Below are 57,671 nucleotides of genomic sequence, written 5' to 3' on the forward strand. Positions count from 1 at the left end.
TTTTTGGCACGCAAAATCGGCAGAGGGCACTTCAAACCAATGACATCCAGAGTTTGTGTATTCATGATGAAAACTCGTCATATTAATCAGAATTAACGTCAATTATACCGCACTTACTTGCACCCCACCCTGCAAGCCCATAAAATAAAGCCATTTTTCACTTTGGAGCTGTCTATGCGCCGTTTTGCCCTTCTCGCTCTCAGCCTTGCCGCGACTCAAGCATTTGCTTTGGGTTTCAGCCAAAAGGATACGCTGACCAACACGCGTTATCAGGAAAGCCCTGAAGAAGTTGCCGCACGCGAGTTTAAAGAACACAAAGCCGAGTTGCCGCCCCTGCCCGATACCCAATCGGGTGATTGGTTCGACCTCTATGTCAACGAAACCTACGGCAAGCAGCCCAAAATCCTGCTCAGCAGCCTGCAAATTATGCCTGCGCCGGACAACAGCATCCGCTACGTCTTGAATGTGCGCTCCGACAAAGGCTACGACAACCTCTCCGTCGAAGGCCTCTATTGCGCCCGCACGTCCTTTACTTACAGCAACGACAAGCGTTCTTCTTACAAAGTATTCGCATACGGCGACACAGTAAACCACCGCTGGATCGAGCCGCGCAAAGGCGATTGGAAGCTGACCGGCAATGCGTTCAGCCGCAACGACGCCCTACACACCGCCCTGTATCAGGCATTCTGTATCGACGGCATGCCGACAACAGTCGAAGGCTTGGTACAACGTTTGAAAGAACGTGGCGGCCGTCACGGTACAACGCTGACCAACCACGACAAATAAACCGCTTTAATCAACAAAAAGGCCGTCTGAAATTTTTCAGACGGCCTTGTCTTTCAAGACAGCTTAGAATTTGTGATACAGGCCCACAGAAGCGGCTTTTTGTTCAACGCCGCCTTTGTTGGCAGCAGTCAGATGGGTTTTGTTGCCGACTTTCAGATACGCCAGTTGGGCATTGACGCCGGTACGTTTGCTGAAGGTGTATTGGCCGCCAATAACGACTTGGTCGAATTTATCCACCAATTTCTCGCCGCTGTTCACGCCCTTGGCAGGCCAGCCGTGCGCGTAAGTAATGCGCGGTGTAACATTGCCCAATTTGTAGCCGACAGTTACCGCTGCATCAACCACTTTCACAGCTTCCTCTTTGCCTGAGTCGGTAGTGATGTCACTACCCTTGTACTCATTAAAACCATCGGTGAAATAGCCTAAATATTTGTTGGCTGTCTCATGGCCTTTGGCATAGTGTACGCCGCCTCCGATAAAGAGATTGTCTTTGTTGTAGTAAGTTTCGACTTTGGCGATTTGCGCCGCTTTGACTTTGCCGGAATTGTCGGTGTACGCGCCGTTATAGTGGCCGTAAGCCGCATTGGCAGTAAAGCCGTTTTTAGAGAAGCTCACGCCGCCGGTGTATTGGTCTTTGGCCGGTTTGGTATGCGTGTATTTGTCTGAAGGATTGCGATTGTCGCGCGGTGCGTAAGACACGTTGAATTTGAATCCGCCGAAATCCGGGCTGTCGTAGCGTACAGCGGCGTTGCGGTTGCCGGTACGGGTAAAGATGCCCAAGCCTGCAGCATTGGTTTTGTACATCCATGGATCGATGGTGTCCATTTCGTTCAGCATATTGCTGAGTTTACCGGCGCGAATCTTACCGAAGTTACCTTGCAGGCCGATGAAGGAGTCCCGAGTGGCAAAACCTTGGGAATCGCCGGTGATTGCTGTTTTTTGTTCAACTTGCCAAATGGCTTTCAAATCGCCGCCCAAGTTCTCGCTGCCTTTGAAACCGATACGGGAGGTATTGTCATTGATGCTGGTTGCGGTAGAGCTGGTTTCAGAACCTGCATCACCTTTGATTTTTACTTGACCGACCGTCACGCTGCTTTTGATTTGACCATACAGAATCACTTCTGCAGATGCAGCCAGCGGCAAACCAGCAATAACCAAAGCGATAATCGATTTTTTCATTATTCTCTCCAAAACAAAGTTAAAATCTCGTGAAAACACGTTTAGCAATATTAATGTTTTCCAACGCTACAAACAACTACTTTCATCTTGATAGACACTTTTATTCATTAGAGTTTAGACTTTTTACAACATTTTTAAATAAAACAGGCCGTCTGAAAGAAATTTCAGACGGCCTCTCCCATTCAAAGTCACGGCAAGGACAATCATCCCTCTTATTGCAATCATTTAATCAAAAATGATTGCTTGATAAATGTTTGCCATATATCAACCCAATATCCCCAAATTGCCACTATCATTAACTTTTTTCTTATGAAGAAGTTTTTTTATATCAATAATTTATTTGGTATAAATTTTTCCTTTTACCTAATATAAATAAATAGGAGCCTTTATGTTGAACAAACATTTCTTTTTATCTTTGCTAATGGCTGTCTCTACTGCAGCGGTATCCGCCGAAACCCATCATGCACATTGGTCTTACACAGGTGAAAACGATGCTGCACACTGGGGCGACTTGAGTGAAGACTTTGCCGTCTGCAAAACAGGCAAACAGCAATCTCCAGTTGACTTCTCCACAACAAAAGCAGTAAAAGGCAAACAACCGGCATACCGTTACAACGTCGCCGACTACAAAGTAGAAAATAACGGCCATACCCTTCAAGCCACGCCGCAAGGCAAGGCCCAAACCATCGTGATTAACGGTAAAACCTATACCTTCAAACAATTCCACTTCCATACGCCGAGCGAACATACTTTCAAAGGCAAACATTTCCCGATGGAAGCGCATTTCGTCCATCAAGCCGAAGACGGTACTTTGGCGGTCATCGGCTCTGTATTTAAACCGGGCAAAAACAACCCTGCCTTGTCCGCACTCACTGCCAAAAAACTGAAAGCGGGCGAATCCGTAATGTTGAAAAACTTGAATATCCAAGCCCTGCTGCCTAAAGATAGCAAGTCATTCCAGCTGAAAGGCTCGCTGACAACGCCGCCTTGCAGCGAAAACGTGACTTGGGTTGTCTTAAAAACTCCGGTTCAGGCAGATGCGGCACAGTTTAAAGCCATGCGCGACATTATCGGCGGCGAAAACAACCGTCCCGTACAACCTTTGAACAACCGTGAAGTCAATGAAGACAAATAACTTCTAAGGCCGTCTGAAAACAAAAAAGCACCCGGAAACGGGTGCTTTTTCAATCACATCAATCAGGCTTTTTTGTTACCCAACGCGGCTTTCACAAACGCGCTGAACAAAGGATGGCCTTTGCGCGGATTGGAAGTGAATTCCGGATGGAACTGACAAGCGAAGAACCAAGGATGATTTGGCAATTCGATGGTTTCAACCAAACGCTCGCGGCCTGCGGATACGCCGCCAATGACCAAACCGGCTTTTTCCAACTGAGGAACATAGTTGTTGTTGACTTCGTAGCGGTGGCGATGACGTTCGCGGATATGTTCGCTGCCGTAGATTTTTGCAGCAAGGCTGCCCGGTTTGAGGTCAACTTCTTGTGCGCCCAAACGCATAGTACCGCCCAAATCGGCAGATTCGTCACGGGTTTCTACGCTGCCGTCGGCAGTTTGCCATTCGTCAATCAGGGCAACGACAGGCGCGGCGCATTTCAAGTCAAACTCGGTAGAGTTCGCACCTTTCAAGCCTGCAACATCGCGGGCGTATTCGATCAAGGCAATTTGCATGCCCAAACAGATGCCCAAGTATGGTACGTTGTTTTCACGTGCATAACGTACGGCGGCAATTTTGCCTTCTACGCCGCGTGAACCAAAGCCGCCCGGCACCAAAATCGCGTCCATGTCTTTGAGCATGGAAACGTCGCCATTGCCCTTCTCGATGCTTTCGCTGTCGACAAAGGTAATTTGTACGTCGGTTTCAGTGTGAATACCCGCGTGTTTCAGGGCTTCGATCAGCGATTTGTAGGACTCGGTCAAATCAACGTATTTGCCGACCATTGCGATTTTGACGGTGTGTTTCGGATTTTGAATCGCGTGAACGATTTTCTTCCATTCGGTCAAATCGGCTTGTTTGACATTCAGCTGCAACTGCTCGGTAATGATGCTGTCGATGCCTTGGTTGTGCAGCATTTCAGGGCATTCGTAAATGCTGTCCACATCGTAGCTGCCCACGATGGCACGTTCTTCAACGTTACAGAACAAAGCAATTTTACGGCGCTCGTCCGCAGGCATTTCTCTGTCCATACGGCAGATCAGGATGTCGGGTTGCAAACCAATGCTCAACATTTCTTTAACGGTATGCTGGGTCGGTTTGGTTTTGATTTCGCCGGCGGCGGCAATGTAAGGAACATAGCTCAGGTGGGCAAACAATGTATTGTTACGGCCGAGCTGGCTGCGCATTTGGCGGATGGCTTCCAAGAAAGGCAACGATTCGATATCGCCGACTGTACCGCCGATTTCGACAATCGCCACATCATAACCGGCCGCGCCTTCGTGGATGCGGCGTTTGATTTCATCGGTAATATGCGGAATCACTTGTACGGTACCGCCCAAATAGTCGCCGCGACGCTCTTTGGCAATCACATTTTCATAGACTTGGCCGGTACTGAAGCTGTTGCGGCGGGTCATGGTGGCGTTAATGAAACGCTCGTAGTGACCGAGGTCGAGGTCGGTTTCCGCACCGTCATCGGTCACGAATACTTCGCCGTGTTGAAAAGGGCTCATGGTACCCGGGTCAACGTTGATATACGGGTCGAGCTTAAGCATGGTCACGTTCAAGCCACGCGACTCGAGAATAGTAGCAATAGAAGCGGCGGCGATACCTTTACCCAAAGAAGATACAACGCCGCCGGTTACGAAAATAAATTTAGTCATGATGTGACACCCATGTTGGAATGTGTGATTTTAACTTGAAGCAGCATATTCTGGCAAACGGCAAAAGCTTCAGGCCGTCTGAAAACAGCGTATTCAGACGGCCTTATCATACTGATTCTGTATATCAGCGCAGCTCGCGGCGCAGGATTTTGCCAACGTTGGATTTTGGCAACTCGTCGCGGAATTCGATGTCTTTCGGCACTTTATACGCCGTCAGTTCTTTGCGGCAGAAATCGATCAGTTCTTCCTTGGTCAAAGACGGGTCTTTGCGTACGACGAAGACCTTAATCGCTTCACCGGTTTTCTCGCTTGCCACGCCGATACAGGCGACTTCCAAGACTTTGTCGTTGCTGGCCACCACTTCTTCGATTTCGTTCGGATATACATTGAAACCGGATACCACAATCAAATCTTTTTTGCGGTCCACCAGCTTCAGCCAGCCTTTTTCATCCATCACGGCAATGTCGCCGGTCTCTAAAAAGCCGCGTGCATCGATTGCTTTGGCAGTTTCTTCAGGACGGTTCCAATAGCCTTTCATCACTTGTGGGCCGCGCACCCACAATTCGCCCGGTTGTCCGATAGGCACTTCTTTGCCGTCTGCATCGCGCAATTCTATCTCAGTTGAAGGAACAGGCAGACCGATACCGCCGCTGTAAGCTTCAATATTCAAAGGATTACAACATACGCCCGGGCTGGCTTCAGTCAAGCCATAGGCTTCCACAATCGGCGTACCGGTGATTTTTTTCCATTTTTCCGCCACGGCTCTTTGCGTTGCCATACCGCCACCCAAAGTCAGCTTCAAACGGGAAAAATCGACTTCGGCAAAATCTGGACGGTTGACCATCGCATTAAACAGGGTATTCACACCAATAAACACGCTAATCGGCTCTTTTTTCAATTCACCGACAAATCCTTTCATGTCGCGCGGATTGGTAATCAGGATGATTTTAGAACCGGTATTCGCAAAGATCATCAGGTTTACCGTCAAGGCAAAGATATGATAAAGCGGCAACGCGGCAATAACCGTTTCTTTGCCTTCGTGCAGGCTGTTTTTAATCCATTCTTTTGCCTGCAACATATTGGCGCAGATATTGCCGTGACTGAGGACGGCACCTTTTGCCAAACCGGTCGTGCCACCTGTATATTGCAGCAAGGCAGTATCATCGCTCGTCAACTCGACTGGTTTGAACGTATTTGCCGCACCTTGCTTCAAGGCCGTCTGAAAAGTCACGGTATTGGGAATGCGGTATTCCGGCACCATTTTTTTCACTTTACGGATGACGAAGTTCATCAACGCGCCTTTAATCATGCCGAACATTTCTCCGACCGACGCGACAATCACATGTTTGATTTGCGTACGCGGCAACACCAGCTCCAACGTATTGGCAAAGTTCTCCAATACGACAATCGTTGTCGCACCGCTATCTTTCAACTGATGCTCCAACTCGCGCGGCGTATAAAGCGGATTGGTATTCACTGCCACCAAACCGGCCTGCAAAATACCGAAAAGCGCAATCGGATATTGCAAAACGTTCGGCATCATAATCGCCACACGCTCACCGCGCGGCAATTTCAATACGTTTTGCAGGTAAGACGCAAAATCGGTAGCCAACTTGCCCACTTCGGCATAAGTCAGCGTTTTGCCCATGTTTTGAAAAGCAGGTTTATCCGCAAATTTCTCGACACTTTGACGGAATACGTCGCTGATAGAGCTGTATTGAGAAATATCGATTTCGGGGTTGACACCTTGTTCATAGCTTTTGAGCCAGAGTTTTTCCATATTGATCAGTCTTTGTTTTAGTCGTTTTTAGAATGGAGGCCGTCTGAAAGGCTTGATTTAATCTGCCGCTTCGTTTTCAGACGGCCCTTTTATTAAGCAGTAATAATGACAGGCTTGTCGGTGGACATGATGATACCGCCGCCCAAGCACACATCGCCGTCGTACAGTACCGCTGACTGTCCGGGAGTTACCGCCCATTGCGACTCGTCAAAAACAAGCTCGATGGTTTCATCATCCAAGTAACGCAACGTACAAGGCGCGTCAGCCATACGGTAGCGCGTTTTGCAGGTATAGCGTCCTTCTTTTGGACGTTCGGGCAATGTGAAACTCAAATCGTTCATAATCAGGCTTTGCGTATAAAGCAAAGGATGGTCATGGCCTTGGACGACAATCAGTTCGTTTTTGGTCAAATCCTTGGCCGCAACAAACCATGGTTCGCCTGCGCCGCCGATACCCAAGCCTTTGCGTTGACCCAGCGTGTAAAACATCAAGCCGACGTGTTCGCCGACTACTTTGCCTTCAGGGGTAACCATTTTGCCATTATTGGTCGGTAGGTATTTTTGCAGAAATTCGCGGAACGGGCGCTCGCCGATAAAGCAGATGCCGGTACTGTCTTTTTTGGTTGCAGTCGGTAATTTGAATTCTTCGGCAAGACGGCGGACTTCAGGTTTTTCCAACTCGCCCAATGGGAAAATCGCGCGCTCGAGTTGGAAAGGTTTGAGGCGGTACAGGAAATAGCTTTGGTCTTTGTTTTGATCCAAGCCTTTGAGCAGGTAATGCACGCCGTTTCGAACTTCTTTGCGGGCATAGTGTCCGGTGGCAATGGTATCGGCGCCCTGCTCTATGGCGTAGTCCAAAAAGCATTTGAATTTGATTTCGGCATTGCACAACACATCCGGATTCGGCGTGCGGCCTGCGCTGTATTCTTTAAGGAAATAGGCAAATACGTTGTCTTTGTATTGTGCTGCGAAATTGACGATGTCGATATCGATTCCGATGATATCGGCAACGGCAATAGCATCAAAGGAATCTTGTTTGATGCTGCAATATTCGTCGTTGTCGTCATCTTCCCAGTTCTGCATGAACACGCCGCTGATTTGATGGCCTTGCTGTTTGAGTAGGGCTGCGGTAACGGAGGAATCGACGCCGCCGGAAAGGCCGACGATGATGTTTGTTGGTGTGGGGGTAGTATTCATGAGGTGAATGTGGGTTTCAAATATATTTTTTAAAGCTTGATTTTAGCACATTTTGATTTAACGACAGAAAAGGCCGTCTGAAAGCCCAATGGCTTTCAGACGGCCTTTATATTAAAATTCAATCAATTAGTGCTGATGCGCGCCACCATGACCATGGCCGTGACCGTGATCCATGCCGGATTGCGGTGCAGTTTTCACTTCCAGCTCAACAGTTTGAGATTTCGCGTTTTTGAATTTCAGGGTTACAGGTACTTTTTCGCCTTCTTTCAGCGGTTTTTTCAGACCCATGAACATAACGTGGTAGCTGCCTGGTTTCAGCTCGGTTACGCTTTTTGCCGCCAAAGGCACGCCGCCTTTAACTTCGCGCATACGCATAACACCGTTGTCGTTAATATGGGTGTGTACTTCAACGCGTTCTGCAACAGGGCTGCTGCCGCCTACCAAGAAGTCTTGTTTGGCTTCATCGTTTTGGATTTTCATGAATGCGCCACCCATTTTCATACCTTCGACAGTGGCACGTGCCCAACCGTCTTCAATATGGATACCGGCTGCAGATACGGAAGTTGCCAAGCCTGCCAGAATCAGGGTTGCCATTAATTTTTTCATGTTTTGCTCCTTGTGTTTGCCAAATGGCTGGGATATACAGCCTTCATCTTACAACCAAAGGCCGTCTGAAAACTTTGATATAGATTAATTAATACTATCTAATCCTAACGAATTACCATATTACCATATTTTTAAGCAGTTAATGCAATAATCCAAACAATAAATAACATGAACAAAGCCATCAGTTGCGCGGCCGAACCGGCATCTTTGGCACGCTTGGCCAGCTCGTGTTTTTCAGTAGAGGTATGGTCAACGGCTGCCTCGATGGCGGTATTAAACAATTCGGTAACCAATGAAATAAACGATGCAACAATGAGCACCATTTTGATGGCCGAGCCGAAATCAAGGAATAAGGCCAAGACAATTAAAATCAGATTCAACCAAAAAACTTGGCGAAATGCACTTTCATAACGATACGCGGCAGCCAGTCCGTCTTTGGAATAACCAAACGCATTAATGATGCGCTTGATGCCGTTTTTGCCTTTTTTCTCGGAAGCGTAGGAAGATGGTTCCATCATATTCTCAACATTAGAATGCCGTCTGAAAAAAACGGTCAGGTCAATTTTCAGACGGCCTTTGGATTTATTGTTTTACCCAAGATGCTACGGCATCTGCAAACATGGCAGCAACGTCGAAATCTTTTTGCTTCATGATTTCTTGGAAGCCAGTCGGGCTGGTTACGTTGACTTCGGTCAGGTTGCTGCCGATGACATCCAAACCGGCAAGCAAAATACCGCGGCGCTTCAATTCAGGCGCAAGGGTTTCTGCAATTTCACGGTCACGCTCGCTCAACTCCTGCGCCACGCCGCGGCCGCCGGCAGCCAAGTTGCCGCGCGTTTCACCATTTTGAGGAATACGCGCCAAAGCATACGGAACAACTTCCCCACCGATAATCAAAATGCGCTTGTCGCCATGTACGATTTCAGGAATATAACGTTGTGCCATGATGGTGCGTGAATCAAGCTGCATCAGGGTTTCCAAAATACTGCCGATATTAGGGTCGGATTCGGTCAGGCGGAAAATACCCATACCGCCCATGCCGTCCAAAGGTTTGATGATGATGTCGCCGTGTTCTTTCAAAAATGCGCGGACATCGGCGGAACGTGTGGTAACCAAAGTCGGCGCGGTAAACTGGCTGAAATTCAAAATCGCCAATTTCTCATTGAAATCACGCATTGCTTGTCCGCTGTTAAATACTTTTGCGCCCTGCTGCTCTGCCAAAGTTAAAAACTGGGTCGCATACAGATATTGCATATTAAACGGCGGATCAGTGCGCATAATGACCGCATCGAAATCTTTTAAGGCCGTCTGAACTTTTGTCTCTGCTTTAAACCATTCGTGATCGTCATCATTCTTCGCGCCGACAAACTCAAATGCCGCCGCCTGAGCCACCACCAAGCCTTCACGGACGGACAATTCTCCGCTCAAGGTATGAAAAAGCTGCCAACCGCGCTTTGCCATTTCACGCATCATGGCGTAAGTAGTGTCTTTATAGGTTTTAAAACTTGCCATTGGATCGGCGATAAACAGGACTTTCATCAAAATTTCCTTGTAAACAGACGATATAATCATACCTTGTATTCTGCCTGCCTGAAAAGGTGGCAAAATATAGAAAAGGCCGTCTGAATCCTATTTTCAGACGGCCTTGAGGCTTTTAGGCGGCTGCCAAATGCAAGAGTTCGGCGGCATGGCTGCGTGTGGTATCGGTAATGATTTCGCCACCCAGCATACGCGCGATTTCCTCAATGCGCTGATGATGGTTCAAGACGCTGATTTCGCTGACGGTTTGCTCCCCTTCGCTATGCTTGCGGACCTGCCAATGGTTTTCACCACAAGAGGCTACTTGAGGAAGATGGGTTACCGCCAAAACTTGATGTTTTTTACCTAATGCACGCAAAGCTTTACCGACCATTTCAGCAACACCGCCACCAATACCGGTATCCACTTCATCAAAAATCAATGTCGGCACTTGCGTGTATTGGCTGGCAACCACTTGCAAAGCCAAGCTGATACGCGCCAATTCGCCACCGGAAGCCACTTTATTCAAAGGTCGGGACGGATTGCCTTTATTCGCTGCTACTTGGAATTGCACCTGCTCCAGACCATGCGCGGTCGGCGAAGACGGCAACAAGACGATGTCAAAACGTGCGCCCTTCATGGCCAAATGCTGCATATGCTCGGTGGTCTCTTCGCCCAAACGGCCGGCCGCCTGATGGCGCATGGCGGAGAGAATGTGGGCGGCTTCGTGGTATTCGGCAAGATTGCGTGCGACTGCATTTTCCAAGGCTTCCAAATCAGCAGCCGCGTGCAGGTTTTGCAAGCGCTCGTCGATTTCCGCCAACTTTTGCGGCAACTCTTCCGGCTCAATGCGGTATTTGCGCGCCATACTCATCAATTCGCCCATACGGCTTTCTTGTGCGGCCAATTCATTAGGATCGATGTCGCTGCGACCAGCCACATCACGCATATTGGCACTGATTTCACCCAATTCTGCTTCAATACTTGCCAACATATTCAAGCTCTCGGCAAAGCGCGGCTCAATGTTTTGCAGATTGCCCAACAGTTTTTGGCATTGGTAGATTTGACGTTGGATGCCGTTGTCTCCGTCTATACTGTCGCCCACCTGCTCGGCGGTTTGCAGCAACTCGGCCGAATGCGCCAGACTGTCGTGGCTTTGGCTTAAGGTTTCCCATTCGTTGGGTTTGAGCTCCAATTGGTTCAACTCATTAAACTGCCATTCCAAACGCTCGCGTTCGATGGCCATGGTTTCTGCCTGCTCTTGCGCTTCTTGTAGTGCCTTTTTCGCATTGACCCAGTTTTGATAAAGCTGTTTGACCATTTCTGCCTGCTCTTTGCTGCCGGCAAATGCGTCCAACAACTCGCGTTGCGCAGACTCTTGATTCAACGAATGATGGGCATTTTGGCCGTGAATATCGATTAACTGCTCGCCGATGGCTTTCAGCTGCGCCAATGTTGCTGCCTGATTATTGATATAACTGCGGCTTTTACCCTTGGCATCGATAATACGGCGGATGCTGAGCTCTTCGGCATCTTCTTCCAAAAGACCTTGCTCCTGCAGCTGCGCTTTCAGCTCAGGCAAACTACTGATATCGAACAAAGCCGACAACTGCGCTTCTTTGGCGCCGCTTCGCACTTGGCTATAATCGGCTTTATCGCCCAACAACAGGCCAATCGCGTCCAGAGTAATCGATTTGCCTGCGCCGGTCTCGCCCGTCAATACGGTAAAGCCGTTTTGAAAATCAAGATTCAGGTTTTCAACAATGACAAAATCACGCAAAGAAAGTGCCAACAGCATTGCAGTATTCCTTAGTAAATCACCCGCACCTATGCGGAATAGCTTTAGATAAACTGATTATAACTAAGATTTTTTATAGTTTAAATCAGATTTTTCTTATAATCTATCTAAGATATTTATTTTAAACAAATTATTTTTTAAGCAAGCAATAAAAAGGCCGTCTGAATATTGCTACATTTTCAGACGGCCTAAATTTGCTTTACTCTGCCAGCTCTACTTGTTCATGCCCCATCAATTCCTGCCCCACTCCGGCAAGCAGGTTCAGATAACGCTCATACTGCTTGAGCATATCGGCAATCAATTCTTTTTGCGTCATATATTGCACATCGTATCCATCGCGCCCATCCGAAAAATACGTCAACGGTATGAACGTTGCTGCATATTTGAAATGAGGCAGGCTGTCTTCACGAATCAACTGGTCGGTAATTTCCCGCTTTACGGATTTAATCCCATAGACAAAATCCCTTACCGTCCCTTTATGCACCACCAGCTCCACCGACGGCTCATCCTGTTGCAACAGGCAACGGATTTCTACGTCCATATTGTATTTTTCGGTCAATTCGTTTTTCAATTCCTGCATTGCCGGAAGCGCCGTATTTTTCATAAATTTGATGATATCGACTTCCTGCGTCTGATTCATCATTTGGCCAAGGCGTTCCCTCCAATGATCGCCCGACCAGAAAATACTGCTCGGATTAACGGCGGTTGCAAAATAGTTGGCATCGTTGTTTAGAGCTTTCCACAAAGAAACCATCATAAAAATCATCAACACCGCAAACGGCAGAGACGCAATCAGGGTCATGGTTTGCAAAATAGGCAAACCGCCGGCACCCAACAACACAATAGCCACAGCCGAAATCAACACGCCCCACATAACCGATTGCCACTTAGGCGAAGCCAGCCCTTTATCGCGCGAAGCAATATTGTTCAGCACATAAATGCCTGAGTCGGCAGAAGTGATAAAAAACAGCGAAATCACCAGCAATGCTACCAAGCTGCTGACAACCGGCCACGGCAAATAATTCAAAAAGGCAAACAACAATTTTTCAGGCTCGTTGGTCAAGGCAGACAAGGCGCCGTTTGCCACATGCGTGTCCAGCCACAAGGCTGAATTGCCAAATACAGTAAACCACAAAATACTCATCAGGCTAGGCACTGCCAATACGCCAAAAATAAATTCGCGGATGGTCCTGCCTCGCGAAATTCGGGCAATGAACAAACCGACAAAAGGCGACCACGAACACCACCAAGCCCAATACAACACCGTCCAGCCGGTAAACCATTTTGTATGCTCAGGCTCGTAGGTATATGACTTAAAGCTGAACGAAACGAAGTTACTCAAATAAGTGCCCAAATTGTCGCTGAATGCGAAAATCAAATACGTCGTCGGCATACTCAACAAGACAAACAACAGCAATGACAGTGCCAACACCAAGTTGGTTTCACTCAAAATTTTGACGCCTTTGCCCACGCCCGAAGTTGCGGAAAATATGGCAATCGCCATCACAACAACGATAATGCCGACCTGCAAGACATAGCTGTTATCCTGCACCCAGCCCATCTTCAACAAACCGGAACCCATTTGTGCCGCGCCAAATCCCAAGGTTGTGATAATACCGAACAAAGTCGCAATCAAAGCCATCACATCGATGGCATCGCCCATTTTGCCGTTGATTTTGTCTTTTAAAATCGGATAAAAGCAGGAGCGCAACGCCAGCGGCAATTTATAGCGGAAACCGAAATACGCCAAAGCAAGCGCAATGATTCCGTAGATTGCCCAGGCATGAATCCCCCAGTGGAACACCGTATGCAGAATCGCCTCTTGCGCATTGCCTTTGGCAATCGGGGAAGAGAAATGCGATAAAGGCTCAGCCACACCGAAAAACATCAAGCCCACGCCCATGCCGGCCGCAAACAGCATGGCCAGCCATGATAAAAACGAAAACTCAGGTTCGTCCTCGTTTGCACCCAGCCTGATACTGCCGAAGCTGCTGATGGGAAGCGCCAATAAGAAAATAAGGAATACAGAGAAAGTCAGAATGTAAAACCAACTGACATTTTGAAAAATAAACTGCTTCATGGCATTTAACAAAGCCTCTGTATTTTGAGGCCAAACCAAAGCAGCTGACAAAAGCAAAAGGACGAAGAAAAGCGTAATACCGACCACGCTTGGATTGAAAGAAGATTTGTTTTGAATAAATTGTTTAAATTTCATATCGGTTCCGTAGTTGATACAGCGCATATTTGAAGAACAAACGGGCTGCCGATTGATAAAGAGAGAAACGTTTCCGTATGTCTTCTCAAGCTATTACAGAATGAGAGATATTTATTCTAATGCTTTTTCAAATTATATCACAAAATCAATAAGTTATTAAAATAGATAAAAATTATATTTAAAATCATGATGTTATACAATAATAAAGGCCGTCCGAAACACGATTGTTTTAGACGGCCTTTACATTCAAATCAGTTAATCAGTCTGCTTCCTGATTCAACTGCTTCTTCAGTTTCCTCATCGCCTGTCGGCGGCGTTTCCATTAAATCAGGTAACACCAGCTCACCCAATTCTGTCAGTGGCGGCAATTCTTCCAAACTTTCCAAACGCAAATCGCTTAAGAATGTTGCCGTTGTTGCCCACAATGCCGGACGGCCGACAGAATCACGGTGGCCGATGACTTCAATCCAGCCCCTATCCTGCAAGGTTTGCATGACATTTTGCGACACCGCCACGCCGCGTATGCCTTCAATATCGCCACGCGTTACCGGTTGCTGATAGGCAATAATCGCCAGCGTCTCCATCACGGCGCGGGAATAACGCGGCGCGCGCTGCTCTTGCAGGCTGCCCAGTCGTTCAAATGCGGCTTGGGCGATTTGGAAGCGCCAGCCCTCATGGGTATGCACCAGTTGCAAAGCCCTGCCCTGCCAACGGGCCTTCAGTTGCGCCAACACATCAATCAGCTTGTCTTGCGACAACGGAGGCACGCACAATTCTCGCATGGCTTTTTCGTTTAAGGGTTCGACTTGCGTCAACAGCGCCGCTTCAATCAGCGCATCGGGAGAAAGTTTTTCAGTCATAATAAAATCAATGTTCAGGCGGCATGAACAGCCAAAGGCCATCTGAAAGACAATATGGTCAACAGTTTGTCACGCGCTCAAATGCGCTTTCAGTTTTTCTTCGTCCAAAAACCAATGGCAGATTTCGGTATCGCCATCCAGCAAAACAGGCACCAGCTCATTGTACTTTTCTTCTAAAACCGGATCTTCATCAACATCGACAATGTCCAGCTCAAATCCAAACTGCTCCTGATAAGGCTTTAATTGTTCGCGCATTTTGTGGCACAGGCTGCAATATTCCCGAAACATCAAGGTCAGTTTCATGGCGGTTACTCTCGGAGGAACAAAAGCGGCCATTGTATAGCAAAATGCCTCCAAACCATACAGGCATGACAAAGGCCGTCTGAACAGGCGCGAAACGACGCCTTCAGACGGCCTTTATGTGTATTCTGAAATTAAGACTGAACGTTGATCCCGGCAGTCACGGCATTTTGGGCGCTGCTTGCAGTCAAAAACGATGCAGCCAATTCGCCGCAGCAACCGCAACAAGTCGCCACGCCCAATTGAGCCTGCAAATCGCTCATGGTGGTTGCACCGGCGGCGATGGTCTCTTTGATGTCGTGGTCAGTAATGGCGTTGCAGATGCAGACAAACATGATGTGCTCCAATAATTTTGTTACCCTCTGTAATTGAGAGTAGGATTTATTCTTGAACGTAAATATAAATAAAAACGGTTTGCATTGCAATATTGGCACTGTCCTTTTGTTTTGAAATTTTTCTATGGAATTTTATATTTTGATTGATATTTTATAATTTTAAAGTTTGATAACCTTTCAGACGGCCTCAATAACAAAAAGCGGCATCTTCGAGATGCCGCCTTTATTTATGAACGGGAATGGTGTTCATCGACCATGTTTTTCAAACGGATATTGGCAACATGGGTATAAATCTGCGTAGTATTGATATCGGAATGTCCCAACATCATCTGGACTGAGCGCAAATCGACGCCGTGATTGACCAAATGCGTGGCAAAAGCATGGCGCAAGCCGTGCGGGCTGAGTGAAGCAATACCGGCTGCTTCGGCATATTCTTTGACTATCATCCATGCAAGCTGACGGCTGATGCCGCTGCGTTTCTGGCTGACAAACACTTCGTCGCAGATTTTATTTTTCAACAACAACGGGCGCGATTCGTTGCAATAACGTTCCACCCAATACGCCGCTTCCTGACCCAGCGGAACCAGACGCAATTTGTCGCCCTTGCCTATGGTTCGGATACTGCCGCGATGTAAATCGATATCGCTGAGCGTCAATTTGACGGCTTCGGTCACGCGCAAACCTGTTGCATACATGACTTCAAGCAAGGCTTTGTCGCGCAGTCCGTGCGACGTTTCCACATCCGGCGCAGCCAGCAGCGCGTCGATTTGGGCTTCGGTAATCAGCGTGGGCAGTTTTCGTTCCGATTTCGGCGCCTTGAGAAAACGGGTAGGATTGTCTGCTCTTTGACCCGTTTCTTCCAACCAGCCGTACATGCGCTTGCAAGCCGACAATGCCCGCGCTTGGGACGTACTTTTTTCCCCTTCCGCATACACGGCATCAGACAGGGAAAATTCATCGGCACTCAACCAATCCTGCCCACCCTCGGCCAAACGCGCCGCGACCTTGACCAAATCACGGCGGTAACTCTGCAGCGTATTGTGGCTGAGCCTGTCTTGCAGCCAAAGGGATTCAAGCAGCTTGTCTATTAAATCGTCCATATTTATCAAACTGTATTGAAAGGCCGTCTGAACGGCATGGCTTTACATCCGTTCAGACGGCCTTAGGTTTTCAAAGCCCTATTTTAAGAAGCTTGAGAAATTGTATCCAAAACTTCCTGCGCGTGTCCGGCCACTTTGACTTTGCGCCATTCATGGGCGATTTCGCCGTTTTCATCCAACACAAACGTGCTGCGCTCGATGCCGAGTGATTCTTTGCCGTAAAGCTTTTTCAGCTTGATCACGTCAAACAGTTTGCAGACGGTTTCTTCTTTGTCGCTCAACAATTCAAACTGGAAGCCTTGTTTGGCGCAGAAATTCTGATGCGATTTGACACCGTCGCGCGAAATGCCGACAACGGTATAGCCCAATGCTTTGAATTGCTCCAATCGGGCATTGAAATCCAAGCCTTCAGTGGTACAGCCGGGCGTGCTGTCTTTAGGATAAAAATAGACAACCAACGGCAAATGTTCGGCGGAGTTAAAATCGCTGCCGGAAGAAGATGGGAGTGTGAATTGATATTTTGACATAATTATTCCTTTCAGACGGCCTAAACCTAGCCTGCGTTTATTTTTCGCTTAAATTCAAATAACTGCGCGTACCTTGAAAATCTTCTAATGCACGCAACAAAAGCTGAAAGTGGTCGTCATTGCCGGCCAAATCCAACTCATCGGCATTGACAGTCAGCAAAGGCGCTCTTTGATACAAATGGAAGAAATGGCTGTATTCGTCATGCACCCGTCCCAAATAGCCTTCGGGAAACAAGCTGATGATACCTTCGTGACGTTTTTGCAGGCGTTTGCGGTTGTTTTCGACGGCTGTTTGCAGATAAATCACCACATCGGGCTCCGCGTATTGCGGCAGAATGCGTTGCTTCATATCGGCAAAAAGCTGCTGCTCATCATTATTCAAAACGATGGACGTAAAAATACGGTCTTTTTCCAATAAAAAGTCAGCCACAACCATTCCGCCTTGCGCGCATTGCTCTTCAATAATATTCACGCTTTCAGCGCGGCGCGTCAGGAAGAAAAGTTCGGCAGCCAAGCCATTATTGGAAACATTGCTGTAAAACTTCATGAGAAACGGATTGTGATCCGGATTCTCTGACAACAGCAACGCGCTGAAATGCTCTGCCAAGCGGCGGCTCAAAGCGGTCTTGCCGCTACCGATGGCGCCTTCGACAACAATATAACGAGGATTCATAGTAACTCTTTGTAATGTGTTTCCCAACAATATTTTATAGCAAAAAAGGCGTGTCCAACACGCCCTTTCTTGTTTTAGTCCGTTTTTCAGACGGCCCTTATTCTTTTAACAGGCGAATACCCTGCCCGCCCAAAGCCTGAGCCAAATCAGCCGCACGTCCATGCTCGCCCAACTCGAAATCCGGAAGGATTTCGGCCAACGGCAACATCACGAAACTACGCTCATGCGCGCGCGGATGCGGCAAGGTCAGATGCGGATCATCGCTGCGGATACCGTCAAAATCGATAATGTCCAAATCCAAGGTGCGCGGCGCATTACGGAAAGTACGTTCGCGCCCAAATTCGGCCTCGATGCGGTTTAACTCTGCCAACAGCGCTACGCCGTCCAATGAAGTTTTCACCGCACAAACGGCATTCACAAAATCAGGCTGATCGTCATAGCCGACCGGCGCAGTCAGATACAGGGAAGAAGTCTTTTCAAGCCGGATATGAGGATGCGCGGCCAATTCGGCCAAAGCTGCGCGAACCTGTTCGGCAGGATTGGCAAGATTGCTGCCCAAAGCGATAACGGCAAAATGCGGATACATTTCAGACGGCCTCTTTTAAAACGGCAGCGTTTTGGTTTTGGCAAGGAAAACAATCGTGGCAACACACGACATGGCCAAAACGTAGACGATATAGAATTTCGGCGAACGCGGACGCGAACGCATCATAATCATGCCCAACACAATATAAACCAGCAACAGCAGGATTTTCATGCCGAGCCACGGTGCATTGAACGGCGAAAAATGGGTAATCTTCATCAGCCATAAGCCGGTAAACAGCAACATGGTGTCGTTCAAATGTGGCATGGCTTTCCAAATGCCAGCCAACGGCTTCTCAGGATGACGCCAGAGCAGGAAAAAACGGATGTTGAACAACAGAATGGTAATGGCAACGAAAATCTGATGGCTGTATTTTACAAACAGATATTGCATGGCAGTTTCTTATGTTAAAGGTTGAAAAACAAAGCAGCTATTTTACCGCAAACATCTATTTCTGACGCAACTTTTCAATTGCCAGCAGATAGGGAGGCGCATTGCGGCGGTTGACAAAGCCATAGCGTAACACGGCAAATGCTTCCTGCGGCAAAGTTTCCGCCCATTGCACAATCGCCTCAGCCTCTATTCGGCCGGCTTCATGCCCCGGATACAATACCGCCACGGCAAGCCCGCCCTCTTTCAGCAAACCCAAAGTATCCGTCAGCGCACGGATGCTGCTTGCAGCCTCAGTTGTACAGCTTTTATCGTCACCCGGCAGCCAACCGAAATTAAATACTGCGGCATCTAAAGGCTCGTCGAGATAAGATAAAAGGTTTTCATGGCCGTCATGTATCAGAGCTACCCAACCATCTACGCCATTTTCTTTCAGACGGCCTTGAGTCTGCATTAATGCTTTGGGTTGCACATCAAATGCCCACACCCTACCCGTCTCGCCAACCGACTGCGCCAACAGCAAAGTATCATGCCCGTTTCCGGCCGTCGCATCCAAAGCGCGGCAGCCTGATTTTAAGGCTTGTCGTAACAGGGAATGTGCAAAAGGAAGAATGTTTTCAAGCAGCATGATAAAGGTCGTCTGAAAATAAAAATACCCTACCGCAAAAGCGGTAAGGTATTGAAAAACAGGAATGCGTTACATCATTTATTCGGCAGGTTGTTGCACAGTCTCAACTTGAACCGGAGCAGCTGCGGCAGCGGCTTGAGGTTGTTTGTTTTCGTGTTGCAGGCTGACTGCGCGTGCAGGAACGATTGTTGAGATAGCGTGTTTGTAAACCATCTGAGTGACGGAAGTATTACGCAGCAGAACAACGTACTGGTCGAATGATTCCACTTGGCCTTGCAGCTTGATGCCGTTTACCAAGTAGATCGAAACCGGAACGTGCTCTTTACGCAACGCATTCAAAAAAGGATCTTGTAACATTTGTCCTTTAGCTGTCATATTCTTGAGCTCCATTATTATGATTGTAAAGACGCCAAAATCGGCGTTTGATGGAATTGTAGCCCCGAATAGGATAAATTACCAACTATTTTTTTCTATCACACCGTTTAGGAATCCAGCAATAAGGGAACTTCCCGTCAAACCGACTGTTTCATTTCCATATTCACAACAACCCTAAACCCAAATTGGATGTTTTTTTAAATTCGGCAAATCCTATCGAAAATATGCCATGAAGTTCTAACAAGCTGTTTTTCATTATAAAAAGGCCGTCTGAAATTGTTCAGACGGCCTTTGTGCTTATTTACTGAATTGTTTTTTCACGCTGACTTTGGTTTTCTTCTTGAAGCGGTTTTTCTCTTCCTTGCGGCCTTCGCGTTTCTCAATACGGTTGCTTAGGCTGACACGGCGCAGCGGTTTTTTCTTCGGTTTGTCTTCCGCATTTTCATACGGGTTTTCCGAAACATTGTATTGAATTCTGAGCGGCGTACCTTGCAGATTGAAGGCTTTGCGGAACGTTTGGGTCAAATAGCGCGTGTAGCTGTCAGAAATGGCGTGCAGCGAATTGCCGTGTACCACAATTACCGGCGGATTCATGCCGCCCTGGTGGGCATAACGCATTTTCGGACGCACCAAACCAGCACGCGGAGGCTGTTGACGCTCGATCGCGCTTTGCAATACGCGCGTGATTTTCGGTGTCGGCATCTTAATCATTGCCGCGTTGTAGGCAGCCTGAATGCTTTCAAACAAACCGTCTATACCGCGCTCTTTCAATGCAGAAATAAAGTGAAACTTAGCAAAATCAAGGAAATACAGTTTGCGGTTGATATCGCGTTTCACTTGCTCGCGACGCTCTTCACTGATGCCGTCCCATTTATTGACCGCCACCACCAAAGCACGGCCTGCTTCCAAAGCAAAACCTGCAATCGTCGCATCTTGATCGGCAATATCTTGTTGCGCGTCCAATACCAAAACAGCAACGTTTGCCGCTTCAACCGCCTGCATGGCTTTGATAACGGAGAACTTTTCCACTGCTTCATCCACTTTGCCGCGACGGCGCACACCTGCGGTATCGATGATGGTAAACGGCTTGCCTTCGCGTTCAAAATCGATATGAATACTGTCGCGCGTCGTGCCTGCCATATCGAAAGCAATCACGCGCTCTTCGCCGAGGATGGCGTTTACCAAGGTCGATTTACCGACATTGGGACGGCCGATTACAGCAAAAACAGGATGTTTCGCTTCTTCCTCTTCCTTTTCAGGCTCTGGGAAGGTTTCCAAAATATCTTCAATCAGATAATACACGCCATCGCCATGCGCACCTGAAATAACATAAGGGTCGCCAAGAGCAAGTTCGTAGAACTCGGCGGCAAGTACGGCTCTATTGCCGCCCTCGCCTTTATTCACGGCCAAATAAACAGGACGCGGGCTTTGGCGCAAACGGTCGGCAATAATTTTGTCTTGCGGCGTCAAACCGGTACGGCCGTCCACCAAAAACACCACTGCATCGGCTTCATCGACAGCCTGCAAGGTCTGTTTTGCCATTTCGTGCAAAATGCCGCTGTCCACAACCGGCTCAAAGCCGCCGGTATCGATGACCAAATAAGGTTTGCTGCCGACTTTGCCATGACCGTAATGGCGGTCACGCGTCAGGCCGGGCAAGTCATGCACGAGCGCGTCTTTGGTGCGCGTCAAACGGTTGAATAAGGTAGATTTGCCGACATTGGGGCGGCCGACAAGCGCGATGGTTGGTTTCATGATTGAGTCTTTCTGTGTCAAGTGCCGCCTAAAAACGGGAGCGGAACACAAGCAGGTGTTTTAAAAACACGGTTGATAAGGATAAGTGTAGGCCGTCTGAAAAGTCATTGCAACTTCAGACGGCCTTGATTTCAAACAAACTTATTTCAAGCTGTCGATTTTCATTTGCAGCAATTCGCGGCCTACTGCGGTTTGCGGCATTTTGCTCAAAGCAGCTTCGTAACTTTGTACGGCTTCTTTGGTTTTATTTTGGGCAACGTAAACATCGCCTTTAGTTTCCAGCATCAAAGGCTCGAAATCAGCCTCAACCTGAGTATTCAGGGCATTGATGGCGGCATCGTACTTTTTCTGCTGCAACAGGACAACGCCCAAACGCTGAGCTGCCAAAGCTTGAACCAGCGGTGCGTTTTGGTTTTTCAGTACCCAATTCAAATGACCTTCCGCCACATCATAACGGCCGGCATCAAACTCGGTTGCCGCCACCATCAACGTAGCTTGGGCTGTCGAAATAGAATCAGGATAGTTTTTTTGCAATTCGGCCAAATCGGCGTTGATGGCTTTAGGGTCGGTTTTTTGCTGCGCCTTTTCCACCATTTGCGCCAATACTGCGGCGGCTTCCTGATCTTTTGAAGCTTTTTGGCCTTGGTAAATGGTGTAACCCAAATACCCCAAAGCCGCCACAATCAGCAAGGCAAAGATCCAACGGCCGGTTTTTTTCCAAAAATATTTAAAATTGTCTAACTCTTGTTGTTCTTCCAAATGAGCTGCCATTTATGCGTTCTTCCATTGTTGTAAAGTGTCTGTCAAATCAGCGGCGGCAACGGTTTGTTGTTCGTGTTTGCCCTGCATATCTTTCAGGGTAACCGTACCGTTTGCCAGCTCATCCTGAGCCACAATCAGGGCAAAGCGTGCGCCACTGTTGTCTGCTTTTTTCATTTGCGCTTTCAGGCTCTGATAGCCGGAATGCTGCATCACATTGAAACCTTGGGCGCGCAAGGCTTGTGCGTATTTCATCACCTGCAAGTCCGCACCTTCGCCTTGGTGCATTGCATAGACATCAGGCGCGGCGTTCACTTCCAATGAGCCGTATTCGCTCACCAAAAGCAGCAGGCGCTCAATACCCATCGCAAAGCCGATAGACGGCACAGGTTTGCCGCCAAGCTCTTCAATCAAACCATCGTAACGGCCGCCGCCGCACACAGTCGCCTGCGCGCCGAGTTTGTCGGTCGTCCACTCAAAAACCGTCTGATTGTAGTAATCCAAACCGCGGACCAAGCGCGGATTTTCAATATACTGAATACCCAAACCGTCCAACATCGCCTTGAAGCGTGCATAGTGGTTTTGCGAAGCCTCGCCCAAATAATCCACCAGACGCGGCGCCGCGTTGCAGATTTCCTGCAAATCAGGGTTTTTCGTATCCAAAACGCGCAAAGGATTGGTTTTCAGACGGCGTTTGCTGTCTTCGTCCAATTTATCTTCATAACGGGTCAGATATTCAACTAATGCCGCACGGTGTGCCGCGCGTTCCTCACGGTTGCCCAAGCTGTTGATTTCCAAAGTCAGGTATTCGCGAATACCCAATTTTTCCCACAAGTCGGCAGACATCGCGATGATTTCCGCATCAATATCCGGCCCTTCAAAACCCAAAGCCTCGATACCAACCTGATGGAACTGACGATAACGGCCTTTTTGCGGACGCTCGCGGCGGAACATTGGCCCCATATACCACAGCTTTTGCGGGCTGTTGTACAGAAGGTTGTGTTCGACCACCGCACGCAAACAAGAAGCCGTACCTTCAGGACGCAGGCTCAAACTCAAAGAATCGTTTGAATCGGAGAAGGTGTACATTTCCTTGCCGACCACATCGGTTTCCTCGCCAATGGAGCGGACAAACAAACCGGTTTGCTCGACAATCGGCGTACGGATTTGCTGATAGCCGTAAGCGCGTGTCCAACGGCCGACCGTATCTTCAAACGCCTGCCAAAATGCAGCCGTCAGTTTAAAATCTTTTTGTTCGACAGGTAAAAGGTCGTTCATACCTTTTACAGATTGAATTTTTTGTGCCATTTCAATATGGGATAAGCGAAAATCAAATAGTTGGGCATTATAGCTGATTTTTAAGGGTTTGTGAGGTTGGGAACAAATCAAAAGGCCGTCTGAAAATCGGTTTTCGCATTCAGACGGCCTGTAAAGCAGATTGCAGAATCACATTCAATGATTCCAACACTTCCCTTGCTTTGCAACTTAAATTTCTTAAAAATATATTCAATATAGATTCAATGCCGTTATACTTGGATTCTTTTCATCCCTTCCCTATGCACATCATGAAAACACTACGCTCTCTTTTTGTTATCGGCTTGTTAACCACCAGCTTACCCTCCCAAGCGACGGCTGCCAATAATGCCACAAATAATCAAGCCAAAATAGATTTAGTCAAAAAGGTTTATCTATCTAAAGTGGATTTAGGCTCTGAACACAATCGTGTTACTACGCCTGAACTACAAAAAATCATCCGACAATTCAATAAATTCGACACAAATATCCGTAAGCAACCCGATATGGAGTTGGGGTGTGACATGCCGATACATTACTACTTGGGCTTTGGTCAGGATCATCCTGACAACTTCCATAAAACCTTGCAAGTCAAGGTCACGTCTCCCCATACCGTCCGGGCAACATTTAAACAATTTGACGGCCATAGGGTCGGTGCAGATTTCACGTTGAAATGTACAGAAAACCGTTGTTTGATAGATGATTTTAAGATGATTGGCGATCAAACCAGCATCAAAACCGATTACAAACTTGTTTTACGCAAACAAAAATGTGAGTGAGCCAACAAAACAAAAGGGCTGCCCAAACAAATGGAGCAACCCTTTGATTTTGAAATCAAGGTCGTGAAGGATGCGGATTTAAGCGTACAGGCGGCAAATTAGGTTTTCCGTATTGGGAAACAGCTTGTCTGCCTGAAGCCGCCTTCCCTGACTGCATGACGCCGCTATCGTTGCGTATTGGATGTGCGGCATACTCGTCTTGATTTAATTGTGAAACTTCTTCATTGACTTCATGCTCTGCCACAAGTTCATACTCATTATCGTATGCCTTACTCTTGCCAAGCCGAACTTCCCCTCCCGCCATAGCGGATACGGAAAACACAGATAACATGATGATTATGCTGATTTCTTTCTGCATAATATTCTCCTTTTCTCAAATATTGCTTCTTTATCATTTCTTTAATTTATGCCACAAAAGCAAGTTCCAAAGAAACCAGTTTCTTTGGTCGTTTGAAGAATCTATTTAAGCACAAAACCTGCATCAATACATATCCGTTATTAGAAGTTTATTTTCCATATAAACAAGGCCGTCTGAAAAAATCCTAAAAACCGAGTACAATCCGCCACATGAAAAAACGTACCAACCCCCTCCCCCTTTTAGACGGTGTCAAACCCAGCTACTTGGTTTTACCGCATGAAAAGCAGTTTTACGGCTTGCCGCTGCTGCATTTTTTATGCGCTCATTTTCCCTTTGTCGGCAAAGAAAACTGGCGGCGGCGGCTGAACAGCGGTTTTGTGGTGGGCGCGGATGGCGTACTGTTTGATGAGAATACTTTATTCGAGCCCGGTAAGACGATGTTTTATTACCGTGAAACCAGCCGTGAGAGCGAGCCGCGTATTCCGTTTGAAGAAAAGATTTTGCATATTGACGAGCATTTGATTGTAGTGGACAAACCGCATTTTCTGCCCGTCATCCCCAGCGGCAGGTTTTTGCGGGAAACCTTGCTCACGCGCCTGCGTCTGCGGCCGGAATTGCAGCATTTGAATGTTGAAGACATTACGCCGATTCATCGCTTGGACAAAGATACGGCAGGCGTTATGCTGCTTTCGCTCAACCCTGCCACGCGTCGTGGTTATCAGACCATGTTCCAAGAAAAAACCGTCCGAAAAACCTATGAAGCGGTGGCGCCGACGCGGACGGATTTGGACTATCCGCTGCATATTTCGTCACGAATGGAACGCGGCGAAAAATTCTTTCTCACGCGGGAAACGGAAGGCGAACCCAACGCCCACACAACCATCGAGCTTATCGAAAACCGCGGCGCATTCAGCCTCTACCGCCTCACACCGCATACAGGAAAGAAACACCAGCTCCGCGTGCATATGATGAGTTTGAACATGCCGTTGATGAACGATGCGCTTTACCCTACCCCATTGGCGGCCGGCGAGGAAGACTACGACAAACCTTTAAAACTTTTGGCCAAAAGAATAGAGTTTACTGATCCTGTCAGCAGAGAAATCCGCGTATTTGAAAGCAGCTTTACGCTTTAAGTTATCCAATCCAATAAAAAAGGCCGTCTGAAATTTTTCAGACGGCCTTTTTGTCACGGAATCATTTGATTAGTGATGAATGCAGCTGCACTCTTTGTTCATATCAATCACCATACGGCCGGTAATTTTACCTTCGCGCATTTCTTGGAAGATAGCAGGCGCTTCATCCAAAGCACGCAATTCGACTTTAGGCACAACCAAACCTTCTGCGCCAAATTGGAATGCTTCTTCCAAATCTTTGCGGGTACCGACCAGAGAGCCGACCACTTCGATGCCGTCCAATACCAAGCGTGGGATAGACAAGTCCATAGACTCAGGCGGCAAACCAACCGCAACAACACGGCCACCTGCGCGGACGCAATTCACGCCTGAGTTGAAGGCGGCAGCAGATACGGCTGTTACAACGGCTGCATGTGCGCCGCCGGTTTTCTCTTGGATGACTTGAGCCGCATCTTCTTTGGCGGCATTGATCACCAAATCCGCACCGGTTTCTTTGGCAAAAGCCAGTTTTTCATCGTTGACGTCAACGGCAACAACGTGCGCGCCAAACACTTTTTTCGCGTATTGAACCGCCAAGTTGCCCAAACCGCCTGCGCCGTAAATCGCAATCCATTGGCCCGGACGAACGCCGGAAACTTTAATGGCTTTATAAGTGGTTACACCGGCACAAGTAATGCTGGAAGCTTGCGCAGGATCCAAACCTTCAGGAACTTTGACCGCGTAATCGGCACTCACGATACAGTGGGTCGCCATACCGCCGTCGGCAGTATAGCCTGCGTTCAATACAGAGCGACACAAGGTTTCGCGGCCGGTATTACAGTATTCGCAAGAACCGCAGCTTTGGAACAGCCATGCGATGCTGACACGGTCGCCGACTTTCAGATTTTTCACACCGTCGGCAACTTCTTTAACCAAACCGATGCCTTCATGTCCCAGCACGCGACCCGGTTTGTCGCCGTAATCGCCTGCCGCAACGTGCAAGTCGGTGTGGCAGACGCCACAATACTCAACTTCCACCAACGCCTCGCCGTATTCCAGCGGACGCAGTTCGCGTTCAACAACTTCTACATCACCTGCTACATCTTTATTTACTACCACAGCATGCATTTTCATGAGAGAGTCTCCTAGAGTGTTGAAAAACTGTTTAGCTATAAATGAGAATACTCCCCATATCCGAAGCCGTCAACCCATAATCTTTTTTAAAACAATAAGTTATAATGTTATACCATAACAAAATCTATTTAAGCCGTATAAATCTTTAAATATATTAACAAATATACTTTCATTTCAATCAAATCCTTTATTTTTCAGATGGCCTGCTACATAAAACAACATTGCAAATGTAAATTTTGAGAATATTCTCATTTTTAGTACTTGAACTTAAAAAGAAAAAAGCATAAGCTGTTTTTCATGGTGTGAAACACCTATTCCCATTCATTAAGGAGACAGCATTATGGCAAAAGATTTAAATGTGTTTGATAAAGAATACGGCCTTTTGATCAACGGCGAATGGACAAAAGGTAGCGAAGGCAAACTTTTATCCTCTTACAACCCTGCCAATGGCGATGAGTTGGCTAAGTTCACAGACGCAACCGATGCCGATGTCGATGCTGCCGTAGCCGCTGCGCAAGAAGCGTTCAAAACATGGCGCAAAACCACGACTGCCGAACGCGCGGCCATTTTGAACAAAATCGCCGATGTAATCGATGAAAACGCCGAATTGTTCGCCCTGCAAGAAACCTTGGACAACGGCAAACCGATCCGCGAAACCCGCGCCGCCGACGTGCCTTTGGCTTCCGACCATTTCCGCTATTTCGCCAGCGTGATCCGCGGCGAAGAAGGCACTGCGACCCAACTTGATGCCGAAGACCTGTCCATCGTTTTGCGTGAACCGATCGGCGTTGTCGGCCAAATCATTCCTTGGAACTTCCCATTCTTGATGGCCGCATGGAAAATCGCTCCGGCATTGGCCGCAGGTTGTACCATCGTCATCCACCCTTCTTCCAGCACTTCATTGAGCCTGTTGTCCCTTGCTCAAAAAATCAACCACTTGCTGCCTAAAGGCGTGTTGAACGTGATTACCGGCCGCGGTTCCAAATCCGGCGAATACATGCTGCACCACAAAGGCTTCAACAAACTGGCCTTTACCGGCTCAACCGAAGTCGGCCGCCGCGTCGGCATCGCTGCTGCTGAATTACTGATTCCGTCCACTTTGGAATTGGGCGGCAAATCTGCCAACATCTTCTTCGACGATATGCCTTTCGACAAAGCCCTCGAAGGCGCGCAAAAAGGTATTTTGTTCAACCAAGGCCAAGTGTGCTGCGCCGGTTCGCGCATTTTTGTACAAGAAGGCATTTACGACAAATTCGTCAATGCTTTGGCTGAAGAATTCAAAAAAATCAAAGTCGGCCTGCCTTGGGAAGACGACACCCAAATGGGTTCTCAAGTCAATGCCGGTCAACTCGAGACCATTTTGAAATACGTCAAAATCGGCGAACAAGAAGGCTGCCGCATCATTACCGGCGGTAAAAAAATCGAAGGCGAATTGGGCAAAGGCGAATTTGTCGAACCGACTTTGATTGAAGCCAGCAGCAACGAAGCCCGTGTTGCCCAAGAAGAAATCTTCGGCCCGGTTGCCACCGTGATTAAATTCAAAACCGAAGAAGAAGTCATCAAAATGGCCAACGACAGCGAATACGGCTTGGGCGGCGCAGTGTGGAGTACCGACATCAACCGCTGCCTGCGCGTTTCCAACGCATTGGAAACCGGCCGCGTTTGGGTAAACTGCTACAACCGCCTGCCTGCCGGCGCGCCGTTTGGCGGCTACAAAACTTCGGGCATCGGCCGCGAGACCCACAAAATGATGCTCGCCGCTTATACGCAGGTGAAAAACATTTACATCTCCACCCGCGAAGAGCGCGAAGGCTTCTATTGATTGAATGTTCGCATGATAGCGGTTTAAACATGATAGGGCAGTTTGAAAACTTTTCAAACTGCCCTATTAATTACACAATAACTTTTTTAGGAGATAAATTATGTCGAAACACAAAACACGTTACATTCTGCCACTGCTGGCCGTGATGGCATCCGCTGCCTGTGTCAGTGCAGCAGGGTCATCTGATAAAGCTGCAAATGCCGTTAAACCGAAACAGGAAAAGAATCTTTGTCCCGAACCTGTTGACCAAATGGATGAAGATTGTTTAGAAATTACTCTGCTGAAACTTGAAAACAAACTGGACATGAAGTACAAAGATTTATTTCGACGTGCCGCTGCCAAAGACCGAAAACTTCATGGCATGACAAAACAGTATTTTACAAGCATCCGCTCAAAATGGAAGGCTTATCAGGACGAACTATGTTACGACCCGACGGTAACGACCGATTTGAAAACACCGGCGGATCGGATTCACACTCTTTGCGCTATCGAACAGACGCAGCTTCATTTAAAAGCATTGGAACGTTTTTAATTTTTATAGGAGACTGATATGTCGAAACACAAAATCCGTTGCATTCTGCCGTTTCTGGTAATAATGACATCCGCCGCCTGTGTCGGTGCGGCAGGTTCGTCTGATAAAGCTGCAAATGCCGTTAAACCGAAACAGGAAAAGAATCTTTGTCCCGAACCTGTTGACCAAATGGATGAAGATTGTTTGAGGCTTACCCTATTAGATTTTGAAATTGCATTAGATAAGAAGTACGAAGATTTATTTCGACGTGCCACTGCCAAAGACCAAAAACTTCATGGCTTGACAAAACAGTATTTTGCAAGCATCCGCTCAAAATGGAAGGCTTATAAGGAGGAACTTTGTTCCGACCCGACAATCACAACCGATTTGAAAACTCCTTCAGATAAAATCCTCTATCTGTGTGACGTTCAACAAACACAATATCACTTGAAAGCATTGGAACGTTTTTAATTTTTATAGGAGACTGATATGAGTCGTTTTACAGGCGGAGACCATCTGAAACCGGAAGACGGTTTGAAATACTATATCCATCAAGCCATGATGGTAAACGAATTGTCGGGCGGGCGCGGCGCGTACAAAATATCAAATGCGGAGAAGGCTGCCAGCGGTCCGAGTTTCGGTCCTATCCAGTACGACATAGGCGGCAATAATGAAGGGAGGAATTTGTTGGAACGGATTGCGAGAGAGGCAGCAGACTCAAAAGGCAACCGTTTTATTTCCGATAATGAAATAAAGCAGATGCAAATCCATCTATACAAGCCATTCAATAAAATGTCTGCCGAAGACAAACAGGTGTATCAAAATCTGAAACCGAAATTGAATCAGGCTTTGGCTTCCGAAACCGGTATCTCATTAATCAATCGGGATTATGTTAAAGTTCTTAATAAAAAAGTTGGTGAAGTCCATAAAGTTATTTCTAAAATCACAAATCTTGAAAACAAGCAATTCCTGCAATCCAATATGCAGGCACAAGTCTTTATTGCCGATATAGGCAACCAATATGGCAAAAAAGTAAACGAAGCTTTGGTGGAGTTCCTCAGCCAGAGTAAAGAAGATAACGGAGTAAGGCTGCCGGGAGGACGACAGGTCAAAGTCGAAGGCAAACTGGATATGGAAGATTTAAAAAACTTCCGTATGAATACGGCTTACGGCGTCAAACATCCCGCCGATGCCCGTCGCAGAGACAAACACATCGAGGACGTTACCGCTCCGACCCGTGAAAAATCGCTATCCCAAGCAGATAAATTCCATACCTTGGTTCAAGGCTTACTCAACGATAAGGACGGCTCTTTCGCCAAACAGGTTTTGGCGGAAAACCGCGAAGTTGTTGATGCTTTCAATGCTAAAGTACAGGAAAGAATGGAACAGGAACGGCAACAAACGGCAGCGAGGGAAATTTCTGTGCAGCAGAATCCTGCGGAAAGGGAATTGGGAGGACGGTCTTTCGGCTGACCGTTCCACATGAGGCCGTCTGAAACTTGTTTCAGACGGCCTTGCTTTATTCTGTTTCTCAATAAATGCTTTATATCTTTCTCAAAAAAAGCCCCATCACTTTCTCTCCGGCTACAGCAAGCAACGCGCCGGCCACAACCACCATAGCACCCACATAGCTGACGATATTCATATCTGAAGCGGCAAAATAATCGGGGGCGAGATGATGGCCGATGGTGGAAAATATCATGGTGAATACGGGAATCAGCGTGGTTACGATACTGACTTTTGAAGCGTCCCAATGGTTGAGTGCTTCGCCGAATGAACCGTAGCCGATCAGCGTGTTTAAGCAGCAATAGATAAAGCAGCCCCATAAAAACGGATTGCCGATATGTGCGATTTGCAATGGTTCGGCAAACGGCAGGAAAACAAAGCTGCTGCAAAAATAAATCATGAGCAGGATTTGTTGCGAATTGAAATGTTTGGACAAAAGTTTTTGCGCCACACCGTAGCATACCCAAATCATGCTGCCCGAAGCTGCCATCATCACGCCGACCGCGTAGCTGCCCAAGCTGAAAAGTTCGCTGAATTTGTCGTTGAAAAACATGACCAAACCCGTCAGCAAAAGCATCAAGCCGATTTTTTGCCAATGCGTAAAGGCTTCTTTAAACACGCCTACGCCGACCAAAATCATGGTAAAGGGCGAGAGCTGCCACAACACCTGCGTGGTTGTCGGCGAGATATAGTGCAAACCCATGGCAACGAGAACGAAATTGGCAGAAATGCCGATAATGCCCAACACCAATAAAAACAAGGTTTGCTTGGAAAATTCAGACGGCCTCGGCAGCTTGCCGGTCAAACCCAGCAATACAAACAACACCAGCGAAGCCACTAAAAAGCGTACCCACACCAGCGTGGGCGCATCGACGGCTTTTAAGGCCTGTTGGGCGATAACCGGCAGCGAGCCCCAAGTCATGGTGGCAAGCAGCGCCAATGAAAAGCCGAGCCAAGGTTTTTGTTTCTTCATTTTTCAGACGGCCTTTGTTTACGCGGCTTCCCAGTAATCGATATAAAGCTGCAATTCAAGATTATTCCGCCATTCGTTGGCAACGGGGCGGTACACCGTGCGGATGTATTCGGGAATGTCTTCGCTGCAACGCCAAAACATGGCTTCAAATTCGTAGCCGTCTTTTTGCAGCCAGACTTTTTTGTGTTTGCCTTCCGCACCCAAAGGTTGCTGGCGGATAACGTGAAATTCGTCGGTAAAACTCGGCGGAGCGAAGCCCTGCCCCCAAACGTGTCGGGCAAGGTTCTGCGCCTGTTCCAGCGTAATATCGCGGGCGGGCAGGCTGCCGTCGGTAATATAGGTTTGCGACAAATCGTCTTCGCACACCATCTCGCGCACGGCTTTTTCAAAGGCCGTCTGAAATGCAGGAATATTGTGTTCAAGTATGCTCAAACCTGCCGCCATCGCGTGTCCGCCGAATTTCAAAATCAAATCGGGATGGCGCTTGGATACCAAGTCCAAAGCATCGCGTAGGTGCAGATTGGGAATGGAGCGTCCCGAACCGCGCACTTCGCCGTTGTCGGCAGGCGCAAACACGATGGTTGGACGATAAAAGCGGTCTTTGAGGCGGCTGGCAACAATGCCGACCACACCTTGATGGAAGTCATCGCGATATGCCACCAAAGTCGTCTGCCCTGGAGGCAGGGTTTCAGGAAAATCATTCAGCGCGTCTTGTAGCATGGATTGCTCGATTTCGCGGCGCTCGATATTGAGGTTGTTTAACTGCGCCGCCAGTTCCTGCGCCTCGGCATCATCTCGCGCCAACAGACAGGCAATACCGACCGACATATCGTCCAGCCGTCCGGCCGCATTAATGCGTGGGCCCAACGCAAAGCCCATATCGAAAGGCTGAGCCTTGCGCCAATCCCGTCGCGCTACTTCAAACAAGGCGCGGATGCCGGGGCGCATTTTGCCCAAACGCATCCGTTTCAAACCTTGAGACACGAGGATACGGTTGTTGTGGTCTAATGTAACGACATCGGCGACGGTACCAAGTGCGACCAAATCCAAAAGGTCGCCCAGATTCGGCTCTTTTAGGCCGTCTGAAAAATAATTGCGGCGGCGCAGTTCGGCACGCAAAGCCATCAATACATAAAAAATCACGCCCACGCCCGCCAAGCTTTTGCTTTGGAAACCGCAGCCTTTTTGGTTTGGATTGACGATGATGCAGTCGGGTACGGTCTCGGCAGGCAGATGGTGGTCGGTCACAATCACATCCAAACCCAATTCCTGCGCACGCGCCACGCCTGCAATGCTGGCAATACCGTTATCCACCGTTACCAACAAATCCACACCTTGCTCAGCCGCGATTTCAGCCAGTTCGGGCGTTAAGCCGTAGCCATGTTCAAAGCGGTTGGGCACAAGGAAATCCACTTTCGCTCCCATCGCCGCCAAACCGCTCATACCGACGGAACACGCCGTCGCACCGTCTACATCGTAGTCGGCGACAATCAGGATTTTTTCCTGACGCTCAATCGCATCCGCCAAACGGCCGGCGGCGGCTTCGCAGTTTGTCAGCGTTTGATACGGCAAAAGCGCAGCAAGTTTGTCGTCCAACTCGGCCGGACTTTGCACATCACGCGCAGCACACAGCCGCGCAATCAAAGGATCGGTACCGGCAGTAAGCAAGTCGTTAAAAACAGTCGGATTAATGGAACGTGTTTGGATTTTGACGGACATGGTGTGTGGGATTAAATAGAGAGAAAATTAATATTTTTGAAGCGTTTATTTTAAGGAGGAGGCGTCTGAAACCTGCAATCCGTTTTCAGACGGCCTTGGATATTATTTGCGTGAAGCATCAACAATTTTACCAATCACGACAAAGGGAACTGCTATTACTGCGCCGACTGCGTCCAAAGCCAATGTGAATGGCGTTTGCAGGATATTCTCCGTCAACTTCTGAACATCGGTGCTTTTTTTGGTTTCCGTATAATAAATTCTGACCGGAACGGCAGTGTCAAAACGGTAGTCTTCGGCAACATTTTTCGGCGTCGCATAATAATGACCTTCGGTAGAAATACACCGCGTATAGACAGTTTTGTCATCGAGCTCAACCGACTTAAACGCCAACTGTTTCAACTTGGCAATCTCGGCAGCTTTTTGAGTATCGTAACGCAGGCAGAAATCCGAGCGGAAAGTTTGCGCTTTAGGAGATTTCAATTCGACCGGCAAAGCCTCATACACATATCTTGGGTTTTGCTGAACCATTTGAAACTGTTTGTCCAATTTAACATCCAAGACTGCCTTCAATTTGGCCGAATCTTTAGGATTAACGACAAACCAATATTTTTTGCCCATCATGACCAAGCTGCCTGTTTCCAGTTGCGTATTGTCTTTGGCAACCACGCCAAATGCTTGAATATTGTCTTTGGCAACGGTTTTTTCGGTTGTGGTTTTATGGAACGGGTTGTTCTCTCCCCAAAGAAAGGCAGTACATCCATTGAGGGTCAATACACCAACCAGCAAGACGGTTGCAGAGTGGCGAAATTTCATAGTCATCCTCCTTCAGTATTACGATACAGGCCGTCTGAAAACCGCAATCCGTTTTCAGACGGCCTTACGGTTTATTCTTCCCAATCCTGTCCTTCTTCTGAAGCATCAGATTGACCGGCCTCCATCACTGCTTTAATTTCTTGGAACAGCGCGCGGAAGTTTTTCGGCGGTTTGTTTTGTTCCTGCTCTTTTTTAGTGTTGCGGATCAAGGTGCGCAATTTACCGGCGTCGGCTTGCGGAAAATCGGCCATAAATTGGGTAATTGCGCCATCGTCTGCCAACAGTCGGGTACGCGCCTGCTCGACGCGTTGCAAAAAGGCATTGTGCGCCGTATTGTCGCCGCGCAGTTTGGCCAAAAAGGCTTCGATGGGCGCAGGGTCGGTATCGCGCATCAGGCGGCCGATAAATTGGGCTTGGCGTTTGAGCGCGCTGTTGGACGTAATTTTTTTATAGGTGGCGATGGCCTCGAACAGCTCTTCGTCCAAGCCGATTTTTTTCAGCGTATCGCTGGAGAGCTTGGTCAATTCCATACCCAAAGCCTGCAAATCGTTCATCTGCTTTTTCATTTGGGTTTTGCTGACCCATTCGTCTTCTTGTTCAAACATTGTGTTTCCCTGATTTTCTGAATCTGCCTATTTTATCAGTTTTCAGACGGCCTTTCCGTGCGATTTTTGCAGAGGCCGTCTGAAACGGTTAAAATGCCGCAAAACCCTGTCAGGAAACCTTTTTATGCTGTTTAACCACACACCGGACGAGCTGTTGCGCTTGTGCGGACACACGCTGGATTTGGCCAAACAATCCGGCGCCACCTCGGCCGAAGCCGATTTCAGCGAGTCGCTCGGCCAAAGCGTCAGCGTGCGCTTGGGCGAAATCGAACAAATCGAGTTCCAACAAGACAAATCTTTAGACATTACGGTCTATGTCGGCCAACGCAAAGGCCGCGCCAGCACTGCCGACTTCTCCGAACGTGCCCTGCAAGATACGGTCAAAGCCGCCATCGATATTGCACGCTATACCGCCGAAGACGATTGCGCCGATCTTGCCGATGCTGCCTTGATGGCAACCCATATCGGCGACCTCGACCGCTACCACGAATGGGATTTGAGTACCGAATCCGCCATCGATTTGGCCAAGCAATGCGAACAGGCTGCGCTGTCAACGGACAAACGCATTGAAAATTCCGAAGGCGCATCGGTTCATACCGGCCATTACCAATATGTTTACGGCAACACCCACGGCTTTGCCGCACACCAGCAAAGCACGCACCACAGCATTTCTTGCAGCGTGGTCGCCAGCGACGAACACGGCATGCAGCGCGACTATTGGTATGATTCTTCCTGCCGTCACGAAGACATGGACGCGCCCGAACTCATCGGCCAAACTGCAGCCGAACGGACTTTACGCCGTCTGAACAGCCGCAGCGTTCCGACCGGCAGCTATCCCGTACTGTTCGACACCACCGTCGCAGTCGGTTTAATCGGCCACCTTATCGGCGCACTCAGCGGCGGCGCGCTTTACCGTCAAAGCAGCTTCCTGATTGACAGCATCGGCAAACAGGTGCTGCCCGAGTTTCTCAGCCTGCGCGAAGAACCGCATATCCTGCGCTCGTTCCGCAGCACTTATTTCGATGCCGAAGGCGTGGCCACGCAGCCTCGTTTTGTGGTGAAAGACGGCGTCGTCGAAGGCTATTTCCTCAGCAGTTACAGCGCGAAAAAACTCGGCATGCAGACAACGGGCAATGCCGGCGGCGCGCACAATCTGTATCTGAACCACACCCACGCCGCGCAGGCCGACCTGTTGAAAGAAATGGGGACAGGTTTGCTGGTTACCGAATTGATGGGACAAGGTGTCAACGGCATTACTGGTGACTACTCGCGCGGCGCAGCCGGTTTTTGGGTGGAAAACGGCGTCATTGCCTACCCGGTTCAGGAAATCACCATTGCCGGACGTTTGCAGGATATGTACCGCGACATCATCGGCGTGGCAGACGACGCATTACGCCGTTCGTCCAACCAAATCGGCTCCATCTTGGTTTCCAAAATGACAGTTGCCGGCAACTGATTGAACTAAATAGACAAAAGGCCGTCTGAAAGATATCTTTTCTTTTCAGACGGCCTCGCCGTTATCTACTTCCATAAAAAACACATCATGCATATTGTCGTTATCCCCTCTTGGTATCCTTCTTCCGAAACCGACGTGGACGGAATTTTTTTCCGCCTCCAAGCCCAAGCACTGCAACGCGAAGGCATAAAAATCGGCATGGTCGTGCCCATGTTCCGCTATTTGAGAAGCCAGCCGAAAACCATCTTCTCGCGCTTCTACGGCCTGCGCCGCCATCAGCAAGGCGGACTCAATACTTACGCCTACGACAGCATGTATTTCTTCCCGCGCTGTCCGGTTGTCGATATCGACCGCATCCGCTGGGTCAACGCAGGCATGAAAGCTTTTGAAGCCTATATCGCCGACAACGGCAAACCCGACGTAATTCACGCCCATTGCGTCAACTATGCCGCCATTTTGGCCTGCGCCATCTTCAAAAAATACGGCATTCCCTATGTGATTACCGAACACAGCAGCGCCATTTCACGCGGCCTTGTCCGCAAAAACCAATGGCCATCCATGCACGAAGCCGTGCGCCACAGCGCAGCCCGGTTCGCCGTCAGCCGTGATTTCTGCCGCATTCTCGAAAAAACCTACGCCGGTACAGACTGGCAATACCTGCCCAATATGCTGGGCGGCAATTTTGAACAGGATTTCGAGTTCCCCGAAAAAAACAATCAAGATTTTACCTTCTGCAGTGTCTCCCACCTGCGCCACCTCAAAGGCCACGACCTGCTCCTGCCTGCTTTTTCAGAAGCACTCAAAACCTATCCGCAGCTCAAACTCAAAATCGGCGGCGGCGGCGCAGAAGAAGGCCGTCTGAAACAACTAGCAAGCGACTTGGGCATCAATCACGCCGTTACCTTTACCGGCGCATTAACCACCGACCAAACCCTAGACCTCATGCGCCACAGCAACGCATTCGTCCTCGCCAGCCGTACCGAGACCTTCGGCGTCGTCTATATCGAAGCACTGTCGCAAGGTTTGCCCGTTATCGCCACACGCTGCGGCGGCCCCGAATCCATCGTCACATCCGACAACGGCCTGCTGGTGCCAATCGAAAACATACCGGAACTGACCAAAGCATTGCTCACCCTCTACGAAAACCATGCAAACTACAATCCCGTCCGCTTGCGCCAAGATTGCCTGCAACAATTCGGCAGCCGTGCCATTGCGCAACACCTGATCGACACCTTCCAAAAAGTGCTTAATAAGTAGGCATAAACCATACAGGCCGTCTGAAATCCTTCAGACGGCCTGCCTGCTTCCAATAAGACAAATCTAGTGTAAAATTAAGACAATAACTAAACTTTTTGATTTAAAATCAGTCCAAGGAAAAACTGTTACCTATAATAATATCCCCACATACATTATGCGCTATTACGGAACGATTACTCGCTGGAACAGCAAGCGCGGCTTCGGAGCCGCTACCATAGAAGACACAGGCCAAGAAATCTTTCTTGCCCTTGCCGCCTTCACCACCCTTACCCGCCTTCCGGCCGAAGGGCAACACATCTCCTTCAACATCACAGAAGGCCGGCGCGGCCGCAAAGAAGCCGAAAACGTCTGCTTCGCCCTTGATTGCGCCGACTGCTTTGATGTCCTCGTCCCTCCTCCCGAAAAACCCCTCGCCGGCAAACAGGCCATCGTCGGCCTGATCGTTGTTATCTTCGTCTGCAGCATTTTCGCCGCCTTGTGGTACGGCCTCCACTTTTCCGACAACACACCGGAAGAGCCGGCCGTCAAAAAACAAGAAACCATGGTTCACGAAGTAGCTGCCAAAATCGAAGCCGAACGCAAAGCATGGCGCGATGCCGTCAATGGCAGCAACCAACGCTCGGGGCAGCCTCAACGCGCCAAAGATGATTCGTCGAAACAATAACGCTTTATCCAATACAAAAAGGCCGTCTGAAAAAATGGGAAGATGAAATTATAGATTTCTTCCTCATTCTTTCAGACGGCCTTTGTTCTTACCTTATCACGGCTCTGCCATTTCCAACGCCTGTTTAATGTCTACGGCTACAACGCGCGATACGCCTTTTTCCTGCATAGTTACGCCGACGAGCTGCTCCGCCATTTCCATGGTCAGGCGGTTGTGGGAGATGTAGAGGAACTGGGTTTGCGCCGACATTTCTTTGACTAGATTACAGAAACGCGAGGTGTTGGCATCGTCCAGCGGGGCGTCGACTTCGTCCAGAAGGCAGAAGGGGGCGGGGTTGAGGCTGAACAGGGCGAACACGAGGCTCATGGCGGTGAGGGCTTTTTCGCCGCCGGAGAGGAGGTGGATGGTGCTGTTTTTCTTGCCGGGCGGGCGCGCCATGATGGACACGCCGGCAGTCAGGAGGTCGTCGCCTATCATTTTGAGGGTGGCTTCGCCACCGCCGAACAGGGTCGGGAAGAAGGTTTGGACTTTGCTGTTGACGGCGTCGAAGGTCTCTTTGAAACGCTCTTTGGTTTTGTCGTCGATTTGGGCGATGGCTTCTTCCAAAAGGGTGATGGCGGCCTGCACGTCTTCGCTCTGGCTGCGGTAGTAGCCGTCGCGTTCGCGCGCTTCTTCGAGTTCCTGCAAAGCGGCGAGGTTGACGGCGCCGAGGGCTTCGATTTGCTGGGTGAGGCTGCCGATGCTGCTGTTCAATACTTTCGGCGATTCTTTCGCCAACGCTTCGAGCGCGTCCAAATCAGCGGCCCGTTCGGTCAGGTTTTGATGGTAGCGTTTGGCGTTAATCAGGGCTTCCTGCTGCTGCAACAGGGCTGTTTGGGTGGCGGCCTGAAGCTGTGGCAACTGGGTTTGCAGGGTTTGCACTTTAGCGTATTGCTCCCTGCCTTGCTCCTGAATCTGCGCAAGTTTTTCTTGTACGACAATATATTCTTCGTCCAAGGTCTGTACGGCTTCGCTCAATTCTTCAAGCTTGATGTGCTGCTCGTCGTTTTGGAACTCGGTTTCATAGGCGAGAGCAAGCTCTTGTTGGCGTTCCTGCCAATCGAATGTTTGCTGTTCAAGTTGGGCAATTTGCTGTTGGTAGTTTTGTTTTTGCTGATTGAGCTTGTGAACAGCAACTTCGGCCAATCCATATTGGCGGTTGGCTTCCAACAGGGCAAGCTGCGCCTGTTTCAGACGGCCTTGCTGCTCTTGGCGGCTGTGCGCGGCGGTTTGCTGTTGGTGTTCGAGTTCGGCGGCGGCTTCCTGCAAAGTAACGATGTCGTCTGAAAGCCCGTCGGACGTGTGTTGCAACACGGTTTGCTCTTCCGCCAACTGCGCCAGTTCGCGCTCGATGTGTTCGCGGCGGATTTGCCCTTGGTTGGTGCGCGCCAGAAGTTCGGCGGCGCGTTGCTGAGCTTGGCTGTATTGGCGCGTGTGCTGCTGTTGCTGCTGCATCAGGTTTTTATGTTGCACTTCGGACGAGCGCACAGCGGCTTCCGCCTGTTTGAACGCGGCTTCGGCGGCGGAAAGTTCGGGGGCGAGGTTTTCCAGTTCGGACGCGATGCCGTCAAGGCGCGCTTTTTGGGCAATCAGGCTTTCCTGCGCGGGCTTGGCATAGAGCAGGACGCTGACTTTATCGACCTGATGGCCTTCGGGCGTGAGCCAGATTTGATGCGCGCCCAAATCGCTTTGATGCGCGAGGGCGTAATTCAAATCGGGCGCACACAATACGCCGTCGAGCCAGTGGTGCAATGCCGTCTGAAACGGCGGCTGCGCTTGGATTTGGTTCAGCAATGCCTGTACGGGCAGGGATTTTTTGATGCCGCCGGAGAGGTCGTCTGAAAGCCATGCCGCCTGCCCCTGCGGCAACGGCGCGGGCGGAACGAAACCGTGCGGCACGGCGCGGGCGTGCAGGCGTTCGGCAAGGATGACGGACAAGGCGTGTTGCCACTCGGCGGGCGCGGTGATGTATTGCCACAGTTGCGGCGCGGCGGCGTGGTCGGTTGCCTGCCAGAAGTCGGCGGCTTCCTGCTGTTGCGACAGGATTTGCAACAACGCCTGCTGCTGCGCCTGCAAGGTGATGTGTTGCTGCTTCAGGCTTTGGAAGCGGTTTGAGGCCGTCTGAAACGCCTCGCGGGCAGTGTGTAAGGCTTCTTCGGCGGCAATGATTTGTTCTTCGTAATGCTCTTGCTGGCTTTGCAACAAGGCGGCTGCTTCCTGCGCGGCGGCGGTTTCGGCTTCGTCAGGCAGGTTCAGGGCTTGGTTTTCCTGTTTCAGACGGCCTTTGCGCTCTTCGTGCTTGGCAACGGTTTGTTCGGCATGGGCAAGCTGCTGCTGTTTCAACGCCAGTTCGCGGCGGATACGGTTTGCCTCGTCCTGCTGGGTTTGGAAGGCGGCGTTGAGCGTGGCTTGGGCTTCTTCCAATTCGGGCAGACGCTCTTCGTGTTCGGCAACCTGCATCGCCCATTCCGCCAATTCGGTTTGCTTTTCTTCCGCTTGCAACTCGTTTTCTTCAAGCTGCACGCGGATTTGCTGCTGCTCTTGATGAATGCGTTGCAACTGCGCCTGCGCTGCCTGCTTGTCGCGTTCGATGCGTTGATGCAGGTTTTGCTGATGGCGGATTTGTTCTTCCAAACGGGCAATCTGCTCGCGCAACACGCCGCGTTTATTGCTCAATTCGTGTACTGCCTGCTGCTGCGATTGTTCGGTGGTCTGCAAGGCGTGTACTTCGTCGTTTAATGCCTGAACCTGCGCGGCGGTTTCGTCCTGCTGCGCCTGCAAAGACTGATGCTGCGCGGTCGCCTTATCAGCAGCGGCAAGCGATTGCTGCCATTGGGCGTAATCGAGCAAATCCTGTTGTTGGTTCAATTGCGCGGTCAGGGATTTGTAGCGTTCGGCAGTTTCTGCCTGTTTTTCCAGCTTTTCCACCTGACGCGCCAACTCGTTCTGCAAATCGCCCAAACGCTGCAAATGCTCGCGCGTGTCTTTCAGACGGCCTTCCGTCTCCTTGCGGCGTTCCTTATATTTGGACACGCCCGCCGCCTCTTCTATATAGGCGCGCAACTCCTCCGGCCGCGCTTCGATGATGCGCGAAATCATCCCCTGCTCGATAACGGCATAACCGCGCGCGCCCACGCCCGTACCCAAGAACAAATCGGTAATGTCGCGGCGGCGCACGGTTTGATTGTTGATGAAATAAGTCGATTCGCCCTGCCGCGTCAGCTGCCGCTTGATGCTCACCTCGGCATACTGCCCCCACGCCCCCTGCAAACTGTGGTCGCTGTTGTCAAACACCAGCTCCACCGAAGCCCTCGGCGCAGGACGGCGCGTCGCCGCACCATTAAAAATCACGTCCTGCATACTCTCGCCGCGAAGCTGCTTCGCCGAAGCCTCGCCCAACACCCAGCGCACCGCGTCAATCACATTCGACTTACCGCAGCCGTTCGGCCCGATAACCGCAACAAGCTGCCCCGGCACATGAATCGTGGTCGGGTCGGTAAAAGATTTGAAGCCGGAGAGTTTGATGTGGGTCAGGCGCATGGCAATGTTTCGAATCAGAAAAGAAGGCGTATTTTAACGGAAATACGCTTATCCGTTGAGAGAAAAGCATCTAGAAAGTCCGACTGCTTTTTTATCTTCAAAAGGCCGTCTGAAAAGTTTGTTAAAAAGAAACAGACCAGCTATCGAACTCACTAAAATATTCAAAATAAATTCATATAAAACAATTAACTAAGAAAATATCCACCCAACCACCTTCCCTTTGATTAATTTTTGTACAGAAATGCAAACAAACTGTTTATTTTTTTATGATTTATGGTTATTATCGGACATTAAAGGTTTAAAAATCAGATAAACGATCTCTCCAACCTTTTCATCAAGCGAATAACTATACAGGGAATCTCATGTCAAACATCCAAACCAAACTTAAAACCATCGTTTTTACAGCCATCAGCGCAGCCATCTTGTCCGCATGCGGTGGTGGCGGAGGCGGCGGTTCATCTGCTTTAAGCACCGGCGCGACTCCTACCAATAATACCGGCAACTCTGCTGGCAACAATGGTAATCCTACCAACAATAACAGCAATGCCAACACTCCGAAAGCGCCGTCTACTACGCTTACTAACAGTGCCGACAACCTTGCCGAACTGACCGATGAAGCTCCAATCGATCCGGCCAACGTTACCCAGCCTTTGCACACACATTTCATATCTTCCAAAGGTGCACAACAATCCAACCCTAACGTACAAATCCGCAAAGATGCCGCAGGCAAAATGTTCCAAACAGACAATCAAGACCGCAACCAAAATGGCCTGATCAGCTCTATTGACTTTAACAACAATGATGAAGTCAAAATGGACGGCGTTGTGTTATTTAATAAGACCTCTGATGGCAGCGCAACCCAACCTACATGGACAAGTTCCGCTTCTGTTATTGCCAAAGTATATTCAAAAGGAAATACTCAAACTGATGTCAGCGAACAAACGGGCAAAGAGAAAAATACCAAATTTGCATACGGTAAATCAACTTTGGATGACAATATTGTTGAAATTTCTAAAAAGTTAAAAGCTGAACAAGAAAAACTTGAAAAAGAAGAAAATCCAGAAGCCGGTCCAGTTAACAATAAAAAAGTAACTGAGATCAAAGCAAAGATTGAAGAATTAAATACTTTATACGCTAAAAATCTCGAAGTTCGGGCTAAACTAGCAGAAATGAATGAAAAAGCCAGCAATAATCTAGCCTATTTCCGTCCAGACCAAGATGGCTTAGTTTTCGACAAACAATTCGACGGTGTCTATGTCATCAATTTTGGCGATGGCACCCAGATTGTGTTGCATGATCCTTCCGCAGCCGGCTGGACATATCAAACCTTCGCGCATTACACCGACCCTAAAGGACATGTATACCAAGGCTACCAAAGCTTGGGTGATGAGACTGTCTTCACTACCCTGCCTGCAAAAGGTACAGCCACCTACAAAGGTATTTCCACTGCCTATGTGGTTACCGACAAGAACAATCGTCAGTTGACTTCCAATGTCATGGCTATCGTTGATTTCGGCCTCAAAGGTGTCCGTTTTGAAACATCAAACTCACACTTCCATACTTTGGAAAATGATAAGCGCGTATCCAAAGCAGATAAAAACTACGATTTCAAAGGTACGGCAAGCTGGAAAGACGGCAACCTCTTCTCCGGTAAAGTCAGCACGGCCGATGACAAGTTAAGCGGCAACCTGAACGGCAAATTCTACGGCCCCAATGCTGCAGAAATTGGCGGCACTTACGGCTTGAAAAACAAAGATGCAACCGAACACTTAATCGGTGGCTATGGCGCGAAACGTCAATAAACCTGCCTAAACAAAAGGCCGTCTGAAGTTTCAGACGGCCTTTTTATTTTTAATTTGGATTACACCGATACGGCTGCTTTGATGTGCGGATGCGGATCGTAGCCTTCCAATTCAAAGTCTTCAAATTTAAATTCAAACAAGTCTTTGACTTCAGGGTTGATTTTCATGGTCGGCAGGCTTCGGAAATCGCGGCTTAATTGCAGTCGGGCCTGCTCGATATGGTTGCTGTACAAATGCGCATCGCCAAACGTATGGATAAATTCACCGGCTTCCAGTCCGCACACTTGCGCCATCATCATGGTCAATAATGCGTAGCTGGCGATGTTGAACGGTACGCCAAGGAAAATATCGGCGCTGCGTTGGTAAAGCTGGCAGGACAGTTTGCCGTTGGCAACGTAAAACTGAAACAGTGCGTGGCAAGGCGGCAAGGCCATTTCATCGACCAAAGCTGGATTCCATGCGGACACAATCAGGCGGCGCGAGTCGGGATTTTTCTTGATTTGTTCCACCACATTGGCAATTTGGTCGATATGGCGACCGTCGGGTGCGGGCCAGCTGCGCCATTGGTAGCCGTAAACCGGGCCCAAATCGCCATTTTCATCCGCCCATTCATCCCAAATGGAAACGTTGTTGTCTTTCAGGTATTTGATGTTGGTATCGCCTTTGAGAAACCAAAGCAGCTCATGAATAATCGAGCGCAGATGCAATTTTTTGGTAGTCAACAGCGGAAAGCCTTCACTCAAATCAAAACGCATTTGGTAACCAAACACGGAACGCGTGCCGGTGCCGGTACGGTCGGATTTGTCGATACCATTGTCGAGAACATGGCGCATAAGGTCGTGATAGGCTTTCATGTGTTTCCTTAATGTATGTGTTGTGGGAATTTCGTGTGTATTGTACCGAATTTTCAGACGGCCTGCCTCTCTGTCTTCAATGGGGCAACCTTCCCCATATTCGCGTAGTACACTCATTAACAATGTTGACAATTTAGCGCTAATTTACACAAATTTTTGAGCTGAATTAAATTTTTACAAAAAAATTTTCAACATTTTCTAGTTTAATTACTCGGCATTTTATTTTTATTTAAATCTACTTAATGAAATATTTTTATATATTTTTAATTAAATTTAAAATATAATTCCATTTTTACAAATTGATGAAAAAATAATGTCAACAATCTAGGTAAAATTTTTCTTGGCAAGTAAAATTTTTACAGCTATATTTCAAAACATAAATATTGAAATATCTCACTCAATAGGAGTAGAAAAATGACTGACCTGAACACCCTGTTTACCAATCTTAAACAACGCAACCCCAACCAAGAACCCTTCCATCAAGCCGTTGAAGAAGTGTTCATGAGTTTGGATCCGTTTTTGGCGAAAAACCCGAAATACACCCAACAAAGCCTGCTTGAACGTATTGTTGAGCCAGAGCGCGTGATTATGTTCCGCGTCACTTGGATGGACGACAAAGGCCAAGTCCAAGTCAACCGCGGCTACCGCATCCAAATGAGTTCCGCCATCGGCCCTTACAAAGGCGGTTTACGTTTCCACCCGACCGTCGATTTGGGCGTGTTGAAATTCCTCGCCTTTGAACAAGTGTTCAAAAATGCGTTGACCACCCTGCCTATGGGCGGCGGTAAAGGCGGTTCCGACTTTGATCCTAAAGGCAAATCCGATGCCGAAGTAATGCGCTTCTGCCAAGCCTTTATGACCGAACTCTACCGCCACATCGGCGCCGATACCGACGTTCCTGCCGGCGACATCGGCGTAGGCGGCCGCGAAATCGGCTATCTATTCGGCCAATACAAAAAAATCCGCAACGAATTTGCTTCCGTCCTGACCGGCAAAGGCCTCGAATGGGGTGGCAGCCTGATTCGCCCTGAAGCCACCGGCTAAGGCTGCGTGTATTTTGCCCAAGCCATGTTGGAAACCCGCAACGACAGCATCGAAGGCAAACGCGTGTTGATTTCCGGCTCCGGCAATGTGGCACAATACGCAGCTGAAAAAGCCATCCAACTGGGTACAAAAGTATTGACCGTTTCCGACTCCAACGGCTTTGTCCTCTTCCCTGACAGCGGCATGACCGAAGCGCAACTGGCCGCTTTGATCGAGCTGAAAGAAGTACGCCGCGAACGCGTGGCCACTTACGCCAAAGAACAAGGCCTGCAATACTTTGAAAACCAAAAACCGTGGAACATCGCGGCCGAAGTCGCCCTGCCTTGCGCCACCCAAAACGAATTGGATGCAGATGCCGCCAAAATCCTGCTGGCAAACGGTTGCTATGTGGTTGCAGAAGGTGCGAACATGCCGTCAACTTTGGGCGCGGTCGAACAATTTATCAAAGCCGGTATCCTCTACGCTCCGGGCAAAGCGTCCAACGCTGGTGGCGTAGCGACTTCAGGTTTGGAAATGAGCCAAAACGCCATCCGCCTGTCTTGGACACGCGAAGAAGTGGACAGCCGCCTGTTTGACATTATGCACAACATCCACGAATCCTGCCTGAAATACGGCAAAGTCGGCGACAAAGTGAACTACGTCAATGGTGCGAACATTGCCGGCTTCGTCAAAGTTGCCGATGCCATGTTGGCGCAAGGTTTCTAAACCCCTACCCAGCCAAATCAAAAGGCCGTCTGAAATCTTTCAGACGGCCTTTTTCTTTTAAAGCAAACCTTATACGCCCAAATAACCTTCCCTGCTGGAAAGCCATCTTGCCAAATGCGCTTCGACGATTTCAGGGTTTTGTTCAATCAGCAAAGGGGCGATTTCGCGTGCCTGTTCCAAAAGGTGCAGGTCTTCTTCGAGGTTGGCAAAACGCAGCATGGGGACGCCGCTTTGGCGCGCGCCGAGAAATTCGCCGGGACCGCGGATGTTGAGGTCTTGGCGGGCGATTTCAAAGCCGTCGGTGTGTTCGTAGATGACTTTCAGCCGCGCTTTGGCGAGTTCGCTCAAGGGTTCGGCAAACAGGAGGACGCACACGCTTTCTGCCGCGCCGCGCCCTACCCGTCCGCGTAATTGGTGCAGCTGCGCCAAGCCCATGCGCTCGGCGTGTTCGATCACCATCAGGGCGGCATTGGGCACATCTACGCCGACTTCGATAACGGTGGTGGCGACCAAGACGTTCAGACGGCCTGCGGCAAACTCTGCCATGACTTCGGCTTTTTCGGCGGCCTTCATGCGCCCGTGTACCAAGCCGATGTTGAGTTCAGGCAAGGCTGCCTGAAGCTGCTCTAGGGTTTCGGTGGCGGTTTGCAGTTGCAAGGTTTCGCTCTCTTCAATCAGCGGGCAGACCCAGTATGCCTGCTGCCCTTTGCGGCAGATGTTGAGGACGAAGCCTTCGACTTCGGTGCGGCGGACGTTGTTGACGAGGCGTGTTTTAATCGGGGTGCGCCCGGGCGGCAATTCGTCGATGACGGACACGTCCAAGTCGGCGAAGAAACTCATGGCAAGCGTGCGCGGAATGGGCGTGGCGGACATCATCAGCTGATGGACGTCGCGCCCTTTGTTTTTGAGGGCGAGGCGTTGGGCGACGCCGAAACGGTGTTGTTCATCCACAATCACCAAGCCCAGATTTTGAAACTCGACGTCGTCTGAAAACAGAGCGTGCGTGCCGACAGCGATTTTGACAGAGCCGTCAGCAAGTTTGGCTTTGGCTTCGTCTTTGGCTTTTTTGCGCTGGCTGCCGGAAAGCCAGACGACTTCAAGGCCTAAAGGCTCAAACCATTGTTTAAACTTGATGAAATGCTGTTCGGCAAGGATTTCAGTCGGCGCCATCACAGCCACCTGCGCGCCGGATTCGATGGCAGTCAGCGCGGACAAGGCGGCGACGATGGTTTTGCCGCTGCCGACATCGCCTTGCAGCAGGCGGTGCATGGGGTGGGTTTGCGCCATATCGTGGCGGATTTCGGACACGACCCTTTCTTGGGCATCGGTCAGGGCAAACGGTAAGGCGTGGAGCAGGGCTTGAGTCAATGTGCCGTCGCCGCCCAATGCCGCCGCCGTGCCGCTGACACGCCTCTGTCGCGCCAAGCGCATGGAAAGCTGTTGTGCCAAAAGTTCGTCAAATTTGAGCCGTTGCCATGCAGGCAGCGCGCCATCGGAAAGCTGGTGGATGGTGAAGCTCGGCGGCGGCGAATGCAAAAGGCGCAAGCTTTCGGCAAGGTGCGGCAATTTCAGACGGCCTAATAAAGCATCAGGCAAGGTATCGTGCAGCGGCGTAACGTCCAAGGCCGTCTGAATGATGCGGCGCAAAGTGGGCTGGTTCAAACCGTTTACGGTCGGATAAATCGGCGTAAGGCTTTCCGCCAAACCACTGCTCTCGGCATCACGGATTTTAGGGTGAATCATCTCGTCGCCGTGAAACCCGTGTTTGATTTCGCCCACGGCGCGGATGCGTTTGCCGACCGCCATCTGTTTCTGGTTGCTGGCGTAAAAGTGGATGAAGCGCAGAAAAAGGACACTGCCGGAACCATCGGCGATTTGGATGATCAACTGCTTGCGCGGCTTAAAAGTTACTTCCTGATGGATGACTTCGCCCTCGACCTGACACGGCACGCCAATCGGTGCATCCTTAATCGGCATGATGTGCGTCTCGTCCTCGTAACGCAACGGCAGGTGCAACACCAAATCCCATGCAGTATGGAGGTTAAGTTTATCGAGCTTCTTGGCGGAAACATCGGTGATTTTGAGCTGTTTTTGGGTTTCGGGCGTCATCTTAAAAGGCAGCTGATTGAAAGTTTGCTGTATTTTATCCGAAAACAAAAAGGCCGTCTGAACGCAATGTTTCAGACGGCCTTCAAAGCTGAATACTTGAAACAAATTAATATTTGAAAATACGCCGGCTATCAAATCAACTTCAGCCATTGTTAGGAAACAGCTTTCAAAAAAGAAGGATGTTCAATCCATACTTTTATCAGGAATTTGGCCAATAATGCTCACATACCAAATGATGATCCATTCACTCTAGAAATGCCAATCTAATTTCAGTTTGACTGTCCGCGGTTCGCCATAGAAATTGTTTTGACCTCGCGTACGGTTGTAGTTATTTTCAAAATACGTCCTGTCAGCCAGGTTAGTTCCTATCAGGCTGATTCTGCCGTGCTTGTGGAAGTCATATTGAACAAAGCCATCTATAAGTCCGTAGCCTCCTTGGCGAATATTGTAAAGGCTACTTGTGCGACTTTGCGCGGATATTCCGCCACCCAAGGTCAACTTAGTTTGAGGCAAGCGGTAGCTTGTCCCGAGGCGGAACATATGTACCGGCGTGAAGTTACTGAAGTTATACGGGTCGGCAGTCGTGTTTTTCTCCAACCGCTCCGCATTAACTTCTGCAGCATTTTTATACTTACTTTTGTTATATGTGTAGCCAACAAAAATACGCCAGTTTTCCGACAATTCGCCAGCCAATTCAAGTTCTGCACCACTACTCTTAACCTTACCCACAGGTTTTGCGATGGTTTGGAATGAACCTCCGTTACGACTAGTATCAGGAACAAATCCGAAATCGACAACGGTTCGGTTTTTCTGCTGTAAAACAAATAAGGCAAGCGAAGCATTCAGACGGCCTTGCAAGAACGACCCTTTCCAACCTATTTCATAGTTAGTCCCGATGAGTGGTGAAAGAACGGATTTGCTGGTTACATCAACGTTATCCTGTTGTTTAAAAATCTTAGTATAGCTGGCATACAAGCTTTGTTGTGGCGTCAGGTCGTAGGTAATGCCTGCATATGGCGTAAACCGATGACTTTGCATTTTTGAGGTGTAATGCTCTTTGTCGATTTTATTACTGCTCTCAGTTTGAAATGCCGTAGCAGGCTGGCCGTAGCGTACAGGCATTTCTTTGGCTTGTGTGGTTTCATAACGCGTATAGTGCATACCACCCAAGAGATGCAGACGATTGGTCGCATTAAAGCGGGTACTGAAAGTCAAAGAATGTGTTTTATTCGTGTTAAGGTATTTCGAATAATTGTATAACGCCGGAACATGATCATCTGCAACCTGAACAGTTTTCCACAACGGCGTTTTCAGATATTGGTTTGCCCATTTCAAATTTCCCTCTTCATCCCGCTCCTGTATTTTGTTTCCATTTGCATCCAATTCGTAAACAGGATCTTGCACCATTACGCGCTCACCATTGTCGTTGACTGTCCAGACAGGCTTGCCCTCCGCATCCAACCGGGGAGTATATTTGGTAACATGCGCGCCACTGCATTCCGGCACATAGATCTTGTTATTACCTTTTTCGTTATAAATATGCCAATCTGGTTCGACAATGCCTTTTTCTAAAGGATTACGCTCCGGACCATCGGGATGAATGCCGCAACTGCCTGCACCTGCATAACCTTGAGGACGGACAAAATAACGGTTTTGATAGATTTCTGTATAAGCAGAACGGATTTTTTCATTGTTATACGCATAGCCGACAAAGAAATCATGTTCACGCCCAAGCAGGCGGTAGTTACCTGTCAGATCCAGCTTAAAGCCCCATTGCACATCGTGTTTGGTATAGTGCAACGGCATGAAGTTGTAACGGCGGTTGTATGTGTGGCGAAGATTGTATGCTGAGTCGTATAGACGGTTGGGAAACAGGCCTTCTGCATTGTTAATAATGCCTTGCTTTGCAAGCTCCTTATCAACAAACTCTTTTTTATCTACTTCTACACCCGGATCCTGCCAGTCGTTGCACAGGAAATCCAAACCAATGTCCTGCATACATTGATCAAAACCTGCCCGACGTGCTGCCACCCTTTGGGAGCGATATTGTTCAAAAGCAGATGCATCGAAATGATGGGCAACGTAATCTGCTTTTTTCTCTTCATATGTTTTAGTGACGCCATCACGATATTCTTTTAATTTTGCCAACGCCTTGTCTTTAGGCTCAAAAGGAATAACCTCCCCCTTTTCGGTTAAGAAACCCGTTGCCGCAGATGCTGAAATACCTGCCGCGTGTTCGTTTTTCAGAAAAAATTGTCCGACTTTGGCATCTGAATCGTTACGCGTATAAGAAATTTCGGCATTAAGTTGCCATCCATTGTCAAAGACATGTTTGAAACCGGAAAAAATATTGTATTTATCAGCATTCAGGCGTGACCATGAGGTTTCACCCAAATAAGTATTACGTGGCAATTTCAAAGGATTGTTACAGGCCGGACTGGAGCTGAAGGCCGCAGTTTTTTGATCCTCACAAGGTAAAATCACGCCGGCAAAATCGGGAATGTCTTTATTTTTTTGATAAGTACCGCCCAAAGTCAGCATACTGTTATCACTCAAATCCGTATCGATCACGCCATAAACCATGTCTTTCTTGTTCCATACACCCTCTTTAAAAGAACGGTGATCCTCATGAACACCAACCAGCCTACCGCGTACCGTATGTTCATTATTCAAACTTCCAGATACATCCAAAGCCAAACGCTTGCTGCCCCTATGGTCAGTACTAATTTCACCTGTATGCTTAAACAGAGCTGTTGGCCGCTTACGGATTAAATTAATGGTTCCACCCGGTTCGGAATTGGATTGAGTAAGACCGGTTGCACCTCTGACAACCTCAATGTGATCATAAACAGCCAGGTCTGTACTGGGTGAGACATCGATTTTTGCCGTATAGCCCGAACGTCCAGACACATTAGTAGTAATACCGTCTTCACCAATCTGATCAACATAGAAACCACGAGACAAAAAACGAGTTTGTAGGCCCGAATCGCGAACCACGTTGATTCCCGTAGTGTTTTTCATTGCATCTTCTAAAGAATATATTGCTTTATCATCTAGCTGCCGACGCGTCATTACGCTCACCGACTGCGGCGTATCCTTGCCTGAAATACGCAAGCCAGTCGCCGTTGCCATCGTTCCGATTGTATAAGACTGACTGCGCTCGGTATTCCTTTGTGCCTGCCGTTTGCCACTAACCTTGACTGTATCCATATCTACATGTTCCACTTCTTGATGTCCTGTATCTGCAAAAACAGTTTGGCAAGGCAGCACTAATAACAAACAAATTGTTTTCATTTGAAAATCAGGTTTCACAACTATTTCCTTAATTAATAGAATCTACTTACTGGATAAATTCTAATTCATTGATTTTAAATGGTATATAAACCTATAAAATTAAAAAGATTATCGTAATGATAAACGATATCATTATATACTTATTACATTAATATATGAACTTTTTATTATAGATTTTTCTTATGTCCTAATTTTCAAATAAAAAAAGGCCGTCTGAACACAATGTTTCAGACGGCCTTAATTTAGGTATAACGCGATTAAGCGTTAGCTCCCTGTTGTTCTTGGTAGATTGCTTCGAAGTTGATCGGAGCAAGCAGTACAGGTGGGAAGCCGGCGCGGGTTACGCTGTTGGAAATAGCTTCGCGTGCGTAAGGGAACAGGATGTTCGGACAAGCAACGCCCAGCAGCAGTTGTACGTCTTCTTCAGGAATATTTTCCAAACGGAAGATGCCGCTTTGGGTAACTTCGTTCAAGAACATGGTGCGTTCTTCGTTCAGTTTGGCAGTCACGGTCACGGTAACGTCAACGCTGTAGAAGCCGTCTTCCAGTTTGGTGTTGCCGGTAGAAACGCGCATATCCACTTCAGGCTCGCCTTGTTCCAAGAAGATTTGTGGTGCGTGAGGCACTTCCAAAGACAAGTCTTTTACATACAGACGCTCAACGCTGAATACGGGTTGCAATTCTTCGCTCATTTTATTTTCCTAAGTTAAGGGTTAAGGATTCAGTAATTCGTCCAACTTGCCTTCCTGCTGCAAGCGGTACAAATCAGTAAAGCCACCGACATGGGTGTCGCCGATAAAAATCTGCGGCACGCTGCGCTGGCCGGAAAGCTGCTGCATTTCGGCAAAAACTTCCGGATTGCCGTCGATGCGGATTTCGTTGATTTCTTTCACACCCACCGCCTGCAACAGCCTTTTCGCCATGGTGCAGTACGGGCAATATGGACCGGTATAAACAGTAACGGTTTGCATGATTTCTTCCAAAATACCAATGTTCATGACTATATGGGCATAAGCGTTATTTTACAAGTGTTCCCGCCGTACGGTTGTAAAAAACATTCAGACGGCCTCTTGGCCATAAACATTTGTGCAGATGCGGAAAAACCATAATTAAAGTATGATAAGCGCTTTCGCAGAATGACTTTTGCCATTTGTTTTTTGGAGAAGGACACATCGCAAAAGTTTTTCTATTCAAAATCAGGTATCCCCATGCTTTCAGGAATTCCCATCCCCAAGGACGCCGTGCGTCCGTCCGAAACCGTCCTCGTCAACATCACGCCGCAAGAAACGCGTGTGGCCGTTTTGGAAGAGAACAATATCTGCGAGCTGCACATCGAGCGCAACAGCGGCCACAGCTTGGTCGGCAATATTTATTTGGGCGTCGTCAAACGCGTCCTTCCCGGCATGCAAAGCGCGTTCATCGATATCGGCTTGGAACGCGCCGCGTTTCTGCATATCGTCGACGTCCTCGAACAACGCCGCAATCCGGACGAAACCCAACGCATCGAACACATGCTCTTTGAAGGCCAGTCTGTCTTGGTTCAGGTCATTAAAGACCCCATCAACACCAAAGGCGCGCGCCTGTCCACCCAAATCTCACTGGCCGGCCGTTTCCTCGTCCATCTTCCGCAAGAAGACCACATCGGCATTTCCCAACGCATTGAAGACGATGCCGAACGCAGCAGTTTGAGGGAGCGTCTCAACAACCTGCTGCCCGAAAACGCCTGCCACGGCTATATTATCCGCACTAATGCTGAAAACGCCTCCGATGACCAACTGCAATCAGACATCAACTATCTGACCAAAGTGTGGGAACACATTCAAAAACAGGCAAAAATTCAGCCGCCCGAAACCCTGCTCTATCAAGATTTGCCATTAAGCCTGCGCGTATTACGAGATATGTTCAGCCTCGATACGCACAAAATCCTGGTCGATTCCACCGAAAACCACCGCCGCATGACCCAGTTTGCCGAACAATACGTTCAAGGTGCATTGGGCAGAATCGAGCTGTTCAAAGGCGAACGCCCCCTATTTGAAACCCACAACATCGAGCAGGAAATCGCCCGCGCCCTGCAACCGCGCGTCAATCTCAACTTCGGCAGCTACCTCATCATCGAGTCCACCGAAGCCATGACCACCATCGATGTCAACACCGGCGGCTTTGTCGGAGCGCGCAATTTTGATGAAACCATCTTCCGCACCAACCTCGAAGCCTGCCACACCATCGCCCGTGAACTTCGCCTGCGTAATCTCGGCGGCATCATCATCATCGACTTCATCGATATGGCGCAGGAAATCCACCGCGAAGCCGTCCTGCAAGAGCTTGCCAAAGCCCTCAGTTTCGACCGCACCCGCGTCACCCTCAACGGCTTTACCAGTCTGGGCCTTGTCGAACTGACCCGCAAACGTTCGCGCGAAAACTTAAGCCAAATCCTCTGCGAACCCTGCCCTTCCTGCCAAGGCCGGGGCCGTCTGAAAACGCCGCAAACCGTGTGCTACGAAATCCAACGTGAAATCGTCCGCGAAGCGCGCCGCTACGATGTCCAAGCCTTCCGCATTTTGGCCGCTCCGAATGTCATCGACTTGTTCCTAGACGAAGAATCACAATCGCTGGCGATGTTGATAGACTTTATCGGCAAGCCGATTTCACTGGCAGTCGAAACCGCCTACACGCAGGAACAATACGATATTGTGTTGCTGTAAAAATAAAAGGCCGTCTGAAAACTTTTCAGACGGCCTTCTTGTTTGAGCAAATAAAGATTACGGTTTCACTACTTTACCGTTGATTTTGACGGAAGTCAGTTTCAGGTTGTAGGTTTTGCCGTCATCGGTATAGCTGATTTGCGCAGGGATATTGTCGATATCGGAAGCAAAAGAGTAAGTCACGGTATCGTCGCCGCGGCGGACGCGATATTTGCTCACAGGCGTTGTACCGCCGTTCAGCTTATAGCTTTCGCTGCCGATTTTGTTCATGCTGCCGACGGTGTACAGTTTTTTACCGTTGGTAATTTTCAAACCTGACGGCAGGCGCACGTCATTGGCGGCCAGTTGCCATGCCAAAGTGAACAAGTCCATGGCTGGGCCGGATTTTTCGGTTTTCAAATCACCTGCTTTACCATAAGTGATGTTGCCGCCGGAGAATTTGGCCTCGGCATACACTTTGCCGCCGCGCACATCTTTGTAGTAAGACGGATTCAAGGTCGTGCCGTTGATGCTGCCGCCTGATTCAAAGCGGATATTGTAAAGCGGTACTTTGATGGTAGAGACGATTTTGTATTGGCTGCCGCTGCGTGTGAAGGTCATGGTCGCAGGAATACCGTAGCTGCCTGAGTATTGCAAAACGGCAGATTGTGGCAATTCAGCGGCTTGTGCGCCGATGGAGGCAGTGAGCAGGGAAAGTGTCAGCAGGGTTGTTTTAATCGGATTCATGATGTTTTCCTTGTGTGTATCGTGTTTTAATTAAGCCAACAGGCTTTGACCGGCGGCATTGCGTTGTGCATTCAAAACGCGGTTGCCTTCGATTTTCAGACGGCCTGCAACGAAATCAGCAACGGCTTGTGGGAAAAGCTGGTGTTCAACCGTCAGCACGCGTGCGGCAACATCGTCAGCGGTATCGCCGTCCAAAATAGGAACAATGCCTTGTGAAATAATCGGGCCGCAATCCAGCTCGGGCGTCACGAAATGGATGGTGCAGCCTGCCACTCGGCAACCTGCTTCCAATGCGCGTTCGTGGGTATGCAGACCTGTGAAAGAAGGCAGGATGGACGGATGGATATTGATCAGGCGGTTTTCATAATGTGCGCAGAACTCCGGAGTCAAAATGCGCATAAAGCCCGCCAATACAACCAAATCGGGCTGATAGGCATCGATTTTCTCCATCATGGCCTGATCAAATGTCAGACGCGAGTCGAAGTTTTTATGGTTCAAACTGTCAGTGGCAATACCGCGTTCTGCCGCCCATGCCAATCCGGCTGCGGTCTCGCTGTTGCTCAATACGGCTGCAATATTGGCATCGGGAATATTGGCATTCACAATCGCCTGCATATTGCTGCCGCGTCCGGAAATAAGGATGACGATATTTTTCATCATAATTCCTTGTTGGTTTGGAACAAAGGCCGTCTGAAACGGAATTTTTCAGACGGCCTTTTATCCGTTGTTTAAGGGCGTAAGCCTTGATTCGGATTATTGAACTTTTTGTACGTCAACTTGTACAGGTTGTTGCGCAGCAGCATCAGGCGCGCCGACTTTAACCAGTTTCACGTCAAATACCAAAGTAGCGTTCGGGCCGATTTTATCACCGGCACCCACTTCGCGGTAAGCCAATTTGGCAGGGATGTAGAATGTTGCTTCGCCGCCTTCTTTCAAGAGTTGGATACCTTCAGTCCAACCTGGAATCACTTGGCTTACAGGGAAGCTTACTGGGCCGCCGTTGGCTTTGCTGCTGTCAAATACGGTACCATCAATCAGACGGCCTTCGTATTCAACGGTAACCATGTCGTCTTTAGTCGGTTTTTTACCTTCGCCTTCTTTGGTGATTTTGTATTGCAGACCGGAAGCACTGGTTTTCACGCCTTCTTTAGTCGCGTTTTCTTTCAAGAACGCTTCGCCTTTTTCCAAGTTTACTTTGGCATCTTCAGCACGTTTGGCAGTAGCTTTTTCTTGTTGCTCTTGCAGGAACTTCATCATCACTTCCTGAGCTTGGGCTTCAGTCATTTTAACTTCTTTGCCTTCAAACATGGCTTCCATGGCTTCGGTGAAGACTTTCAAATCGATTTCTGTGCCTTGGTCTTTCATTTGTTTCAATGAACGGCCGATGTCCACACCCATTGCGTAGCTGGCTTGTTGGGCAGTAGAACCGATGGCGGAAGCATCTGCAGTCGCATTTGAAGCTGCAGAAGCAGCAGGAGCATCTTTGGCGGCAGTGTCTTTTTGGTTGCAAGCAGTCAGTGCCAACAAAGCAGACAAAGCCAATGCGCTGAATTTGAAAGTTTTGTTCATGATTATGTCTTTTCCGGAAAGGTCAAAAAAGGGGATTATAGCTGAGTTTGATTGAAATGGAATCAAGGTGGATTAAAATTTGTAAAGGCTCTTATCAAAAACATTAAGGCCGTCTGAAAACAAGTTTCAGACGGCCTACTCTTAACTATCGGTCAAACGATTAATACCAGCCGCGCAGTTTCATTGCCTTTTCAACACGACGGATACTCATCATGTAAGAAGCGGTACGCAGGTCAACATCGTATTCTTGAGCCAAGTTCCAAATATCGCGGAACGCACGGCGCAGGACAACGGTTTCTTTCTCTTGAACTTCGTCAAACTCCCAGTAGTAGCCTTGCAGGTTTTGTACCCATTCAAAATAGGATACAACCACGCCGCCGCAGTTTGCCAAAATATCAGGAACAACCAATACGCCGTTTTGACGCAGGATAACGTCGGCTTCAGGAGTAGTCGGACCGTTTGCACCTTCAACCACGATTTTCGCGCGGACTTTACCGGCATTTTCAGAAGTCAGTTGGTTTTCCAGTGCGCAAGGAGCGAGGACGTCCACATCCAGAGCCAAAAGTTCGGCATTGCTGATTTCTTTGCCGTAGCCTGCTTCATTGGTGATGAAACCTTTGGTTTGGAATTCTTTGATGATTGCTTCCATATCCAAGCCGTTTTCGTTGTAAATGGCAACGTCAACAGTAGATACGGCAACGATTTTCGCACCGGCTTTGTGTGCATAGTAACCGGTGTGGTAGCCCACATTACCGAAACCTTGAATGGCGTAAGTGGCACCCTTCACGTCTTTGCCCAGTTTTTCCAAAGCTTGGACGGCGGCGAAGTTTACGCCGTAACCGGTGGCCTCAGTACGCGCCAAGGAGCCGCCAAACTCAACCGGTTTGCCGGTAAATACGCCCGGTGCGGAATGTTTCACCACGTTTTCATAGGCATCAACCATCCAAGACATGATTTTGCCGTTGGTGTTCACATCAGGGGCAGGAATATCGATTTTCTCGCCGATCAGCGGAGAAATGGCTTCGGAATAAGCGCGAGCAATGCGTTCCAATTCCGCTTCGGAATAGTTACGCGGATCCAAAGTAATACC

51 protein-coding genes and 1 pseudogene (1 of these 52 cut by a window edge) are annotated in these 57,671 nt (G+C 48.8%); 14 read left to right on the forward strand and 38 right to left on the reverse strand.

The window, feature by feature from the left end:
* The first annotated feature begins 174 nt into the window (after positions 1-174).
* Positions 175-786, forward strand: coding sequence for a CNP1-like family protein (locus HMPREF2608_RS07665; RefSeq protein WP_070734631.1), 612 nt, complete (start codon positions 175-177; stop codon positions 784-786).
* A gap of 63 nt (positions 787-849) precedes the next feature.
* Here the strand turns inward: HMPREF2608_RS07665 and HMPREF2608_RS07670 are convergent, their stop codons facing one another.
* Positions 850-1,965: a porin gene (locus HMPREF2608_RS07670; protein ID WP_070734633.1), complete on the reverse strand. Its 1,116-nt coding sequence runs from the start codon at positions 1,963-1,965 to the stop codon at positions 850-852.
* Between the two features lie 388 nt (positions 1,966-2,353).
* Here HMPREF2608_RS07670 and HMPREF2608_RS07675 point away from each other — a divergent pair, with 388 nt between their 5' ends.
* Positions 2,354-3,100, forward strand: a complete 747-nt coding sequence (locus HMPREF2608_RS07675; protein WP_070734635.1) for a carbonic anhydrase — start codon at positions 2,354-2,356, stop codon at positions 3,098-3,100.
* Positions 3,101-3,162: 62 nt separating this feature from the next.
* Here the strand turns inward: HMPREF2608_RS07675 and HMPREF2608_RS07680 are convergent, their stop codons facing one another.
* The 21 genes from HMPREF2608_RS07680 to hisS all read right to left on the reverse strand — a co-directional run bounded on the left by HMPREF2608_RS07680 (position 3,163) and on the right by hisS (position 23,503).
* Positions 3,163-4,797: a CTP synthase gene (locus HMPREF2608_RS07680; RefSeq protein ID WP_004519451.1), complete on the reverse strand. Its 1,635-nt coding sequence runs from the start codon at positions 4,795-4,797 to the stop codon at positions 3,163-3,165.
* A 124-nt stretch (positions 4,798-4,921) separates the two neighbouring features.
* On the reverse strand, positions 4,922-6,577 hold the full coding sequence (locus HMPREF2608_RS07685) for an AMP-binding protein (protein ID WP_070826517.1): 1,656 nt from the start codon (positions 6,575-6,577) through the stop codon (positions 4,922-4,924).
* A 92-nt stretch (positions 6,578-6,669) separates the two neighbouring features.
* Positions 6,670-7,773, reverse strand: coding sequence for a tRNA 2-thiouridine(34) synthase MnmA (gene mnmA / locus HMPREF2608_RS07690; protein WP_070826518.1), 1,104 nt, complete (start codon positions 7,771-7,773; stop codon positions 6,670-6,672).
* 126 nt (positions 7,774-7,899) lie between these two features.
* On the reverse strand, positions 7,900-8,379 hold the full coding sequence (locus HMPREF2608_RS07695; protein ID WP_070826519.1) for a copper chaperone PCu(A)C: 480 nt from the start codon (positions 8,377-8,379) through the stop codon (positions 7,900-7,902).
* A 131-nt stretch (positions 8,380-8,510) separates the two neighbouring features.
* Positions 8,511-8,894, reverse strand: coding sequence for a diacylglycerol kinase (locus HMPREF2608_RS07700; RefSeq protein ID WP_070826520.1), 384 nt, complete (start codon positions 8,892-8,894; stop codon positions 8,511-8,513).
* 67 nt (positions 8,895-8,961) lie between these two features.
* The gene (gene gshB / locus HMPREF2608_RS07705) at positions 8,962-9,918 is read right to left on the reverse strand and encodes a glutathione synthase (RefSeq protein WP_070826521.1); all 957 of its coding nucleotides are present in this window, start codon (positions 9,916-9,918) and stop codon (positions 8,962-8,964) included.
* A 115-nt stretch (positions 9,919-10,033) separates the two neighbouring features.
* Positions 10,034-11,695 (reverse strand): DNA repair protein RecN, encoded by a 1,662-nt coding sequence (gene recN / locus HMPREF2608_RS07710; protein WP_070826522.1) that lies wholly within the window; start codon positions 11,693-11,695, stop codon positions 10,034-10,036.
* A gap of 199 nt (positions 11,696-11,894) precedes the next feature.
* Complete coding sequence (locus HMPREF2608_RS07715; RefSeq protein WP_070826523.1) at positions 11,895-13,910, reverse strand: BCCT family transporter; 2,016 nt, start codon at positions 13,908-13,910, stop codon at positions 11,895-11,897.
* A gap of 251 nt (positions 13,911-14,161) precedes the next feature.
* Complete coding sequence (locus HMPREF2608_RS07720) at positions 14,162-14,770, reverse strand: SMC-Scp complex subunit ScpB (protein ID WP_070826595.1); 609 nt, start codon at positions 14,768-14,770, stop codon at positions 14,162-14,164.
* Positions 14,771-14,839: 69 nt separating this feature from the next.
* Positions 14,840-15,073: a glutaredoxin family protein gene (locus HMPREF2608_RS07725; RefSeq protein ID WP_036472354.1), complete on the reverse strand. Its 234-nt coding sequence runs from the start codon at positions 15,071-15,073 to the stop codon at positions 14,840-14,842.
* Positions 15,074-15,204: 131 nt separating this feature from the next.
* The gene (locus HMPREF2608_RS07730) at positions 15,205-15,405 is read right to left on the reverse strand and encodes a (2Fe-2S)-binding protein (RefSeq protein ID WP_070826524.1); all 201 of its coding nucleotides are present in this window, start codon (positions 15,403-15,405) and stop codon (positions 15,205-15,207) included.
* A 227-nt stretch (positions 15,406-15,632) separates the two neighbouring features.
* A complete protein-coding gene (xerD, locus tag HMPREF2608_RS07735; RefSeq protein ID WP_070826525.1) occupies positions 15,633-16,505 on the reverse strand; it encodes a site-specific tyrosine recombinase XerD in 873 nt (290 codons plus the stop codon).
* Positions 16,506-16,588: 83 nt separating this feature from the next.
* Entirely contained in the window at positions 16,589-17,032 is a 444-nt protein-coding gene (locus HMPREF2608_RS07740) for a peroxiredoxin (protein ID WP_003683206.1), read from the reverse strand.
* A gap of 37 nt (positions 17,033-17,069) precedes the next feature.
* Positions 17,070-17,705, reverse strand: coding sequence for a deoxynucleoside kinase (locus HMPREF2608_RS07745; protein WP_070826526.1), 636 nt, complete (start codon positions 17,703-17,705; stop codon positions 17,070-17,072).
* A 97-nt stretch (positions 17,706-17,802) separates the two neighbouring features.
* Positions 17,803-18,291, reverse strand: a complete 489-nt coding sequence (gene folK / locus HMPREF2608_RS07750) for a 2-amino-4-hydroxy-6-hydroxymethyldihydropteridine diphosphokinase (RefSeq protein WP_070826527.1) — start codon at positions 18,289-18,291, stop codon at positions 17,803-17,805.
* A 15-nt stretch (positions 18,292-18,306) separates the two neighbouring features.
* A complete protein-coding gene (locus tag HMPREF2608_RS07755; RefSeq protein ID WP_003681989.1) occupies positions 18,307-18,681 on the reverse strand; it encodes a SirB2 family protein in 375 nt (124 codons plus the stop codon).
* A gap of 55 nt (positions 18,682-18,736) precedes the next feature.
* Positions 18,737-19,306 (reverse strand): tRNA 5-(aminomethyl)-2-thiouridylate-methyltransferase MnmM, encoded by a 570-nt coding sequence (locus tag HMPREF2608_RS07760; protein ID WP_070826528.1) that lies wholly within the window; start codon positions 19,304-19,306, stop codon positions 18,737-18,739.
* 78 nt (positions 19,307-19,384) lie between these two features.
* Entirely contained in the window at positions 19,385-19,681 is a 297-nt protein-coding gene (hfq, locus tag HMPREF2608_RS07765; protein ID WP_036493792.1) for an RNA chaperone Hfq, read from the reverse strand.
* Positions 19,682-19,978: 297 nt separating this feature from the next.
* Entirely contained in the window at positions 19,979-21,436 is a 1,458-nt protein-coding gene (gene der / locus HMPREF2608_RS07770; protein ID WP_049331367.1) for a ribosome biogenesis GTPase Der, read from the reverse strand.
* A 141-nt stretch (positions 21,437-21,577) separates the two neighbouring features.
* Complete coding sequence (locus tag HMPREF2608_RS07775) at positions 21,578-22,207, reverse strand: YfgM family protein (protein WP_070695350.1); 630 nt, start codon at positions 22,205-22,207, stop codon at positions 21,578-21,580.
* On the reverse strand, positions 22,208-23,503 hold the full coding sequence (gene hisS, locus HMPREF2608_RS07780) for a histidine--tRNA ligase (RefSeq protein WP_070826529.1): 1,296 nt from the start codon (positions 23,501-23,503) through the stop codon (positions 22,208-22,210).
* 257 nt (positions 23,504-23,760) lie between these two features.
* Here hisS and HMPREF2608_RS07785 point away from each other — a divergent pair, with 257 nt between their 5' ends.
* Positions 23,761-24,267 carry a hypothetical protein gene (locus HMPREF2608_RS07785; protein ID WP_283122305.1) on the forward strand — a complete coding sequence of 169 codons (507 nt, stop codon included), beginning with the start codon at positions 23,761-23,763 and terminating at the stop codon, positions 24,265-24,267.
* Between the two features lie 55 nt (positions 24,268-24,322).
* Here HMPREF2608_RS07785 and HMPREF2608_RS07790 read toward each other — a convergent pair whose 3' ends face one another.
* Positions 24,323-24,625: a hypothetical protein gene (locus HMPREF2608_RS07790; protein WP_070826531.1), complete on the reverse strand. Its 303-nt coding sequence runs from the start codon at positions 24,623-24,625 to the stop codon at positions 24,323-24,325.
* Positions 24,626-24,834: 209 nt separating this feature from the next.
* On the opposite strand from HMPREF2608_RS07790, the gene HMPREF2608_RS07795 reads away from it, so the two are divergent.
* Positions 24,835-25,758 carry a pseudouridine synthase gene (locus HMPREF2608_RS07795; RefSeq protein ID WP_070826532.1) on the forward strand — a complete coding sequence of 308 codons (924 nt, stop codon included), beginning with the start codon at positions 24,835-24,837 and terminating at the stop codon, positions 25,756-25,758.
* A gap of 69 nt (positions 25,759-25,827) precedes the next feature.
* Here the strand turns inward: HMPREF2608_RS07795 and adhP are convergent, their stop codons facing one another.
* The gene (gene adhP, locus HMPREF2608_RS07800) at positions 25,828-26,871 is read right to left on the reverse strand and encodes an alcohol dehydrogenase AdhP (RefSeq protein ID WP_079453675.1); all 1,044 of its coding nucleotides are present in this window, start codon (positions 26,869-26,871) and stop codon (positions 25,828-25,830) included.
* A gap of 340 nt (positions 26,872-27,211) precedes the next feature.
* On the opposite strand from adhP, the gene HMPREF2608_RS07805 reads away from it, so the two are divergent.
* From HMPREF2608_RS07805 to HMPREF2608_RS07820, 4 genes are all read left to right on the forward strand, one after another.
* A complete protein-coding gene (locus HMPREF2608_RS07805) occupies positions 27,212-28,693 on the forward strand; it encodes an aldehyde dehydrogenase family protein (RefSeq protein WP_049344070.1) in 1,482 nt (493 codons plus the stop codon).
* A 100-nt stretch (positions 28,694-28,793) separates the two neighbouring features.
* Entirely contained in the window at positions 28,794-29,225 is a 432-nt protein-coding gene (locus HMPREF2608_RS07810; protein ID WP_070826533.1) for a hypothetical protein, read from the forward strand.
* 18 nt (positions 29,226-29,243) lie between these two features.
* Positions 29,244-29,675: a hypothetical protein gene (locus HMPREF2608_RS07815; protein ID WP_070826534.1), complete on the forward strand. Its 432-nt coding sequence runs from the start codon at positions 29,244-29,246 to the stop codon at positions 29,673-29,675.
* 18 nt (positions 29,676-29,693) lie between these two features.
* A complete protein-coding gene (locus HMPREF2608_RS07820) occupies positions 29,694-30,677 on the forward strand; it encodes a hypothetical protein (protein WP_070826535.1) in 984 nt (327 codons plus the stop codon).
* 70 nt (positions 30,678-30,747) lie between these two features.
* On the opposite strand, the gene HMPREF2608_RS07825 is transcribed toward HMPREF2608_RS07820, so the two are convergent.
* The 4 genes from HMPREF2608_RS07825 to yjgA form a co-directional block, all read right to left on the reverse strand.
* A complete protein-coding gene (locus HMPREF2608_RS07825) occupies positions 30,748-31,683 on the reverse strand; it encodes a DMT family transporter (protein ID WP_070826536.1) in 936 nt (311 codons plus the stop codon).
* Between the two features lie 18 nt (positions 31,684-31,701).
* Positions 31,702-33,402 (reverse strand): single-stranded-DNA-specific exonuclease RecJ, encoded by a 1,701-nt coding sequence (gene recJ, locus HMPREF2608_RS07830; protein WP_070826537.1) that lies wholly within the window; start codon positions 33,400-33,402, stop codon positions 31,702-31,704.
* Positions 33,403-33,504: 102 nt separating this feature from the next.
* Complete coding sequence (locus HMPREF2608_RS07835; protein WP_070826538.1) at positions 33,505-34,215, reverse strand: hypothetical protein; 711 nt, start codon at positions 34,213-34,215, stop codon at positions 33,505-33,507.
* Positions 34,216-34,286: 71 nt separating this feature from the next.
* Positions 34,287-34,820 (reverse strand): ribosome biogenesis factor YjgA, encoded by a 534-nt coding sequence (gene yjgA, locus HMPREF2608_RS07840; RefSeq protein WP_070826539.1) that lies wholly within the window; start codon positions 34,818-34,820, stop codon positions 34,287-34,289.
* Positions 34,821-34,944: 124 nt separating this feature from the next.
* Here yjgA and pmbA point away from each other — a divergent pair, with 124 nt between their 5' ends.
* The 3 genes from pmbA to HMPREF2608_RS07855 all read left to right on the forward strand — a co-directional run bounded on the left by pmbA (position 34,945) and on the right by HMPREF2608_RS07855 (position 38,197).
* Complete coding sequence (gene pmbA / locus HMPREF2608_RS07845) at positions 34,945-36,276, forward strand: metalloprotease PmbA (protein WP_070826540.1); 1,332 nt, start codon at positions 34,945-34,947, stop codon at positions 36,274-36,276.
* Positions 36,277-36,363: 87 nt separating this feature from the next.
* Positions 36,364-37,533, forward strand: coding sequence for a glycosyltransferase (locus HMPREF2608_RS07850; RefSeq protein ID WP_070826541.1), 1,170 nt, complete (start codon positions 36,364-36,366; stop codon positions 37,531-37,533).
* Positions 37,534-37,687: 154 nt separating this feature from the next.
* Positions 37,688-38,197 (forward strand): cold-shock protein, encoded by a 510-nt coding sequence (locus HMPREF2608_RS07855; protein WP_070826542.1) that lies wholly within the window; start codon positions 37,688-37,690, stop codon positions 38,195-38,197.
* Positions 38,198-38,293: 96 nt separating this feature from the next.
* On the opposite strand, the gene smc is transcribed toward HMPREF2608_RS07855, so the two are convergent.
* Entirely contained in the window at positions 38,294-41,776 is a 3,483-nt protein-coding gene (gene smc / locus HMPREF2608_RS07860) for a chromosome segregation protein SMC (RefSeq protein ID WP_070826543.1), read from the reverse strand.
* A gap of 362 nt (positions 41,777-42,138) precedes the next feature.
* Here smc and HMPREF2608_RS07865 point away from each other — a divergent pair, with 362 nt between their 5' ends.
* A complete protein-coding gene (locus HMPREF2608_RS07865) occupies positions 42,139-43,578 on the forward strand; it encodes a transferrin-binding protein-like solute binding protein (protein ID WP_070826544.1) in 1,440 nt (479 codons plus the stop codon).
* Positions 43,579-43,637: 59 nt separating this feature from the next.
* Here the strand turns inward: HMPREF2608_RS07865 and HMPREF2608_RS07870 are convergent, their stop codons facing one another.
* Complete coding sequence (locus HMPREF2608_RS07870; protein WP_070826545.1) at positions 43,638-44,432, reverse strand: thymidylate synthase; 795 nt, start codon at positions 44,430-44,432, stop codon at positions 43,638-43,640.
* A 414-nt stretch (positions 44,433-44,846) separates the two neighbouring features.
* Here HMPREF2608_RS07870 and gdhA point away from each other — a divergent pair.
* A pseudogene (gene gdhA, locus HMPREF2608_RS11685) lies at positions 44,847-46,181 on the forward strand (NADP-specific glutamate dehydrogenase).
* Between the two features lie 69 nt (positions 46,182-46,250).
* Here the strand turns inward: gdhA and recG are convergent.
* The 4 genes from recG to grxC form a co-directional block, all read right to left on the reverse strand.
* Positions 46,251-48,290: an ATP-dependent DNA helicase RecG gene (gene recG / locus HMPREF2608_RS07880; protein WP_070826596.1), complete on the reverse strand. Its 2,040-nt coding sequence runs from the start codon at positions 48,288-48,290 to the stop codon at positions 46,251-46,253.
* Between the two features lie 249 nt (positions 48,291-48,539).
* On the reverse strand, positions 48,540-51,584 hold the full coding sequence (locus tag HMPREF2608_RS07885) for a TonB-dependent siderophore receptor (RefSeq protein WP_070826597.1): 3,045 nt from the start codon (positions 51,582-51,584) through the stop codon (positions 48,540-48,542).
* A gap of 257 nt (positions 51,585-51,841) precedes the next feature.
* The gene (secB, locus tag HMPREF2608_RS07890; protein WP_003682271.1) at positions 51,842-52,276 is read right to left on the reverse strand and encodes a protein-export chaperone SecB; all 435 of its coding nucleotides are present in this window, start codon (positions 52,274-52,276) and stop codon (positions 51,842-51,844) included.
* Positions 52,277-52,297: 21 nt separating this feature from the next.
* A complete protein-coding gene (grxC, locus tag HMPREF2608_RS07895) occupies positions 52,298-52,555 on the reverse strand; it encodes a glutaredoxin 3 (protein WP_003684090.1) in 258 nt (85 codons plus the stop codon).
* A gap of 237 nt (positions 52,556-52,792) precedes the next feature.
* On the opposite strand from grxC, the gene HMPREF2608_RS07900 reads away from it, so the two are divergent.
* Positions 52,793-54,286 (forward strand): Rne/Rng family ribonuclease, encoded by a 1,494-nt coding sequence (locus tag HMPREF2608_RS07900; protein WP_070749682.1) that lies wholly within the window; start codon positions 52,793-52,795, stop codon positions 54,284-54,286.
* A 57-nt stretch (positions 54,287-54,343) separates the two neighbouring features.
* Here HMPREF2608_RS07900 and HMPREF2608_RS07905 read toward each other — a convergent pair whose 3' ends face one another.
* From HMPREF2608_RS07905 to HMPREF2608_RS07920, 4 genes are all read right to left on the reverse strand, one after another.
* Positions 54,344-55,012, reverse strand: a complete 669-nt coding sequence (locus HMPREF2608_RS07905; RefSeq protein WP_070826546.1) for a DUF3108 domain-containing protein — start codon at positions 55,010-55,012, stop codon at positions 54,344-54,346.
* A 30-nt stretch (positions 55,013-55,042) separates the two neighbouring features.
* Entirely contained in the window at positions 55,043-55,669 is a 627-nt protein-coding gene (gene purN, locus HMPREF2608_RS07910) for a phosphoribosylglycinamide formyltransferase (RefSeq protein ID WP_070826547.1), read from the reverse strand.
* 96 nt (positions 55,670-55,765) lie between these two features.
* A complete protein-coding gene (locus tag HMPREF2608_RS07915) occupies positions 55,766-56,581 on the reverse strand; it encodes an FKBP-type peptidyl-prolyl cis-trans isomerase (protein ID WP_070607922.1) in 816 nt (271 codons plus the stop codon).
* Positions 56,582-56,741: 160 nt separating this feature from the next.
* Positions 56,742-57,671: the 3' portion of a Glu/Leu/Phe/Val family dehydrogenase gene (locus tag HMPREF2608_RS07920; protein ID WP_070504425.1), read on the reverse strand. It continues 336 nt past the right edge of the window; 930 of the gene's 1,266 nt are visible here — the last part of the coding sequence; its start codon lies off the right edge, out of view — the gene reads right to left on this strand; the stop codon is at positions 56,742-56,744.

This window comes from Neisseria sp. HMSC064D07, from assembly GCF_001837185.1.
Lineage (GTDB): Bacteria > Pseudomonadota > Gammaproteobacteria > Burkholderiales > Neisseriaceae > Neisseria > Neisseria flavescens_C.

Excerpts from the sequence above, each read along its gene's own strand:
- HMPREF2608_RS07665 (WP_070734631.1), top strand. The coding sequence starts at position 175 with ATGCGCCGTTTTGCCCTTCTCGCTCTCAGCCTTGCCGCGACTCAAGCA.
- HMPREF2608_RS07670 (WP_070734633.1), bottom strand. The coding sequence starts at position 1,965 with ATGAAAAAATCGATTATCGCTTTGGTTATTGCTGGTTTGCCGCTGGCT.
- HMPREF2608_RS07675 (WP_070734635.1), top strand. The coding sequence starts at position 2,354 with ATGTTGAACAAACATTTCTTTTTATCTTTGCTAATGGCTGTCTCTACT.
- HMPREF2608_RS07680 (WP_004519451.1), bottom strand. The coding sequence starts at position 4,797 with ATGACTAAATTTATTTTCGTAACCGGCGGCGTTGTATCTTCTTTGGGT.
- HMPREF2608_RS07685 (WP_070826517.1), bottom strand. The coding sequence starts at position 6,577 with ATGGAAAAACTCTGGCTCAAAAGCTATGAACAAGGTGTCAACCCCGAA.
- mnmA (WP_070826518.1), bottom strand. The coding sequence starts at position 7,773 with ATGAATACTACCCCCACACCAACAAACATCATCGTCGGCCTTTCCGGC.
- HMPREF2608_RS07695 (WP_070826519.1), bottom strand. The coding sequence starts at position 8,379 with ATGAAAAAATTAATGGCAACCCTGATTCTGGCAGGCTTGGCAACTTCC.
- HMPREF2608_RS07700 (WP_070826520.1), bottom strand. The coding sequence starts at position 8,894 with ATGGAACCATCTTCCTACGCTTCCGAGAAAAAAGGCAAAAACGGCATC.
- gshB (WP_070826521.1), bottom strand. The coding sequence starts at position 9,918 with ATGAAAGTCCTGTTTATCGCCGATCCAATGGCAAGTTTTAAAACCTAT.
- recN (WP_070826522.1), bottom strand. The coding sequence starts at position 11,695 with ATGCTGTTGGCACTTTCTTTGCGTGATTTTGTCATTGTTGAAAACCTG.
- HMPREF2608_RS07715 (WP_070826523.1), bottom strand. The coding sequence starts at position 13,910 with ATGAAATTTAAACAATTTATTCAAAACAAATCTTCTTTCAATCCAAGC.
- HMPREF2608_RS07720 (WP_070826595.1), bottom strand. The coding sequence starts at position 14,770 with ATGACTGAAAAACTTTCTCCCGATGCGCTGATTGAAGCGGCGCTGTTG.
- HMPREF2608_RS07725 (WP_036472354.1), bottom strand. The coding sequence starts at position 15,073 with ATGAAACTGACCTTGATGTTTCGGGAATATTGCAGCCTGTGCCACAAA.
- HMPREF2608_RS07730 (WP_070826524.1), bottom strand. The coding sequence starts at position 15,405 with ATGTTTGTCTGCATCTGCAACGCCATTACTGACCACGACATCAAAGAG.
- xerD (WP_070826525.1), bottom strand. The coding sequence starts at position 16,505 with ATGGACGATTTAATAGACAAGCTGCTTGAATCCCTTTGGCTGCAAGAC.
- HMPREF2608_RS07740 (WP_003683206.1), bottom strand. The coding sequence starts at position 17,032 with ATGTCAAAATATCAATTCACACTCCCATCTTCTTCCGGCAGCGATTTT.
- HMPREF2608_RS07745 (WP_070826526.1), bottom strand. The coding sequence starts at position 17,705 with ATGAATCCTCGTTATATTGTTGTCGAAGGCGCCATCGGTAGCGGCAAG.
- folK (WP_070826527.1), bottom strand. The coding sequence starts at position 18,291 with ATGTATCCGCATTTTGCCGTTATCGCTTTGGGCAGCAATCTTGCCAAT.
- HMPREF2608_RS07755 (WP_003681989.1), bottom strand. The coding sequence starts at position 18,681 with ATGCAATATCTGTTTGTAAAATACAGCCATCAGATTTTCGTTGCCATT.
- HMPREF2608_RS07760 (WP_070826528.1), bottom strand. The coding sequence starts at position 19,306 with ATGCTGCTTGAAAACATTCTTCCTTTTGCACATTCCCTGTTACGACAA.
- hfq (WP_036493792.1), bottom strand. The coding sequence starts at position 19,681 with ATGACAGCTAAAGGACAAATGTTACAAGATCCTTTTTTGAATGCGTTG.
- der (WP_049331367.1), bottom strand. The coding sequence starts at position 21,436 with ATGAAACCAACCATCGCGCTTGTCGGCCGCCCCAATGTCGGCAAATCT.
- HMPREF2608_RS07775 (WP_070695350.1), bottom strand. The coding sequence starts at position 22,207 with ATGGCAGCTCATTTGGAAGAACAACAAGAGTTAGACAATTTTAAATAT.
- hisS (WP_070826529.1), bottom strand. The coding sequence starts at position 23,503 with ATGGCACAAAAAATTCAATCTGTAAAAGGTATGAACGACCTTTTACCT.
- HMPREF2608_RS07785 (WP_283122305.1), top strand. The coding sequence starts at position 23,761 with ATGAAAACACTACGCTCTCTTTTTGTTATCGGCTTGTTAACCACCAGC.
- HMPREF2608_RS07790 (WP_070826531.1), bottom strand. The coding sequence starts at position 24,625 with ATGCAGAAAGAAATCAGCATAATCATCATGTTATCTGTGTTTTCCGTA.
- HMPREF2608_RS07795 (WP_070826532.1), top strand. The coding sequence starts at position 24,835 with ATGAAAAAACGTACCAACCCCCTCCCCCTTTTAGACGGTGTCAAACCC.
- adhP (WP_079453675.1), bottom strand. The coding sequence starts at position 26,871 with ATGAAAATGCATGCTGTGGTAGTAAATAAAGATGTAGCAGGTGATGTA.
- HMPREF2608_RS07805 (WP_049344070.1), top strand. The coding sequence starts at position 27,212 with ATGGCAAAAGATTTAAATGTGTTTGATAAAGAATACGGCCTTTTGATC.
- HMPREF2608_RS07810 (WP_070826533.1), top strand. The coding sequence starts at position 28,794 with ATGTCGAAACACAAAACACGTTACATTCTGCCACTGCTGGCCGTGATG.
- HMPREF2608_RS07815 (WP_070826534.1), top strand. The coding sequence starts at position 29,244 with ATGTCGAAACACAAAATCCGTTGCATTCTGCCGTTTCTGGTAATAATG.
- HMPREF2608_RS07820 (WP_070826535.1), top strand. The coding sequence starts at position 29,694 with ATGAGTCGTTTTACAGGCGGAGACCATCTGAAACCGGAAGACGGTTTG.
- HMPREF2608_RS07825 (WP_070826536.1), bottom strand. The coding sequence starts at position 31,683 with ATGAAGAAACAAAAACCTTGGCTCGGCTTTTCATTGGCGCTGCTTGCC.
- recJ (WP_070826537.1), bottom strand. The coding sequence starts at position 33,402 with ATGTCCGTCAAAATCCAAACACGTTCCATTAATCCGACTGTTTTTAAC.
- HMPREF2608_RS07835 (WP_070826538.1), bottom strand. The coding sequence starts at position 34,215 with ATGAAATTTCGCCACTCTGCAACCGTCTTGCTGGTTGGTGTATTGACC.
- yjgA (WP_070826539.1), bottom strand. The coding sequence starts at position 34,820 with ATGTTTGAACAAGAAGACGAATGGGTCAGCAAAACCCAAATGAAAAAG.
- pmbA (WP_070826540.1), top strand. The coding sequence starts at position 34,945 with ATGCTGTTTAACCACACACCGGACGAGCTGTTGCGCTTGTGCGGACAC.
- HMPREF2608_RS07850 (WP_070826541.1), top strand. The coding sequence starts at position 36,364 with ATGCATATTGTCGTTATCCCCTCTTGGTATCCTTCTTCCGAAACCGAC.
- HMPREF2608_RS07855 (WP_070826542.1), top strand. The coding sequence starts at position 37,688 with ATGCGCTATTACGGAACGATTACTCGCTGGAACAGCAAGCGCGGCTTC.
- smc (WP_070826543.1), bottom strand. The coding sequence starts at position 41,776 with ATGCGCCTGACCCACATCAAACTCTCCGGCTTCAAATCTTTTACCGAC.
- HMPREF2608_RS07865 (WP_070826544.1), top strand. The coding sequence starts at position 42,139 with ATGTCAAACATCCAAACCAAACTTAAAACCATCGTTTTTACAGCCATC.
- HMPREF2608_RS07870 (WP_070826545.1), bottom strand. The coding sequence starts at position 44,432 with ATGAAAGCCTATCACGACCTTATGCGCCATGTTCTCGACAATGGTATC.
- recG (WP_070826596.1), bottom strand. The coding sequence starts at position 48,290 with ATGACGCCCGAAACCCAAAAACAGCTCAAAATCACCGATGTTTCCGCC.
- HMPREF2608_RS07885 (WP_070826597.1), bottom strand. The coding sequence starts at position 51,584 with ATGAAAACAATTTGTTTGTTATTAGTGCTGCCTTGCCAAACTGTTTTT.
- secB (WP_003682271.1), bottom strand. The coding sequence starts at position 52,276 with ATGAGCGAAGAATTGCAACCCGTATTCAGCGTTGAGCGTCTGTATGTA.
- grxC (WP_003684090.1), bottom strand. The coding sequence starts at position 52,555 with ATGCAAACCGTTACTGTTTATACCGGTCCATATTGCCCGTACTGCACC.
- HMPREF2608_RS07900 (WP_070749682.1), top strand. The coding sequence starts at position 52,793 with ATGCTTTCAGGAATTCCCATCCCCAAGGACGCCGTGCGTCCGTCCGAA.
- HMPREF2608_RS07905 (WP_070826546.1), bottom strand. The coding sequence starts at position 55,012 with ATGAATCCGATTAAAACAACCCTGCTGACACTTTCCCTGCTCACTGCC.
- purN (WP_070826547.1), bottom strand. The coding sequence starts at position 55,669 with ATGAAAAATATCGTCATCCTTATTTCCGGACGCGGCAGCAATATGCAG.
- HMPREF2608_RS07915 (WP_070607922.1), bottom strand. The coding sequence starts at position 56,581 with ATGAACAAAACTTTCAAATTCAGCGCATTGGCTTTGTCTGCTTTGTTG.